Genomic DNA, 56826 nt, shown 5'->3' with positions numbered 1-56826 from the left:
CAAGGACGTACAACCATGCGCATGCGCACCGTGCTCATCCAGACCGACACGGCCGTGGCGGCCGAGCTCAAACCAGGAGAGTCCGCCACATTCGGCCGGGGTGCCGACGGGATCAGCGTCGACATCGTGGTCTCGGATCGGGCGGTCTCGCGGCTGGCCGGGCGCATCACCGCGATCGAGGACTACTGGCAGATCAGCAACCTCAGCGCCGACCGCACCTACGTGGTGGAGAACCCGGAGGGCGGCGGCGAGTTCGTCAAGGTCCCGCCGCTGCGCATGGGCATGCCCGTGCCCTTCGAGTTCTCCCGGGTCATCCTGCCCGCCGAGCACGGCACGACCGGCTTCCTCGTCTTCGCCCCCGAGCACGTGTACGGCAAGGCCGCCGCGACCGCGGGCTCGGGCGCGACCACGATGGGCGTCTTCCCGCTGGACAAGACGGCCAAGTACTTCCTGATCCTGGTGGCCCTGTGCGAGGCGCGCCTGCGTGACCCGTCGAGCACGTTCGTGCCCACGGTGCCGCAGCTCCTCGAGCGGCTCGGCGGCGCCGACCTGACCCGCAGCGGGGTGAACTTCCACATCGACTACCTGGCCCGCACCAAGCTGAAGGTCAAGCAGGCCGACGAGGCCGGCAAGGCCGACTGGCAGCGCGCGGCCCTGATCAACCTGGCCCTGCGCTTCGACCTGGTGACCGACGCCGATCTGCGCCTGCTGCCCTAGCTCTGGTACTGGTCGCGGTACTTCAGCACGCTGTCGACGTAACCCTTCCACTTGGGCGGCACCCCGCCCGCCCGCTTGACCGGCTGGACGCCGGTGACGTAGAGCGCGGCGAGCTTGGCCGCGGGATCGCCGGGCACGTCCTGGATCTGGGGGCCGAGGCCGCAGAAGAAGCGTCCCATCGCGGGCAGCGACATCTCCGGCGGGAACGGCGGCTCGGGGATCGGGCCGCGGTTGCCGTTCGGCTGCCAGAACCACAGGACCCGGGGAGTCCAGCGGGCGATGCCGTACTCGTCCTTGGCCTGGTCGCTCAGGTCCGGGTCGAAGTCGCTCGACACCTTGAGTATCCCGGCGATCAGCGCCGGGCTCAGCCCGGGCACGTCGCACCAGGTGCCGGCCTTCAGGATGAGCGTGCGGTACTTGGCCGGGATGCCCTGGTCCTCCCGCAGCCCGAGCAGCGCGGTGGCGCCCACCGAGGGCGTCCCGGCAGGTGTGGAGCCCGAGCGCCAGAAGAGCACGCCCACGACCAGGGCCGCGGCCACGACCGCGGCTCCGGCGCCGATCAGCAGGGGACGGCGATCCCTGGAGGGCGGCGGCGCGGAAGGCCGCTCGGGCGAAGGGTCCCGCAGGGCCGCGACGAAGTCGGACACGCCGGCCCAGCGCTGGTCGGGGTCCGGGTCGATGGCCTTCATGATGGCCGCGCTGACCCGCTCGGGCACCTCCTCGCGCAGGCGGTGCGGCGCCAGCCGTACCGCTCCTGAGCCGGGGACCTGGCCGGTGAGCAGGTGGTAGGCCATCGCGCCCAGGCCGTGCACGTCGGCCCGCTCGTCCGGCGCGCCGTCCATGCGCATCTGCTCGGGCGCCATGTAGCCGGGCGAGCCGGCGGCGATCGTGTGGCTGGTGGCGTCGGCCAGCGAGCGCGCCACCCCGAGGTCGGCCACCATCAGCCGCTCCCCGCCGCCGGGCAGCGAGCGGAACAGCACGTTCGACGGTTTGAGATCGCGGTGCACGATGCCCAGGCGGTGCAGCACCTCGACGCCCTCGGCGATCTCGCCGATGATCCTGAGCGCCTCGTCCACCGGCAGCGGCCCTTCCGCGAGCCGCCCCGCCAGCGTCCCCATATCCGCATATGTCATGACGAAGTACGGCCGGCCATCAGGGAGTTCGCCGATGTCGTGCACCTGGACGATCCGCGGCGAGTCCGCCTGGCGCAGGATCCTGGCCTCCTTGACGAACCGCTCGTGCACCGCCGGCTCGGCCGCCCAGTTGTCGGCCAGCACCTTGATGGCCACGAACGAGTCGAGCTGGTCGTCACGGCCGAGCCACACCGACGCGAACGCGCCCGAACCGAGGGCACGCTCGATCGGATACCTTCCGATCGAAGCTGGAGTCTCCACAGTTCACATGACCTCGAGTGGGGGATCTTGAGTCAGACTCTCTCACGGCGAGGTACTGGCTCGACAGGCGAACGAGGATTACGTTCATGGTGTGAACAGCCCGTGGATGATTATGGGAGTCCTGTTCGCCACGTCGCTCGGCGTCTTCGCGCTGGTCGCCCTGCTGGTCTTCGTGCCGAGCAGAGGTTCGGCGCGGCGGGCGGAGACCGAGCCGGTGTGGCTGGGCGGCCCGTCCAGGAGCGAGCGCGGTGTGAGCACCTCCGGTCTGGTCCTGGCCGACCGGGCGGCGCACTGGGCGCCGGCACCCGAGTCCGACTGGGTGGCCGCGTCCGAGGTGGCGGAACCGGGCAGGCGCGTGGGCGGCGCCTCGGCAGGGTGGTGAGGCGTCATGCGGGTACTGACCGCCGCGCAGGCGGACGACGTCCGCCAGGCGCTGATCACGGCTGAACGGCGCAGCGGCCTGCGCTTCGGCCTGTTCCTCGGGCATTCCGAGGACGGACGGCGGCACTTCGCCGAGCGGCTGCACGCCGCGCTCGGCGAGGAGGCCGACGACGCGGTGGTGCTGATGGTCGACGTGCGCGGGCGCGGCCTGGAGATCGTCACGGGGGAGCGGGCCAGGCGGCGGCTGCCCGACAGCGTGTGCCGGATGACCGCGATGTCGATGGCCACCGCCTTCAGCGTCGGCGACCTGGTGGGCGGCCTGCTGTTCGGCATCGCCGCCCTGGGTGAGCAGGCCACCGCGCGCCGCTAGAGCCAGCCCTTCCTGGCCGCCGCGACGCCCGCGGCGAAGCGGGTCTCGGCGCCGAGCGCCCGCATGGCGACCGCGATGTGCCGCCGCACGGTCCGCACGCTCACGCCGCTCTCGTGCGCGATCTGCTCGTCCGTCATGCCGGTGGCCAGTTGCCGCACCACCCGCCGCTGCGCGGCGGTCAGCGGGATGTCATCTCCTTCCAGCCTCACGGAATCCCTCCACATCAGGTCGAACCAGTCGGCGAGTAAGCGCAGCAGGTCCGTGGCGGTGACCAGCAGCGCGGGCACCCCGGTGGCGGCGACCGCGACCAGCGCGGTGGCGTCGTCCACGAGAATCATCTTGGTCGGCACGTCCTTGCGCATGCGGACGGTCTCGCCCGCCGCCGCGGAGTCGGCCATCAGGCGGCGCCCCCACGGCACACCGCTGTAGGCCACGTCGTACAGCCCCCGGTATTCGGCCCCCGCGGCCAGCGCCGCGGGCGGCGGCAGCAGCAGCCGGTGCTGGGTCGGCTCGGTCTCGAACGTGACCGTGAACGTCGCCCGCACCAGCCGGGTCCCGGCCGCGTACAGCTCCACGGCCTTGGCCGCCGCCTCCGGCATCGAGTCGATGACCTCCACCCCGTCGCCGCTCACCGGGTCGGCCCTGTCGCCTTGGAAGCCGAGCCCCGCCACCAGTCCCCGCCACCCCGCCGCCAGCCTGGCCTGGCGGTCCACCATCTCGGCATGTTCCTTGTCGACCAGCAGCCGCAGCGCGGCAGCCGTACCGACCGGCCTGAGCAGGGCGTCGCCCTCGCCTCCGCGGAAGGCGACGCCCGATCCCATCAGTTCGAGGGTCTCCGGCGCATCCCCGTCGACGTCCACACCCAGCCGCAGCGCCCCCCGTTCACGAAGCCGGTCGTAGAGCGCCTGTGCCGCCGGGCTCACCAGGCCCGCCAGGCTGTTTCCCGCCATCGAACCCTCCCTGGGTCGGATCAGCCCCAGCCCACGCCTGGGTCAGGCTTCAGCATGACCGCCTCCCGTCATCGTGTGGACTCTGACATGTCCAGTTCTAAGGGGAGGTGTCATGCTTCGTCAGCCTGGAGGGTTCCAGGGTGCGGGGCCGCGGCGCGCAGGGAGCCCCCCGCCCCTGCGCGAGATGGCGACGTCCGGCAGGCGAACCCCCGTGTGCCCACGCCGCCCATCGTTCCGCGGCCCCGAAGTCTCCATGCTTCGGACGGCGGCGGGTACGCGCCAGTGCCGATCAGGCCAATGGCAGGAAGATGACGTGCTCGGTCACCTTTCGAGCAGCCGCACCACGTGGTCGCTCACGCCCTGCAGCAGGGAGGCGGGCTCGATGGGCGCCGCGGCCACGGCCGAGAACAGCGCGGGCAGCCCCGGCAGCGGGAAGCCGTCGTCCTTCAGCGCCGCCGCCCCGATCGGGTTCTTGTCCAGCGCCGAGCGGCTGCGCTCCCAGGCGTCCAGCACCTCCTCGTGCGACGGCACGCCGAACCCGTGGCCCACCGGCGCGGCGTGGCGCAGCCGTACCAGCGGGGTCTCGGCGAAGGCCAGCGCGGTGCGGGCGCGCACGGCCAGGTCGGCGCGCGGCTCGGGGTCGATCCAGTCCATCGCCGTGCACGGGTTGCGGCAGGTGGCCACGCAGACGGCCACCGCGCCGGACACCTGGCTGTGCTGGCGGTCGAGGTAGGCGCGCCAGCCCTCCGGCGGTTCCTGGGCGACGCGCAGCGTCCGGTTCGTGGCCGACTGCTCGGACTTGGTGTGGTCGCACTCCCTGTCGCCGATCACGCCGAACCTGCTGCCCGTCGCGCTCAGCCCCTCCGGCCAGCGCGCAGGGTCGCCCGCGTGGCCCAGCTGCGTCTCGAAAGCCAGCAGCGGCAGGTACTCGCCGCCGATGTGCACGGCCGCGATCAACGGGCTCAGCTCCCGCCTGAACCACCGGACCGCGATGACCTCGAGCAGCAGGCCGTACACGGGACGCAGCGACTCCAGCGCCCCGCGCGGCTGCTCGCGCGGCGTCTGCGGCATGTGGCATGCCCGCGCCTGCCTGCGCAGATCGGCCGGTACGGCTCTCGCCTCCGCGGCGAAGTCCTCGGCGTCCAGCGAGAGCAGCCGCTGCCCGAACTCGCACACGCCCGCCACGTCCTCGTCGTGAGTCAGCGCGCCGAGGTCGGCGAAGGCGTAACGCCTGGCCAGCGCGATCAACAGGTCACGAGTCGTATCCACGTGATCACTCTCTCATGGGTCGGGAAAGTCCGACGACCGCAAGGGTGCGGCATGCGTACGCTCCGGCGCATGCTGACCATGCTGACCGCAATGTCGCTGCTGGCACCCGTGGATGGCCCCGTCGAACTCAAGCCCGTCTTCGATACTTTCGTCCAGCAACAGTACGAGGACGACCAGTCCAGGCAGCCCGAGTTGAAGCTGGGCTTCAACGGCACCTCGATCGCCAGGTCCTTCCTGACCTTCGACACCACCGCGCTGGAGGACCGCACGCTGACCACGGCCACGCTGCGGCTGTGGAACCAGCACTCCTGGTCGTGCCGACCGCGTTCCTGGGAGGTGTGGTCGGCGCCGTCCGCCACCCGGGCCACCCGCTGGCCGGGGCCGCCGCCCACCGAGCTGCGGGCTGCCTCCATCCAGACGACCGGCTTCGGCGACAGGTGTGCCGACGGCTGGGTCGAGGCCGACGTGACGGAGCTGGTGCGCGACTGGGCCAAGGACAACTACAGGACCGGCTCGATCATGCTGCGCGCCGCCGACGAGGCCGACCCCTTCGCCTGGAAGCGCTTCTCCTCCACCGACGACGACCCCGTCCACGCGCCCGCCCTGTCGGTCACCCTCCAGCCGGACACCGCGAGTAGCGCTGCGGCCAAGTGATGCCGGACCGGTGTGTGCAGCTCACGGGTGGCAGGGCGCCCTGACGCACTGGACGTCGTCCGGCGGGTCGGTCACCGGCGGCTCGCTGTTGGGCGGCTCCTCCGGCCCCGGGGTCGACGGCGCGGCCGTCGGCGTCGTGGGGTGGGTCGTCGGGGTGACCGTCGGCTTGGCCGTGGGCGTTGCCGACGCGGTCGGCGTCGCGCTGGCCGAGTGCGACCCTGACGGGCGCGCCTTGGGCGACTCCTTGGGCGGCGGCGCGGCCGGGTGCTTCCTGTTCTGCGGTACGGCCTGCGTCGGCGCCGTCGTGGCCGAGGTCTCCGGGGTGTAGACGCGCTGCTCCTGGTCGGCGGGAGCCGGGCGCATCCACAGGGACGAGGCGGTCACCGCCGCGGTCACGACCACGGCCGCCGCCATCGCCAGCGACGCCACCAGCGCCCGCTTCCCGGTGGACGACCGCGGACCCTCCCTGGTCTCCACGGTCCGCACGCCGTCCGCCCTCGGGCCTTCGCCTTCCGCGTTCCCGGTGGTCGTGGGCGTCCAGGCGCCGTCCTGGCCCTCGCCGGGCCCGCGCGTCCACGGGCCGACGCCGCCTCGGGCGCCCTGGCTGGGGCCGGTCGTCCAGCCCTCGACCTGGTCGGAGCCGCGACCCGTCCACGGGTCGTTCTGGCCGGTGCGCGGTCTGCGGCCCTTGTCCGGGCGCTCGTCGCCGCCCTGGCCTGCCGTACCCGCCGGAAGGACCGGGCCTGCCGTACCCGTCGGGAGGATCGGGCCTGCCGTACCCGTCGGAAGGACCGGGCCTGTCGGGCCCGAGGTGAGGACGGCGGGGTGCTGGGCGGGGTGGGTGGCGGCGTGGCGGGCGACCTCGGCGAGGCGGGCGGCCGAGGACCAGCGGCGCTCGGGGGTCTTCTCCATGGCACGCGTCACGACGTGGCACGGGCCCGCGGGGATCGCGTCGGGCAGTGGCGGGACCGGGGCGTGCAGGTGCTTGTAGATGATCTGCACCGGGGTGTCGCCCTCGAACGGCAGGTGGCCCGTGAGGCACTCGTAGGCCACCACACCCAGCGCGTAGACGTCGACGGCGGGCGTGACCTCGCTGGCGGTGGCCATCTCCGGCGCGCAGTACGCGGCCGAGCACAGCATCGCGCCGGTGGCCGTGAGCTGGGCCGACGCCGAGTGCGCGATGCCGAAGTCGACGAGCACCGGGCTGCCGTCCGCCTTGATCAGCAGGTTGCCCGGCTTGACGTCGCGGTGCACGATGCCGCGGGCGTGCGCCGCGGACAGCGCGTCGGCCACGGCGGCGACCAGCCGCATCGTCGCCTCCGGAGCCATCGGGCCCCAGCGCAGCACCTCGTGCAGCGACTCGCCCTCGACGTAGGCCATCACCAGGAACGTGACCCGGCGGCCCTCGACCTCGCACACGCCGTAGTCGTAGACGTCGACGACGCCCGGGTGGTTCAGGGTGGCCATGGCGCGGGCCTCGTTCTGGAAGCGCCGGGCGAACGTGGCGTTCTCGGTCAGCGACGCGTTCATCACCTTGACGGCGACGGTCCTGGTCAGCACCCTGTCCTCAGCACGCCAGACCTCGCCCATGCCGCCGCCGCCCAGACGGTCGGTGAGCGTGTAGCGGCCGTTGAGGGTGGTTCCGGCACCGAGCACGTCTCCGAGGCTAACATCGCCGGGCCCTCCGCACCGCCCGCTCGATCACCAGCCCCAACACGTCCCCACCCGCGCATTTTCCCGCCATTCGCCCCCATCTCCACCCCCGCGCCCCTCACCTCCTTCTCCGCCCTGCGCCCCCCGTCCCGCCGTACGCGCCCGCCCTGCGCCGCCGCACCCCTTGCGCCGGGCTCCGCCGTACGTGTCCTCGCCGTACCGGCGCTGGGGGGTGCTGGTGCGGCGGGGTGTGCGTGCTACGTGCCGTCGTGCGTGCTCGCCATGTGCCGCCGTACGCCTTGCGCCGGGCTCCGCCGTTCGCCTCCTCGCCGTACCGGCGCTGGGGCATCTCCTGCGCTTGCCGTACAGGGTGGTGTCGCAGGACGCGGGAGCCCTCCCGTTGCCCAGAGGGCAGGGGAGGGCGGGGGGGTTAGAAGGTGCCGGTGGTGGGGCCGGCGGGGCCGGTGGTGGGGGTGGTGAAGGTGGTGTTGGGGCCGGGTTGCCACTGGTCCGCCGTGTCGGGGTAGTTGGCTTCTTGGCGTTTTATGCACTTCCACTCGAGTGCGGTGCTGGGTGGGAGGTTGGTGATCGTGCCGGTCCAGGTGGGATACGAGGTGGGGGAGAGTTTGACGGCGCTGGCCACCGACCAGTTGCCGAGCTGCGGCATGCTGCCGACCGCGTACACCGACTGCCCGGAGACCGTGGTGCCGTTGTCGCAGCGGAACGTGACGGACACCGGCGCCTGCCCGAGTGTGAAGGCGAACGTCTTGGCGGACGTCACCGCCAGCGACGCGGACTTGGCCACGACCAGGTTGCCGCCCGCGTTGTACCAGCCGCTGGAGGCCGCGTCGAAGGCCGCCTTGGTGAGGTACTGCGTGAGCGCCGTCCCGTTGAGCGTGACCGCCGAGGCCTGCGTGTCGGCGACCAGCTCGACCACGTTCTGCCGGGAGGTGCCCGCGCCCGGGTAGGTGCCGCTGGAGGCCGCCACGGTCACGGTCGCGGTCGAGCCGCTGAGCTGCTGTGACAGCTGCGTGGTGCGGACCGAGCCGCTCTGGTAGCCGGTGCTGGCCCCGTCGTCCTCGTACAGCGTGAAAGCGGAGGCCGCCGGGTCGGCGTAGACGCGGGCGATCAGCTCGTCGCGGGTGCTCGCGTCGGTGCGCTTGCCCGTCACGTTCATGGTCTTGTCGTCCACGAACATCTTGGGGATGATCGCGCCGGTCCGGGCGAAGGCGGGAAGCCGGAAGACGCCGTTGACCCACAGCGGCCGGTCGTTGAACCACTGCCCGGTGCTGGTGAGCTTCTCTCCGGTGGCGTAGTCGTACCAGGTGCCCGCGGGCAGGTACATGTTGCGCGACCGCTCGTTCTTGCCCGCGACGACGCCGACCAGCAGATCGCGGCCCACGAGCTTCTCGTGGCCCATCTCCCGCACGTTGGGATCGTTCTGGTAGTAGTACACCAGCGGCGGCACGACAGGCTCGCCGTACCGGTAGGCCCGGTGTGCCAGCGAGTAGTAGTACGGGGCGAGCTCGTAGCGCTGCCGCAGGTTGGCCAGGTTGCTGGCGACGTTGCCGATCTTGTCGGGCGCGGTCTGCGCGCAGTTGCACAGGTTCTCGGTGTGCGGCCTGACCGGCACCTCGAACCAGGAGCCGTCGGCGAACCACTGCGTGTACAGCTCGTTCAGGTCCGAGTCGAGCATCTCGCGGCGGAATCCGCCGATGTCCGAGCCGTAGTAGTCGATGCCCGACATCGACATGTGCAGCTGGGCGTTCTGCTGCTGTGCCAGGGCGGTCAGCTTGGAGCCGATGTCGGCCGACCACATGGCCACGCCGTACCGCTGCATGCCGCCCGCGCCCGAGCGGGCCAGCATGAAGGGCCGCTTGGTGCCGGAGGCGTAGCCGCGGGCGATGCTCTCGGCCCACTTGAGGTTGTAGAGGTTGTGGTAGTCGGCGTGGGCGTGCTTGCCGGGCAGCACCCCGCTGGTCCAGTCGGTGGAGTCGTACATCTCCGGCTCGCCCAGGTCGAGCCAGTGGCCCAGGACGCCCTGGTCGATGAGCGGCTGGCGCTTGAGCGTGTGCCAGTAGTCGCCCGCGGCGTCCTGCGTCCAGTCGATCATGCCGCCGCGGCCCCACCAGTCGTTCGTGGTCAGGTAGGTGGGCGCGCAGGACGAGCAGCCGGCCCTGACCAGGTAGCCGCGCGAGGCCAGGTCGGCGTGCTCGGGGTTGTTCTTCCCGATGTAGGACTCCTCGATGGTCATCAGCCCGACGCCGTCGTTCGAGGCGAGCGAGGAGATCTTCGTCGTGGGGCTGGGGAAGTTCGCCGTGTCCCAGGCGAGCGTGCCCATCCGGGTGCTGTCGGATCCGGCGGTCACCCCGCCGAACCAGTTGAGGTCCAGCACGAACCCGTCCACGGGGAACTTGTCGGTGCGCAGCGCCGACAGCCGGTTGTCGATCTCGGCCCAGTTGTCGTAGCCGTACTCCGACATCCACAGCCCGAAGGCCTTCTTGGGCGGCACGGGCGGCCGTCCCGTCAGCTCCAGGTAGTCCTTGCGCAGGTCGGGCAGGTCGGGCCCGGTCATCGTGTACCAGCGGACCTGGTCGCCCCAGGTGTCGACGGTCCACGGGTCGCCGGTCAGGTTCCACTCCTGCTTGTAGACCTGGTCGAGGAAGAGCCCGTAGTTGAGGTTGGACGCGCCGACGGCGAACAGCACCGGGATCTGCGCGTTGCCGACGGGCCCGTTGTCGGTGTCGTAGGCCATGGCGTTGCCGTAGCTGCCGCCGGGCGTGCGGTCGCGGCCCACCCAGTCGCCGTCGGCGCTGCCGCCCATGAAGAACTGCTCGCCCAGCCCGTAGGCGTTCTGCATTGACCCCTTGGTGATCGTCAGGCCCTTCCACGCCTGGGTGAGGTTGCGCGGGCAGGCCTGGTAGAGCTGCCGCGTGGGGTCGGACACCGTGACGCAGAGGGTCGTGGGCGCGACGTCCACCTTCATGGAGGCGGTCGTCATGGTGTTGCCGTTCTGGGTGAAGCTGGTGGGTCCCGTGTAGTCCTTCTTGGCCACCTGCGGGGTGGTGAAGATCGGCGAGCCGGTGCCCGGGCTGGTCCCGTTCGCCAGCTCGAAGTGCACGAGGTCGTCGTCCAGGAACTCCACGATCAGGTAGGTCGAGCCGGAGGTGAACTGCACCCGCTGCACCGCAGCCTGCGCGGGCAGCGCGACGAACAGCGGTAACAGCAGGGTGCTCAGCAGGAGCAGCACTCGTCTCATGGCCGCGCCACCACCAGGTTGTCGAGGTTGATGCCGCTGGTGTCGTAGGCGATCTTGATGGTGTGCGGTCCGGCCGTCAGCGACGTGGTCAGGGCGGCCGTGCCCCAGGTGTCCCAGTTCGCCAGGGCGGGCAGCGACAGCGTGCCCACGCTGACCCCGTCCACGTAGACCGTCCGGGTGGCGGCCACCGTGGTCGAGTAGCGGAACTTCAGCTGGTGGCTCCCGGTCGCGTCCGCGTTGACCTGGAAGGTGACCGAGTCACCCGCCTCCGCGAACCCGTCGACGAACCCGGTGCCCGTGTAGCCCGGGTGGTTGGTGTTGGTGGAGGTCCCGCTGGCCGCGCCGAACTCGGCCTCGTAGGCCGCCTTGTCGACGCCGTTGAGCGTGACGGTCCTGCTCGAGGCGGAAGCGGCCAGCTTGACATGGGTCAGCTGCTGGGCGGGGTCCCACCACCAGCCCTCCGCGGCGGCCTTGAGGTCGGCGAGCGTGGCCCGCGCGGTCGCCCCGGTCACCGAGGTCGGCTTCGTGCTCGCCACCTGCAGCGTGCTGGTGGTCGTCAGCTGCGGGACGGTCACGGTCACCTGGTGTCCCGCCCAGTTCTCACTCGAGGAGACGGTACGGCCGGCATTCGCGGAATCCTCGAAATAGGAGTACGAGGAGGACCCCAACGGATAGATCCGGAAGACGAGGTTGGTGTAGGTGTCGACGCTGTTGCCGATCTCGCCGCCGAGCTCGTAGTCGGCGTTGAGGTTCAGCGGGATGATGGCCCCCGGCTTGGCGTAGACGGGGATCGTGTCCAGCGCCGTGTTGTAGGTCTTGGTGCCGGGCCCGGCGAATCGCCCGCCGTTCCACAGGTCGTACCACTCGCCCGCGGGCAGGTAGACGTTCCTGGTCGTGGCGCCCTGCGTGGTGACCGGCGCGACGAGCAGTTGCGAGCCGAACAGGTACTGCTGGTCCTGCGCCGCCGCCGTGGCGTCGCCGGGGAAGGCGAAGCTCATCGCCCGCACCATCGGCGCCCCGGTCGTCGAGGAGGCCTTGGCCTCGGTGTAGAGGTACGGGATCAGGTTCATCCGCACGTTCGCGAACTTCCTGAACGTCGGGATGACGCTGGTGTCGCCGGTCCTGGCCTGCACGTTCCACGGCGTCCTGGCCTCGGAGGTCGTGGGGTTCGACTTCTCCGAGTGGTACTGCATGATCGGCGAGAACGTGGCCTGCGCCGCCGCCCGCAGGTACAGCTCCGCGCTCGGGAAGGTGCCCGTGAAGCCCGCCAGGTCCCAGGCCGTGTACGGCACGCCCGACTGCCCGGCCGAGATCTCGGCGCGGACGGCCTCCTGGAAGGCGGAGAAGCTGGAGTTCTGGTCGCCGGCCCAGAAGATGCCGGTGGTCTGGGCGCCGGCCGTACCTGCTCTGCTGAAGATCGTGCCGCTCGGGTTCTTGCCCTTGATGTAGGAGTTGTAGGCCTTGGTGTAGCTGTTGGGGTAGGCGTTGTGCATCTCGTCGCCCTTGCGGCCGTCGGCGAACTGCACGCCCCTGCCGAAGACGGCCTCGCTGCCGTCGGTCTTGAAGCCGTCGATGCCGATGTCGTCGACGAGGTAGTCCCGCTTGCTCATCCACCAGTTGGTCGCGGCCGTGCTGGTGAAGTCGGGGACCATGGAGTCGCCGAACCACTGCCCGGTCGGGATCCGGTAGGGGCCGTTGGTCGGGTTCTTGGCGACGTACCCCTGCGCCTCGGCGTAGGCCTTGTCGTTGAGGTGCTGCTGCGGGGCCGTGGGCGGGTTGGTGTCGAAGTTCTCCTTGAAGACCGGGATCTGCCAGAGGATCATCTTGATCCCCTTGCTGTGGGCGTTGGTCACCATGGCCTTCGGGTCCTGCCATTCCCCGCCCGCAGGGAACGTCAGGTTGGCGTAGGAGAGTTTGCCGCTGCCCGGCGTGGGCGTGTACGTGGCGCCGTGCCAGACGTAGAACGTGGCCTCGTCGCTCCACTGCTCGAGCACCATCGCCGTGTGCGGGATCTTGTAGGTGGTGACGTTGTTCAGCTCGTTGGTGACCTCGGTCTGCGTGTTCCACTCGTTGGCGGACATCCACACGCCGAAGGCCCACTTCGGCGGAAGCTGCGGGCGGCCGGTCACGGAGGTGTAGTCGTCCACGATCTTGGCCGGGGTTCCGGCGAAGAAGTGGTAGTCCAGGGTCGAGCTGAGCGCGCCGCCGGTGTCCACGGTGAACCCGGCCAGGTCGCTGAGGTGGGTGCTCAGGTTGAAGATGGCGTAGCGGGTGCTAGGGATGTAGACGCCGTAGCCCGCCGAGTTCAGGAAGAACGGCACGCTCAGGTACGTCCTGCGCGTGGTGCCCTGGTCCCTGTACTGGTTGTAGACGTAGTTGTGCACGTCGGTGCCGCGCTGGTCGAGGCGGTCGTACCGCTCGCCGAAGCCCTCGAAGCGCTCTCCGGCGGGCGACATGAAGTGGTCCTCGATCTTCGTGATCGTGGTGGCGCCGTCGCTGGCCCAGCCGATGTTCCTGAACACCGCCGGGTCGTACTGCCGGGTGATCAGCGTGGTCCCGTCGCCCTTGTAGACCGACAGCCGGTAGGGCGACTTCTGGATCTTCAGCACGAGCGAGCCGGTGGAGATCGTCAGCGTGCCCGCGGAGTCCGTCATGCTGTAGCCGGAAACTCCGGAAATGTTCAGGCCTTGCCCGCTGGGCGCGATCTGCGTGCGGAACCGGTCGAGCGCGGGGAAGGCGAAGCGGATCTTCGGCGTGAACGATCCCGCGCTGTCGCCTGTGGTGACGTCCACGGACGTCCCGTTGTTGGTGTAGCCGGTGACGTTGGTGACCGTGCTCCACGACGTCACCGTGAACGAGAACGGGCCGGTGTTCTTCTGCCCGCCCCCGTTCACGTCCGCGTTGACCGTGTAGGAGATCTGGTCGCCGCGGGAGAAGCTGCCCAGGTTGAGCTTCCAGTAGGAGTTGTTGCCGCTGTTGTGGTCCCAGGCCGCGCCGATCGGGGTCTGGTTGACCCCGTTCTTGGTCCAGGTGACCCAGACGGTCTGGCCCGACTCGATCGGCCAGGTCGTGGCGTTGATCCAGACCTGGTCCCCGGCCATCGGGTCGCGCGGGGCGCGCTCGGTCGGCTCGGTCGAGTAGAGGTCGTCGATGCCGGTGGGGTTGTGGTGGACGCCGTCCAGCGCGTACGCGGGGACGGACACGAGCGATGCCAGCAGGGCCATCACCACGACGATGAGGCCCGACCGTAACCGGGTCACGTAAAAGCTCCCTCTCAGAGGTCGAACACGGGGGAGAGGCTCGGCCAGTGCTCCGCCGCGCACAGCACCGGCGGGTGGTCGATCGGGGTGGGCAGGACGACCTCGCGGGCGCCGTGCAGGACCTCGCCGGTCCACACGTCGACCCAGTCGCCTTCAGGCAGATACACCGACATTTCTGAAATATCGGGAGACGTCACGGGCGCCACCAGCAGCGCGTCGCCCAGCTTGTACTGCAGCGGGAACTCCCACCCGCGCGCGTCACCAGGGTGGTCGAAGAACAGCCCCCGCATCAGCGGCGCGCCCCCGCCGACCGCGCCGCGCGCCTGCTCCACGAGGTACGGCACGAGCCGCTCGCGCAGCTTGGCCAGCCGCCTGAACACCGGGATCACCCGGTCGTCCCCGGTCCGCTCGGCGATGTTCCACGGCGTCCGGTCGTTGAGCGGCTTCCTGTGGTGGTTGAACTCCGCGTGGTACTGCATGATCGGCATGAACGCCGCCGCGCCCGCCGCCCGCAGGTAGAGCTCGGCCGTCGGGATCTCGCCGGAGAACCCGGCCAGGTCCCAGCCCCAGTACACGATCCCGCAGGCCGAGGCGGTGATCCCGGCCCTGACCGAGGAGCGGAACGCCTCCCAGGTGGAGTCCTCGTCACCCGCCCAGAACGCGCCGTGGGGCTGCGATCCGGTGAAACCGGCGCGGCTGAACGTCACGGGCGGCTTGCCGTACCTGCGCAGGAGGTCGCCGAAGGCGCGGGCGTAGTGCACGGGGAACAGGCCGTTGCCGTCGTCGCCGCGGCGGCCGTCGCCGTAGCGCAGGTCGTGGCCCCAGGCGTGCTCGCCGCCGTCGGTCTTGAAGCCGTCGATGCCGACCTCCTCGACCAGGTAGGCGCGCTTGGCCGTCCACCAGTCGCGCACCTCCTGGACCGACAGGTCCGGCATCAGCGCCAGCGGGAACCACCAGCCGCGGTTGTGGTACGGCCTGCCGTCGGCCTCCCTGACGCCCTTGTCCAGGATCTGCCGGGCGTCGACGGCCGCCTGGTGCCTGGGGTGCGGGCGCATCTTCTGCAGCGGGATCTGCCACAGCAGGACCTTGATGTCCCGCTCGTGCAGTTCGTCCACCATGCCCTTGGGGTCGGGCCACGGGCCGTCCTCAGGGAAGGTGTAGTCCTGGTAGGAATGCGGCTCCTCGGAGGGTTCGTACCGCGCGCCGCGGAAGGCCGTGAACGTCGTCTCGTCGCTCCACGCCTCGATCACCAGCGCGCCCACCGGGATGTCGAGCTCGCGGTGCCTGTCCATCTCGGCCAGCACCCTGGCCTGCGTGTTCCACTCGTTGCCGCTGGCCCACAGCCTGAACACCCAGCCGGGCAGCTCGGCCGGGCGTCCCACGTCGTCCAGGAACCTGTCGAGGACGGCCGCGGGGGTGGGCTCGTCGTAGACCTTGACGGCCAGCTCCGCTTCGGGACCCAGCTCGGCCTCGATCGCGATCGTGTCGCCGAGGTCGTACCAGGTGCGCCGGGTGGTCTCCACGTGGAACCCCCACGGCCGCCGACCGCCCACGACCAGGGCGAACGGCATCGGCAGGTACGTCCTGCCGTGCGCGCCCTGCGCCTTGTACTGCTCGAACACCACCGCGTCCAGCGACCTGCCGCGCTGGTCGACCGCGTCGTAGCGCTCGCCGAAGCCGACCACGTGCTCGTCCGGCTCGAGCGCGATCTCGAAGCGCACCCGCAGCACCCGGTCGCCGTCGCTCAGCCAGCGCACGCTGCCCGGGACGATCCGCTCACCGTGCAGCTTTCCCCCGCTGTCGCCCCAGCTCGCGGCCGTCACCTCGAACCACCTCGTGGTACGGCGAGCTCCGTCGGCGTCCGTCTCGGTGAACCGGTACCGGTACCGCTTCCCCGCGCTCAGCGGTGGTGTCGTGACCCGCCACGCTCCGGCCTGGGCCCGTGCCGCCCTGGCCTGCGCCCCCGCGAGATGCCCGCCGTCGACGGTGTTTTCCACGCTCCGCGAGCCCGCTGCAGCCTCTTCCTCGCCGACCACGTTGCGCCGAGCTCCGCCGTCCCCCTCCTCGCCGACCCGGCGCAGGCTGAGCACCACAGCGGGGAGCGTCGCTTCGCTCGCCCGCGCTTCGCTCGCTGCCGCGTTGTTTGCCGGCGCGTTGTTCGCTTCCGTGTCGCCTGTTTCCAGCCACTCGCACGTCACTGCGGTGACCTTGGGGGAGGCCCTGACCCGTAGTTCGAGGGTTTCCCCGTCGAGGGGTTGGGCGGGGACGCGCTGGTCCTCGGTCTCGGCGTAGGGGTGGCCGGAACCGAAGGGGCGGTGGCGGATCATGCGGTGGCTCCGAGCTCGTCGGCGAGGATCAGGTACATGCCGTGCGACCACAGCAGCGGTTCGGCCACCGGGCCCCAGCGGTCCAGCCACTCCTGGCGGCGTTCGGGGAAGAGCAGGCGGTCGGACACCTGCTCCGGCAGGTCGCCCGAGGGATCCGCCTGGGCCGCCATCCAGTCCAGGTACCGCCGGGCCTCCTCACGACGCCCTGCCCTGGCGTGGTTCCAGCCGAGGAACCCGGCCAGCAACACCCACCGGCCCCCGCCGTAGAACGTGTCGGCGAGATAGCGGTAGACGCCGCCCTCGACGGCCAGCTGCTTCTCGACCTCGGCCACGGTCGCCGCGCCCACCGGGTGGCCGACCGGGTAGAGCCCGAACGGCGTCACGCAGGCCAGCAGGCTCCCGTCCACGGCCGTGGTGCCCAGCCATTTCGTGAGATATCCGGACTCGGATACTCCTTCCGTGGAGACCAGCGCCTCGATCCCCTCCGCGGCCTCCGACGCGGCAGCCGACTCCGCGGGAGAGAGCACTCCGAGCGCCACCGCCGCCCGCAGCCCGGCGTGGATCGACCCGAGCGTGGCCACGTGCCGCTGCTCGACGTGCTCCTCCCACCAGTCGTAGCACGGCAGGTCCCAGAAGGCGGTCAGGTAGCGGGCCGCCGTCCTGACCCCCTTCTCGGTGCCCGCGACGGCCGCGCCGTACCGCTGGGAGTGCTCGCGCAGCGCCCACAGCCAGGTGCCGTAGCCGTCGAGCTGGAAGTCCCACCAGTCGTCGTCCCCGTCCACGCCGTCGAGCGTGAAGCGCGTGGGGAGCATCTCGTTCGGTGAAATCCGCTCACCACGCTCGGAGCGCGCGACCAGCGAGTCCACCTGCCCAGCGCGGTCGCTGATCACGCGGGCGCACCACGCGTGGAAGGCTTCCGCGCCGGACCGGTCACCGTGCCTGCTCACCCCTTCGGCGATGAACGCCCCATCCCGCAGCCACGAGTAGCCCTGGTAGGCGGAGAAGGTGGGCGAGGCCGGATAGGCCCCGGTGGACGACTGGAACCTCTTGATGACGTCGAGGCTGTGCGACACGAGGGTCACGGGTGCTGCTCTCCTGGAAAATAGAGGGGAGTACGGCTAGCCGAGCAGGGCGTCGACGGCCGTGGCGGCGGACTTGAGCGCGTCCGGGACCGACTTGCGGCCGGCCGCGGCCTCGCCCAGTTCCTTGGTGACCGCGTCCTGCATCTCCTGCTGCCGCTTGATCACCGGCGGCAGCGCGATCGACTTCAGCGAGTCGAAGACGGCCTGCCGGTTGGCGGGCTTGGGGTCCTTCAGGTAGCCGGACAGGACCGACTGGTCGGACACGGGCGGCAGCTCCCACGACGACTCGATCCGCGTGCTCGCCGCCGTGCCGGAGGAGGACAGGTAGCGGGCCCAGGCCCAGGCCTCCTTGCCGTGCTTGGTGGTCGACGAGGCGGCCACCGCGTTGTGGAAGACCGCGCTGGCCTTGGCCGCGTCACCGGGCTCGACGACCACGTCCCAGCCGAACGGCACGTCCTTCAGCCCGGCGAACTGCCAGATCCCGTTGTGCCACATCGCGAGCTTGCCCGACTTGAAGAGGTTGGTGTCGTAGTCGGCGGTGCCGCCGATCTCCGCCTCGGTGGGCATGGTCTTGCCGACCTTGGAGGCCAGCCAGGTGGCCGCCTTCACCCCGGCGGGGCTGTCGAAGGCCGACTTCTTGCCGTCGGGCGCGAGGAACTCGCCGCCCGCCTGCTTGAGCGTCTTGTAGAACTCGAAGAACTGGACCGGCTGGAAGTCGCCGTAGATCCCCTTCTTCTTGTCGGTCAGCTTGGCCGCGGCGGCCTGCTCCTCGGCCCACGTCCAGTCGGCGGTGGGCTCGGCGACCCCGGCCTTCTTGAACAGGTCCTTGTTGTAGAAGAGCACGACCGTGGAGAAGGAGGCGGGCAGCGCGTACTGCTTGCCGTCGTGCTTGAAGGCGTTCAGCGACTCCTGCGCGTAGACCGAGGAGTCGCCGTCGCCGGCCACGGTGTTCAGGTCGAGCAGCGACCCGGCGGAGGCGTAGGTGACGAAGTTCTCGTAGTTCAGCTCGAACGTGTCGGGCGCCGTGCCGCCGGCGATGCTGGTCTGGAGCTTGGTGAAGTACTGGTCGAAGGGCGCGGTCTCCACCTGGATGTGGATCTTCGGGTTCTCCTTCTCGAAGCCCGCGATGATCTTGTCGAGGTCCTTCACGTGGTCGGGTGCGGCCGAGAACGTGAAGTAGCGCAGCGTCACCTTGCCGTCGGAGCCGGTCGCACCCTTGGTGGCCGAGCCCTGCGAGCACGCGGTGGCCAGCAGGGCCACGGCCGCGAAACCGGCAGCGATCTTGGTTCTGTGCATGGGGGGATTCCTTCTTACTTGAGCCCGCTCTGGGCGACGCTGGCGATCACGTGCTTCTGGGCGAAGACATAGAGGAGGAGGATGGGGACCACGCTGACCACCGACCCGGCCATGACCACGTCCCACTGCGTGGTGAACTGGCCGTGCAGCGTGGCCAGCCCCAGCGGGAGCGTCATGAACTCCGGCGACTTGATGATGATCAGCGGCCACAGGTAGCTGTTCCAGCTGGCCATGAAGCCGAAGATGGCGAACGTCGCCAGCGCCGGCCTGATCAGCGGCAGCACGATCTGCAGAAATATCCGGAAATGGCCGGCGCCTTCGATCACCGCAGCCTCGTCGAACTCCTTCGGGACCTGCTTGATGGCCTGCCGCAGCAGGAACACCCCGAACGCCGAGGCGATCGTCGGCGCCAGCAGCGCGAAGTACGTGTCGACCAGGTTGAACGTGCGCATCTCGATGAACAGCGGTACGACCAGCACCGGCAGCGGCATCATCAGCGTCGCCAGGTACACGGCGAACAGCGCGCCCCGCCCGGGGAAGGGCAGCCGCGCGAACGCGTAGGCCGCCATCGCCGAGGTGACCAGCTGCAGGGTGGTGGACGCCGCCCCGATCCAGGCGCTGTTCACCACGATCCGCCAGAACGGCAGCGTCTGGAGCAGCTTGCCGTACGCGTCGAAGCTCGCGTCGTCAGGGGTGAAGTCCGGCGGTACGGCCAGCACCGCGTCGTCCGGCGTGAGCGAGGTGATGACCGCCCAGGCGAAGGGGAAGAGCATCACCAGCGCGCCCAGCCCGACCACCGCGTAGCGCAGCGCCCTACCCATAGGTCACCCACCTGCGCTGGCCCCTGATCTGCACGATCGTCACCAGGAGCACGACGGCGAACAGCAGCCACGACAGCGCCGAGGCCGTCCCGGCCCTGCCGTACCTGAAGGTCAGGTCGTAGATCTGCGAGACGACCACCTGGGTGGCGGTGCCGGGCCCGCCATTCGTCATGATCTTGACCTGGTCGAAGACCTGGAAGCCGTTGATCAGCGAGATCACGATCACGAAGAACGTGGACGGCGACAGCAGCGGCAGCGTGATGTGGCGGAAGCGGCGGTAGGCGCTCGCGCCGTCGACCATCGCGGCCTCCTGGTACTCGCGCGGGATCGCCTGCAGCCCGGCCAGCAGGATGATCATCACGAAGCCCAGGTCCTTCCAGGCCGAGGCCAGGATGATCGAGGGCATCGCCCAGTTCGTGTCGGTCCACCAGCCGGGGCCGGTGACGCCGAAAACGCCGAGCACCCAGTTGACGATGCCGCTGGCCGGGTTGAGCAGCCACTTCCACATCAGCGCGACGACCACCCAGCTGGTGATCACCGGCAGGAAGTAGATGCCGCGCAGCAGGCTCCGGCCGCGCATCGCCGTGTTCAGCAGCATCGCCAGCCCGAGCCCGCCCACGTAGACCAGCGGCAGGTATCCGGCGATGAAGTACAGCGTGTGCAGGAACGCCGCGCGGGTCTCCGGGTCGCCGATCAGCTCGACGTAGTTGCCGAGCCCGACCCAGCGCATGTCGGTGATGAGGTCCCATTCGTGGAGGCTCGTCCAGAACGAGCCCACCATCGGGATCAGCGTGTACAGCACCAGCGGGATCAGGCTCGGCAGCAGGAACACCGCGACCGTGCCCGCGTACCGCAGCCTGCGCCGCGGCGGCCCGGCCGCGTGCTTGGGGGCCGTCTTCGGGGGAGCGGCGGTCGTGAGGGTCATGGCGTGGCCCCGATCAGCCGGGCCCTGACCAGGCGGCCCTGCTCACCCGCGGTGCCCGCCGCGTCGAACGGGGTCGCCAGCACCAGCGCCGCCGCGCCCTGCGCCCAGCTGGTGTCGTCCCAGCCCTCGACCTCGATGGAGATGTCGCGGCGCCCCGGGTAGAGATGCGCCCGCACGGCACGGTCGAATCCAGGCTGCCAGAACGGCCACTCGGCCGTCCCCTCGCCCAGCACCACCACGACCTCGGGATCGATGACGTTGATCAGTCCCGCCGTGGCCCGGCCGAGGATCCCGCCCGCCTCGGCGAAGACCTCGCGTGCCACCGCGTCGCCCCGCTCGGCGGCCGCACCGAGCTCCGCGACCGAGCCGAAGCCCGCCCCCGGATGGGCGCCCGAGCGGGCGAGCAGGCCGGCCGTGCCGACCAGTGCCTCCAGGCATCCGCGCGCCCCGCAGCCGCACACGGGGCCGTCGGGGTCCACGGGCAGGTGGCCGAACTCTCCCGCGCCCCCGCGAGCCCCCCGGTACACCCGGCCGTCGGCCACGATGGCCGCGCCGACGCCGCGCCCCACGGTCAGTACCAGGAAGTCGGGATGGGTGCGGCCCCTGCCGTACAGCCGCTCCGCCGCCGCCAGCGCGTTGACGTCGTTCTCGACCAGCACCGGCAGGTGGAGCCTGCGCCGCAGCCGCTCGCCCACCGGCATCGCCTGCCAGCCGAGCGTGGGCGCGTTGACGGTGCCGACGCCCTGGTCGTCCACGCTGCCCGGCACCCCGATCCCGATCCCGAGCAGCCGCGGGCCCTCCTCGAGCCCGCCGAGCACGGATGCGACCGCGTCGCCGAGGTCGCCGAGGGCGTCGGTGGAGGCGGGGTCGAAGGGGCGCTCCCACGAGCCGAGCACCTCACCGTCCAGCCGGACGTCCACCAGGACCAGGTGGTCGGCCGTGACCTTGACGCCGAGCGCCCGGCCCGCGTCGCCGACGAGCCCGAGCCGCTGCGCGGGACGCCCGCCCCTGGACGGCTTGAGGTCGAGCTCCTCGAGCATGCCGGACCCGATGAGCTCGCGGGTGAGCTGGGTGACGGTCGCGGGGCTGACGTCCAGCTCCCGCGCGATCTCGGTACGGCTGAGCGGTCCGACCGTGCCCAGCAAGGCGAGGATCGCCGTCCTGGTGAGGTCCCCGCGATCAGTGCCAACCATGCGAAGGGACTTTCTTTAGGAATAAAGTTAGTGATGAAAATATGAAGCCAGGACATGCCTGTGTCAACCCCGTGCGTTTCTCGATCTGTTACGGCATGCCACCGCCACCGACCGCCCGCCGCACTCCGGCGCGGGACCTGTGACCGGCGCTTCCGGCGAGTCGGTGACGGTGACTCACCGTCACGGCGATGCGTGACCCGGATCCCTCGGGCCCGTCGCCCCGCCGTACGGCGTCATGAAGGGCGTCGCCCGTGGGCGGGCATGCCGATAGGCCGGATGCCCATCAGCGGGCCCGGCCTACGGGGTTGTCGTGTCCGGCTAGAGCTGTAGCGCCTTGACCTCGAAGTACTCCTCGAGGCCGTACTCGCCCAGCTCGCGGCCCACGCCCGACTGCTTGTAGCCGCCGAAGGGCGCCAGCGGGTTGAACTGCCCGCCGTTGACCGCCACCTGCCCGGTGCGCAGCCTCCTGGCCACGGCCGTCGCGCGCTCCTGCGTGCCGGCCCAGACCGCGCCGGCCAGGCCGTACCTGGTGCCGTTGGCGATCTGCACGGCCTGATCCTCGCTGGTGTAGGGGATGATCGACAGGACGGGACCGAAGATCTCCTCCTGCTCGATCGTCATCCCGGGCTCGACCGCGGCGAAGACCGTGGGCTCGACGTAGAAGCCGCGGTCGAACAGGCGCTCGGTGCCGCCGGCGACCAGACGCGCACCCTCCTCCTGGCCCCGGTTGACGTAGTGCACGACGCGGTCGCGCTGGGCGGCCGACACCAGCGGGCCGATGCGGGTGGCCTCGTCGAAGGGGTCGCCGACGGTGTACTTCCTGGCGGCCTCGACCGACAGCCTGACAGCCTCGTCGTACTGGTCGCGGTGGACGATCATCCGGGTCCAGGCCGAACAGGTCTGCCCGGCGTTGATGAAGCAGTTGGCCACGCCCACCTTGACCGCGGTGCCCAGGTCGGCGTCGGGAAGGATGATGTTGGCGGACTTGCCGCCCAGCTCGAGCGCGACCTTCTTGACCGACTCGGCCGCCAGCGAGGCCACCCGGCGTCCCGCCGTGGTGGAGCCGGTGAAGGAGACCATGTCGACCTCCGGGTGGGCCGCCATGGCCTCGCCCACCACCGGCCCGACGCCGCTGACCAGGTTGAACACCCCGGCGGGCAGCCCGACCTCGTGGAAGATCTCGGTCAGCGCGTAGGCGGCGAGCGGGGCCACCTCGCTGGGCTTGAGCACGACCGTGCACCCGGCGGCCAGCGCGGGCGCGACCTTGCAGATGATCTGGTGCAGCGGGTAGTTCCACGGCGTGATGGCGGCCACCACGCCGACCGGCTCCTTGACGATCAGCGAGTTGCCGACGCGCGACTCGCGCTGGTGGCTCTCGGCCAGCTGCGCGTAGGAGGCGAGCACACCCTGCGGCATCAGCGTCTGCACCTTCAGCGCGAAGCCGAGCGGCGAGCCCACATCGGTGGCGATGATCCTGGCGATGTCGCCGGCGCGCTCCTTCAGCAGCTCGGCGGCCGCGCCCAGGAGCTTGGCACGCTCGGCGGGAGCCGTTTGCGACCAGGAGGGGAAGGCCTTTCTCGCCGCCGCCACGGCGGCCTCGACGTCATCTGGAGCGCCGGCGGGAACCCGGTCGATGATCTCCTCGGTGGCCGGGTTGACGACCTCGATGGCCTTGCCGGATACGGAAGCGATCCAGGCACCGCCGATGTACAGCTGACGCATAGCCCCCATCCTCGCGCGCCTGCCATCACAAAGCGAGGGCACGACGCATCACGCGGTGCGCCTTCTCCACCGCATGCACATCGCCGGCCGGCCGCACATGGTCACGCGCGGTGGCCAGCACTCGGTCACCTTCCTCCAGCAGGGTACGGCGAAGAGCCCCGGTTAGCGGGAGATGTCCCAGATCTCGGAAAACTCGGAGGATCCTGACGAGGACCACGGGGTTGTCCTTCGCCGAGACCCTGATCATGCCGAAGGCCTGCTCGGCCAGCGCCGCGATGTCGGTGCGCCAGGTGATCACGCGCAGCGCGCCCTGCTTGTCGGTGTGCCCCTCGGGCGCCTCGGGGATCGGGATCAGCCGCCTGAAGGCCTCCCCGAGCCACTCCACGCAGGCCAGCCCGGTGTTGGTGTCGTTGAGCGCGGGCGAGAGCGCGCGCAGGGCGATCTCCACGATCCGGAAGACGGGTCCCCGCACGGTCGAGCCGGTGCGCGGCAGCGGGCACAGCGTGATCCATCGGTCGAGCCGCCGCAGGTCGCGCCCGCTCAGCTCGATCCGCGTGTCCATCGTCAGGATGGGCGTCCCCTGGATGACGAACTCGCCGGGCGCGTGGGCCAGCACCACGACCGTCCCGTGCCGCCTGGCCCAGCGCACCAGCGCCTCGGTGTGGATCGAGTCGAGATAGCCGGTGCGGGCGGCGGGCACCCGCGTGCCCGGCCCGGCCGGCGCCTCCATCCGGCCGCCCTCGAAGTCGCGCGGCAGCAGCTGGTCGACCTCGCGCACCAGCCGCGGCAGCACCACGGGGATGCGGACCTCGCTGACCACGGCCTGGACGAACAGCACCAGCATGATCAGGCAGGCTCCGGTGAGCAGCTGGGTGCTGACTTGGCCGAGGTAGGGCAGTTGGACATCGCGGCTCATCGAGCTGGTGGTGCGGTTGCCGAAGATCCACGTGCCGAGGAACAGGCCGATGGTGACCTGCACGACGCGGTTGCGCAGGAAGTCGCCGATCAGCCGCGGCCCCATCTGGGAGGTGGCCAGTTGCACGGCCACCAGGGTGACCGAGATGAGCAGGGTGATCGTGCTGATCAGCGCCCCGGTGAGCGTGGACAGGCTGCTCTTGATCCCGTCCTTGGTGTCGGCCACCACCTGGGGGTCGGTCGGCAGCGCCCAGTCGGGAAACGTGTCGCGCAGCAGGCCCTGGACGGTGGCGCTGCCCTCCATCCAGGCCTGCACGTGCTCCAGCGTCACCGCGGCCAGATAGGCGCACACCATCATCAGCAGCGGCACGAACCAGATCGTGTCCCGCAGCCGTTCGCCCCGCGGCTTCAGCGACAGGTAGGCGCCGATCCCCCCGAATCGCCCCACGCAGGGTGCTTACCCAAAGGCAGGCATCTTCGTGCGCGACCGCTTGAGCTCGAAGAACTCGTCGAACGAGGTGACCGCGACCACGCCGTCCCACAGCCGGCCCGCCTCCTCGCCCCGGTAGATCTTGGTGATCACCGGACCGAAGAACGCGTTGTCGCCGATGCGGATGACCGGCGTGCCGACCTCCTGGCCGACCAGGCCGATGCCCTCGTGGTGCGACTCGCGGACCGCCTCGTCGAACTCCTCGGAGTCCATCGCGTCGGCCAGCTCACGCTCGAGCCCGGCCGCCTCCAGCGCCTCCTCGACGGTCTCGCGCAGCTTGCCCAGGCGCTTGATCTGGCGCTCGTTGTGCAGGCGCGTGCCCAGCTCGGTGTAGAGCGGGCCGACCGCCTGGTCGCCGTGCTTGGCACGGGCCGCCGCCACGACCCTGACGGGCTCGATCGCCCTGGCGATCTGCTCGCGATAGGCCTCCGGCACGTCCTTGTCCTCGTTGAGGACGTTGAGGCTCATGATGTGCCAGCGGATGTCGATGGGCCTAACCTTCTCGACTTCGATAAGCCATCGAGACGTAACCCATGCGAATGGACAGAAAGGATCGAACCACAGGTCCACCGGAGTCTTCTCAGTCACGCAGGGCCATAACCTGAGAGTGGATGTGGCCTATTCCCGTCATGGGATGATTCAGGCAAACCCCAACGAAGTGGTGTAGAGGAGCGGAACTTGGCAGGCAACCTGACCCGGGATGAGGCGCGAGACCGAGCCCGGCTGCTGAAGGTCGACTCGTACGCGGTCGAGCTCGATCTGACTCAAGGGGAGGACCGCTTCGAAAGCATCACCACGGCTCGGTTCAGCGCCGAGCGTCCCGGCGCGTCGACGTTCGTCGACCTGCACGGCGCGGTCGTCAGGAAGGTCACGCTCAACGGCACGGACCTGGACGTGTCCGCCTACGACGCCGACAAGGGCCGCTTCCCGCTGGACGGGCTCGCCGAGAGCAACGAGCTGCGCGTCGAGGCCGACTGCCAGTTCATGCGCACCGGTGAGGGCCTGCACCGCTTCGTCGACCCGGTCGACCAGAAGGTCTACCTGCACAGCCAGTTCGAGACGGCCGACGCGCACCGCATGTACGCCTGCTTCGACCAGCCCGACCTCAAGGCCGCCTTCCAGCTGACGGTCAAGGCGCCCGCCGACTGGGAGGTGATCTCCAACGCGGCGGCCGACAGCTCCGACGACGGCCTGTGGGTCTTCCCGCCGACGCCGGTGATCTCCACCTACATCACGGCGCTGGTGGCCGGGCCGTACCACAAGGTGACCTCCGAGCACGACGGGATCCCGCTGGGCATCTACTGCCGCGCCAGCCTGGCCCAGCACCTCGACGCCGACAACATCCTCGAGGTCACCCGTCAGGGCTTCGACTTCTTCCACCGGGTCTTCGGCGTCCGCTACCCCTTCGGCAAGTACGACCAGCTGTTCGTGCCGGAGTTCAACGCCGGCGCGATGGAGAACGCCGGTTGCGTGACGTTCCTGGAGGACTACGTCTTCCGCTCGCGGGTGACCGACGCCGTGGTCGAGCGCCGCGCCGAGACGATCCTGCACGAGATGGCGCACATGTGGTTCGGTGACCTGGTCACCATGCGCTGGTGGGACGACCTGTGGCTGAACGAGTCGTTCGCCACCTACATGTCCGTGCTGTGCCAGGCCGAGGCCACCCGCTGGGGCGGCGGCGCCTGGACCACGTTCGCCAACGTGGAGAAGGCCTGGGCCTACCGCCAGGACCAGCTGCCCTCCACCCACCCGATCGCCGCGGACATCCCCGACATGCAGGCGGTCGAGGTCAACTTCGACGGCATCACCTACGCCAAGGGCGCCTCGGTGCTCAAGCAGCTGGTCGCCTACGTGGGCCTGGACAACTTCCTGGCCGGCGTCCGCGACTACTTCGGTGAGCACGCCTGGGGCAACACCACGCTCGCCGACCTGCTGAGCGCGCTCGAGCGCACCAGCGGCCGCGACCTGTCGTCCTGGTCGAAGGAGTGGCTGGAGACCTCCTGGGTCAACACGCTGCGCCCCAGCTTCACCGTCAAGGACGGCCGCTTCGAGACCTTCGAGGTGCTGCAGGAGGCCCCCGCCGACCACCCGACGCTGCGCTCGCACCGCGTCGCCATCGGCCTGTACTCCATGAAGGACGGCAAGCTGCAGCGCACCGAGCGCGTCGAGCTGGACGTCGTCGGCGCCCGCACCACCGTGGCCGGGCTGGTCGGCGTGGAGCAGCCCGACCTGGTGCTGATCAACGACGACGACCTGACCTACGCCAAGGTCCGCCTGGACGAGCGCTCGCTGCGCACGCTGGTCGAGGGCGGCATCACCGCCTTCACCGAGTCGCTGCCCCGCGCGCTGAGCTGGTCGGCCGCCTGGGACATGACCCGCGACGGCGAGATGTCCACCCGCGACTACGTCAAGCTCGTCGTCTCCGGCGTGGCCACGCTCAAGGACATCACGGTCCTGCAGACCGTGCTGCGCCAGGCGCGCATGGCCGTGCAGCAGTACGCCGACCCGGCCTGGCGGCCCGAGGGCCTGCGCCTGCTCGCCACCGAGCTCAGGTCGCTGCTCGCCACGGCGGAGCCGGGCTCGGACCAGCAGTTGGCCTACGTGCAGGCCTTCGCTCCCGTGGCCGTCACCGACGAGGACCTGGCCGTGCTGCAGGGGATCCTGGACGGTACCGCCGTACCCGAGGGTCTGTCCGTGGACGCGGACCTGCGCTGGACGCTGGTCGGCGCGCTGGTGTCCGGCGGGAAGCTGGGCGCGGCCGACATCGACGCCGAGCTGGAGCGCGATGCCACCGCCACCGGCGAGCGGTCGGCGGCGCAGTGCCGCGCGGCCATCCCGACGCCCGAGGGCAAGGCCGCGGCCTGGGACTCGGTCGTCGGCGGCACGCTGGCCAACCACATCACCCGCGTGACGATCGCCGGGCTCCAGGACCCGAACCACCCCGAGCTGCTCGTGCCCTACCGCGAGAAGTACTTCGCGGAGGCCGGGCGGATCTACAAGGAGTGGACGTTCGACTCGGCGCAGACCTTCGCGGTCGGCGCGTTCCCCGCGCTGCTCATCGAGCAGGAGACCGTGGACGCGGCCGAGCGCTTCCTGGCCGAGGGCGACCACCCGCAGGCGCTGCGCAGGCTGATCCTGGAGGGCGCCGACGGCGTCAGCCGCGCCCTGCGCAACCGGGCGAAGGACGCGGCCTCCTGAGCTAGACCAGCATGCCGCCGCTGGCCAGCAGGTTCTGGCCGGTCATCCAGCGGCCGTCGGGCCCGGCGAGGAAGGCGACCACGGCCGCCACGTCGTCGGGCCTGCCCAGGCGGCCGAGCGCGGTGAAGGCGGCGGAGCGCTCCAGCGCCTCGGGCGGGTTGCTGGAGCGCAGCAGGTCGGTGTCGGTGGCGCCGGGGGAGACCGTGTTCACGGTGATCCCCCGGCCGCCGAGCTCGCGCGCCGCCACCTTGGTGAACTGCTCGATCGCGCCCTTGCTGCCCGCGTAGAGCATCGTGCCGGGCGCGGGCACCATCGTGTTGACGGTGGACAGGTTGACGATCCTGCCGCCGTCGCGCATCACCCGGCCCGCCCACTGGATGGCCAGCAGCGTCGCGCGCACGTTGACCGCCATCACCCGCTCGAACGACTCCTCGGTGATGTCGGCCAGCGCCGCCAGCCCGCCCTCGGCGGCGTTGTTGACCAGGACGTCGATGCTCGGCAGCCGCTTCTCCGCCTCGGCGAACAGTCTCCGCAGGTCCTCCGCGCTGCCCTGATCTCCCCGTACGGCCAGCGCGCCCGTGCCCGTGGCCACCTCCTCGGCGGCCCGCTCGTCGCTGCGGAAGCTGAACATCACCGTGGCCCCGTCGGCCGCCAGCCGCTCGACGATGGCCCGGCCGATGCCCCGGGAGCCTCCCGTTACCAGTGCGCCTTTTCCGTCAAGAGTCCCCATGGGGACCAACCTATGCGCGCAGCGCGATCTTGCGGGCCTCGCTCTTGGGCAGCCGGTCGACGTACAGCCTGCCGTCCAGATGTTCGGTCTCGTGCTGGAAGCAGCGCGCGAGCGAGCCCCTGGCCTTGATCCGCACCGGGCGCCGCAGCCGGTCCACGCCCTCGACCGTGACGCCGGCGGCCCTGGCCACCGGGGCGTAGATCGGCAGGCCGGTGCCCTTGTCGGGGACCGACAGGCAGCCCTCCTCGTCCAGCACCTCCTCGGCGTCGTCGACCGTCAGCACCGGGTTGATCACGTGGCCCTTGCGCCCGCTGATGTCGTAGACGAACACCCGCCTCGACACCCCGATCTGCGGGCCCGCGAGCCCGACCCCGTTGACCGAGTACATCGCCTGGAACATCTCGTCGATCAGGCGCCGCAGTTCCTTGTCGAAGGTCTCCACGGGGTCGGCCGGGGTGCGCAGGACCGGGTCGCCCAGAGTCCGGATGTCGCGCATGAACGCTCCTGGTAAGAGGTGATTACCGTTGACGCCACTTACCCTAGCGTGGTGGTCAATCAGGGGCCGCCGCGACTGTGGAAGACTGGGCGCGTGCGTGTCTACATCGGCTCCGACCATGCCGGCTTCGAGCTCAAGAACCACCTCGTCTCCTGGCTGAAGGATCACGGCCACGACGTGACCGACTGCGGTCCTCAGGTCTACGACCCCGAGGACGACTACCCGGGCTTCTGCCTGCGCACCGCCGAGGGTGTCGCCGACGATCCCGGCAGCCTGGGCATCGTCATCGGCGGCTCGGGCAACGGCGAGCAGATCGCGGCCAACAAGGTGCGCGGCATCCGCGCGGCGCTGGCCTGGAGCGAGGAGACCGCTCAGCTGTCACGCGAGCACAACAACGCCAACGTGGTCAGCGTCGGGGCGCGTATGCACACCCAGGAGGAAGCCACCCGCTTCGTCGAGGTCTTCCTGGCCACGCCCTTCTCCGGCGCGGAACGCCACAGCCGGCGCATCGCCCAGCTGGCCACCTACGAGACCATCGGCCAGCTGCCTTCCCTCCCCGACGCCTAGCGGTACGGCACGCCGCCTCCCGGGCACGTCTCAGCGGGCGTCCGGATGGCGGCGGCGCCAGACGCGATGGGTGAGGTCGATGACCAGGGGAATGGTGATCCACCCGTACGGCGCGGCATACCTCAGAGCGGGCACGATCTCGGCGAACTGCACCACGAGCGCCGTGAGCAGGAAGAACGCGGCGAGCACCACCGAAACGACCACCCCGAGCCGCACCGCCGCCGGGTTCGACACGACGCCCTCCCGCACCGCCGTGTGCTTGAGCATCGCCTCGCACCCGAGCAGCACCGCGTACGTAACCGCGAAGATCCCCACGGCCAGCGAGTTGTCGAGCCCTTTCCCGATCATCGCCGTGGGGAACGGCAGGAAGGCCGCCAGGACGAGGATGGCGGCGTTCCACCCCGACATCCGATGGGTCAACCGCCGTGCCCGGTCCATCAGCACGTGGTGCCGCCGCTGTACCCCCCACAGCAGGAAGAAGCCGAGCACGAAGGCGATCAGCGAGCTGATGTGGTGCTGGAGGAACTCGGCCAGGGCGGCAGAGCTCACCAGGTCCTTCTCCTCAGGCCGCTCGATCTCGATCGCCAGCAACGTCATCGCGATGGCGAACACCGCGTCGGAGAAGAAGATCATCCGCTCGGGGGAGTACCCCGACTCGACCGGCTCCTCGGTCGCCTGCCCGCTCGTCACGAAATTTCCCTATCTATCCCGCCTGTCGGAGTGCGCGGGACAGCCTAGTGCAGTCCGCGGGGACGACTGAAGCCGAGCGCGAGGCCTCAGGAGCGGCGCTTGGCCTCGCGCCGCGGCGTCTCGTCACGCAGCGGCCGCCGGTCGGCAGCCTCCTGCTGCTCCTTCGACGGCCGCGACACGTCCCGCGCCCGCATCGCGATGATCGCGGTGATCTGCAAACTCTGCAGCGCCATGCCTTCGACAGTACGTCAGAACACCAGCCCCGCCCACGGCTTCGGCGTCCAGGACATGGCCGTGGCAAGCGACTGGACCGTTCCCTGCGTGTGCTCGCGCAGCAGCCCCGCCGCCAGTTGCCCGCCCAGCGAGCCGCCGCCCAGGTAGGCCCCGCCGAGCGCAGTGACCGGCACCGTCAGGTCGGGCTCCTCCTCGACCGGCTTGCACTCGGCGCCCGAGGTGTCGGCGGTCAGCCGCCACCGGCGCGCGTTCCACGGGCAGACCTGGTCCTCTACCTCGATCACCACGTTCACCGGCGCGGAGTAGGCCCGCGACGCCAGCGCGCGGTCCACCTCGACCAGGCGGATGTAGAGCTCGTCGCCCCAGCGGGCGTTGAGCTGGCGGGAGTCGGCCACCCACTGCGTGATCGGGTCGTCGACCGGCATGGCGGCGACGGTGGTGGTCACCAGGTCCCTGTCCAGGACGCTGCGCCACAGGGCGGCGCGGGCGGCGGGGTCGGTGGCGTACAGCTCGTGCAGCCTGAGCTCGCCGTCGGGGGCGCCGTTGTCGCCCCAGGTGGACTTGATGCGGAAGAGCGCGTAGCCGCGGACGCCGCCTGAGTCCTCGGCCAGGACGCAGCGCAGCGGACCGTTGCCCTGCTGGTCGAACTCCTCGTCGGCCAGCACGCCGTCCCAGAAGTCGCCGTTCCTGGCGTAGAGGCCTGGACGCTCGCCCGACACGGTCTCGAACAGGCGCTCCAGGTCTGCGCGCACCTCGGCGGGCTTGACCACGCGCAGGCGGATCGACGGGTCCGACGGGGCGTGCCGTACGAAGGCCGAGGCCAGTTTGGGGATGCGGACCCGCAGCTCGTTGGCGGCCTCGCCGTACCCGAAGCGGCCGTAGATGGCGGCCTCGGAGGCGTACAGGGCCGCGACGGCCTCGCCGCGCTCGCGGATGTCGGCGAGCTGGCGGAGCATGATCGAGGTGAGCAGCCCGCGGCGGCGGTGTGAGGCCAGGACCGCGACAGACGTGACGCCCGCGACGGGGAGGGTGCCGCCGGGGATCGTCATCGTGAAGCTGTGGATGCCCGTGGTGGCCACGATCAGGTCGCCGTCGAAGACGGCCAGGGTGCGGTCGAACTCGGTGGCCTTGCGCCACCGCTCCAACTGCTGGGGAGGAGGCTGCCAGCCGAAGCCCTCGGACAGCACGTTGGTGTACGCGTGCCACTCGGCCTCGCTGATCGGACGAATCGGATACGTCATCCGACCAACGTATGAGTGCGCAAAGCGCGCTGGCTACCCAATATCCATGCTTAATGATCAAGGCCTTGGTCAAGTGGGCTGCCCAAACGTGTATGAGACCGATACAGTCATGCGCATCATGAGTTCCCGTCCGGCGCCGCTGCTCCCGCCACGGCTCCGCGCGTTCCTCCAACGAGTGCCGCTGCTGGTGCCCGTTGTCCGGTTCCTGCGCCGTGGGCCTCTGGCGCGCGACCGGAACCTGCTCGTCACGCTGTGCCTCGTCACGCTGATGGTCGGCGTGCTGGCCGCACGGGTCTCCACGGAGTGGTTCTCGCCCTCCCTGCTCATCCTCGTCACCCTGCTCGGCGGGCTCCAGCTGCGGCTGCGCAGCCTGGCCGTGCTGCTGACGGCCGTGGTGGTCGCGCTCGGGTACATCGCCTTCACGCTGGGCGCGGGCAGGGTGGGTCTCGGCCTGCTCGTGACGATCGGGTTCACCGCGGTGCTGGCCGCGCTCATGGCCAGGACCAGGGGCAAGCTGGGCGTGCAGGGGCTGCGCGGCGACGCGATGCTGCTCGAGCTGCGCGACCGGCTCAAGAGCCAGGGCGAGCTGCCCGCGCTGCCCAAGGACTGGGGCGCCAAGGTCGTGCTCAAGCAGGCCGGCGGGTCGTCCTTCGGCGGCGACTTCCTGGTCTCCATGCGCGACGGCGACAACCTGGAGATCGCGCTGGTCGACGTGTCGGGCAAGGGCGTCGACGCGGGCACCAGGGCGCTGCTGCTGTCGGGCACGTTCGGCGGGCTGCTCGGCTCCGTCGACGACTTCCTGCAGGCCTGCAACGCCTACCTGCACCGCCAGCGCGGCGACGAGGGTTTCGTCACGGCCGTGCACGTCCGCATCGACCTGGCCACGGGCGCGTACACGATCACTTCGGCCGGCCATCCGCCGGTCGTCAAGTTCGACTCGGGCACCGGCAACTGGCAGGTGGCCTCGGCCAAGGGCGTGGTCCTCGGCGTCGTGCCCGACCTGCACTGCGAGCCCGACAGCGGCGTGCTGCGCAAGGGCGACGCGCTGCTGCTCTACACCGACGGGCTCATCGAGCAGCCGGGCCGCGACATCGACGCCGGGCTCGACAAGCTGCTCGGCGAGGCGGAGCGGCTGCTGCCCTCCGGGTTCCGCGACGGCGCGCGGGCACTGGTCAACGCGATGGCCTCGGGTCACAACGACGACTGCGCGCTGGTGCTCATCTGGCGTCCGTGACCCGTGTGGTTCGTCACGCCCACATGGTGAAGCAGGTCACTGGCCGGGGCCCGTGTGGCTTGAGATTCTGCTGGTGAGCTCCCCGCTGAGGGTTTCGCAGGCCATGGCCTCCGCGGGGTACCAGGAGCCCGGGTCCCGGGGGAGCGGCGCGGTTCCGCCGGGGCCCGGCAGACCCGCGGTGGTGCGCGGGGCCGCGCCCGGACCGCCGGTCAGGAGGGGAGTCGGGGCGCGCGCGGGGATCAGGCGGCGGATTGCTGCGTTCCGCCCACGGCCGATCCACCACCGGCCCCGCCGGGCCGTTCGCATCTCGACGGCCCGGCGGCGGCACCGGGCCGCACGCTTCACAGCCGGCCTTCACAGCCAGCCGGAGTCGTTGGCGATCCGCACCGCGTCGATCCGGTTCCTGGCGCCGGTCTTGCACATGATCCGCGACAGGTGGTTGCGCACGGTCCCCACCGACAGGAACAGCTGATCCGCGATCTCGGTCGACCGGGCGCCGCCCGCCGCGATCCGCAGCACGTCGAGCTCCCGCCGCGTCAGCGGGTTGGCCGCGGCCTCCAGCGCCGCCACGGCCAGCTCGGAGTCGACCGCCCGCCGCCCGGAGGCGATCTGCCGCAGCCCCGCTGCCAGCTGCTCGGGCGCCACGTCCAGGCTCATGAACCCCAGCGCCCTGGCCGCGAACGCGGCCCGCACCTGGCCGGGGCTCGGCTGCGCCGACAGGATCAGCACGCGGCACCCTGGATCCCGCTCGTGCAGCCAGGCCATGGCCGCCAGCCCGCCGGCCTCGGGAAGATCCAGATCGATGACCGCGACGTCCGGCTCGCAGGCCGTCCGCGCGAGCTCCGCGCCGGTGCCCACCTCGGCCACTACCCGCAGGCCTGCTTCGGCGTCGAGCGAGGCGACCAGGCCCCGCCGTACCAGAGGCAGGTGCTCGGCGACCAGAATCCGGATCAAGGCGCTCCCTCCGTCATGTCCCAGGGTGATCGCGCGATAGCGCACTGTCAACGAAGTCTCCCTATTCGCCAAAGCCTCCGCAAGCCGTTCACGTGCGGCCAGTTCGACTACTCTGGGGATGGTCGGGACCTTCCGCCTGCCCCTGGAGCGCGCCTACATGAACTGGCTCTATCTCGCGGGGATCGTCATCTTCCTCCTCGGACTGATGGCCTCCATCGCGTTGCACGAGATCGGCCACCTCGTGCCGGCCAAGCTCTTCGGCGTCAAGGTCACCCAGTACATGGTGGGTTTCGGTTCCACGGCCTGGTCCAGGCGGAAGGGCGACACCGAGTACGGCATCAAGTGGATCCCGCTCGGCGGCTACATCCGCATGATCGGCATGCTGCCGCCCAGGCCGGGCGACGACCCGAACAAGCTGCGCGGCACCTCCACCGGCCCGTTCCAGGGGCTGATCGACTCCGCCCGCGAGGCCGCGCAGGAGGAGATCAGGCCGGGCGACGACGACAAGGTCTTCTACCGCAAGAAGTGGTGGCAGAAGGTCATCATCATGTCCGGCGGCCCGGCCATGAACTTCGTGCTTGCGTTCGTGTTCTTCGGCATCATGCTGGTCGGCGTCGGCCTGCCCACCGGCTACAAGCCCGTCGTGTCGCCCGAGACGCAGACCTGCGTCATCCCCGTCGCCGAGAAGCGCGACAGCTGCCTGCCCGGCGACCAGCCGACCCCGGCCGCCAAGGCGGGGCTCAAGCCCGGCGACCAGATCGTCTCCCTCGGCGGCCAGAAGATCACCACCTGGGACGACGCGACCCGCGTGATCCGCTCCCACGGCGCGGGGGCCGTCAGCATCGGCATCATCCGCGCGGGCAAGCCGGTCACGCTGAACGCCACGCTGATCGCCCAGGACCGCCCCTCGGTCAAGGACCCCACCAAGATCGAGAAGAACGTCGGCTTCCTCGGCGTCATGCCCACCGAGGTGCTGGAGAAGCAGAGCGTCGGCGCTGTCTTCGGCTACATGGGCGACCTGACGGGCCGCGTGGCCACCTCGCTGGTCAACCTGCCGCAGAAGATGGTGGGCGTCTGGAACGCCGCGTTCTCCGGCGAGAAGCGCGACCCCGAGGGCCCGGTGGGCGTGGTCGGCGCCGGGCGGATGGGCGGCGAGATCCTCTCCTCCGACCTGTCCCTCGAGAAGAAGGTGCTGTTCCTGCTGAACCTGCTGGGCGGCTTCAACCTGGCGGTCGGCATGTTCAACCTGATCCCGCTGCTGCCGCTTGACGGCGGGCACATCGCCGGCGGCCTGTGGGAGGGCGTCAAGCGGGGCTTCGCCCGTATCACCCGGCGTCCCGAGCCGCGCTACGTCGACATCGCCAAGCTGCTGCCGCTGACCTACGCGCTGGCCATCCTGATGATCGTGATGGCCGGGCTGCTCATGTACGCCGACGTGTTCAACCCGCTGACGATCACGCGCTGAGGCATGGACCCGCTCGAGGAGCTGCGCCGCATCTGCCTGGCGCTGCCCGAGACCACCGAACGGCTCAGCCACGGCGAGCCGACGTGGTTCGTGCGCGGGAAGAAGACGTTCGTCATGTACGCCGACCACCATCACGACGACCGGCTGGGCTTCTGGTGCGCGGCGCCGCCCGGGGCCCAGCAGGAGCTGGTGGGGGAGGACCCGGAGCGGTTCTTCCGCCCGCCGTACGTCGGGCATCGCGGCTGGCTGGGCGTCTATCTCGACATCGAGGTCGACTGGGACGAGATCGCCGAGATCGTCACCGACGCCTACCGGGTGATCGCCCCCAAGTCGCTCATGGAGCGGCTGCCCGAAGCCTGAGGGTCAGGGCATCCCGGGGCGGGTGAAGCCCACGCGGTGCGAGGGATAGTCGGCGTAGTTCGAGATCTGGACCACGGTGCGTGAATTGGGAGCGTGGATCATCGTGTGCTTCTTCGGGTCGAGCACGATGCCCACGTGATCGGGGCTACCGTCACCGTCGTTGTCGAAGAAGATGAGGTCCCCGGCCTGCTCGCTGCCGTCGGGGATGCGCGGGCCGTGGCTCCACTGGTCGGCGGCGACCCGGGGGATGGGGATCCCGGCCGCCTCGTACGCGCGGAGCGTCAGCCCGGAGCAGTCGAAGGTGTCCGGCCCGGTCGCACCCCAGACATACCGGTCGCCGAGCTGGTTGAGCGCGTAGTCGATGACGCTCTTGGCGCGGGGGTTCGTGGCGAGGCTGAGGGCGTTCGGCGGGGCCTTGATGTCCCCCGTGTACTGGACGCCATTCGATCCGCTGTAGCCGTCCTGCGTGCCGTTCCCGTTGGGGTGGTACGCCGCCAACTGGGTGTTCGCCTGCTGCCGGAAGTCGGGGTCGGGGATCCAGCGGCTCCCGTCGTGGGCGACGAAGTCCTCGTCGCCGGGGGCGCTGATGGACTCGAAGAACTTGACGTCGTCGCCGAAGTGCTTGTTGATCTCGTCGGTGGCCTTGCCGACGGCGTCGACTGCCAGCTGCTTCTGCGCGCGCGCCTGCTGCAGCGCGGTGGCCAGCTCGGATTGGGTGCCCTCGCTCGGGTCGCCGTCGCTGGCCTTGCGCTTCTCGTCCACCCGAGTGTAGATCGACTGGACCTCGCGTCTGCTGCTCTCCAGCGTCGTCCCGACGGTGTCCAGCTTGTCGGCGCAGCTCGTCAGCGCGCTGCTGAGCGCGCTGGCGGCCGTCGGGTACTGCGCCATGTGCTTCTTGAAGCTGTCGGAGGCGTCGCCGTTCCAGGCGCTGTCGACGGTGGTGACGGCGCGTTTGACTGCGCCGACGTCCGTGGTCGCATTGGTGGCCAGCGTCCGCCAGCGCTTGGACATCTCGTAGATCGCGTGCTGGTCGCCGTTCAGCTCGTTGATGATGCCCTGGATGGCGCCGAGGTACGACTGCCAGGTGTCCGTCACGCCTGCGCCACCTCGGGGTCCGGGTTGTCGGCCTTGCGGACGTTGCCGATGACCTTGTACAGGGCCGCCTCCACCTTCTTCAGGTTCCGCTGGGCGTGCCGGGTCTCGGAGTCGAGCCTCGTCTCGAGTTTCTTGACGGCTTCGACGAGCTTGCCTGAGGCGTCCGGGAGGGAGCCGAAGCAGGCAGGCCCAGGGGCTGCCGGGCTCTCGTCGGCCACGCCCTTGAACTGGTTCGCGACGCTGTTGGCCTTACCCGCGCAGTCTTCGAGCGCGTCGAAGTAGATGTCGAACCCTGCCATGAAAGCCTCTCCCGTTATGCCCCATGGACATCAGACGTCACGCAATTTATCACCTTTGTGATCAATCTGACGGGCTGGCAGGACAGCACGGGATGCGGTTCAGTTCATCGAGATGTGCACGTGGTCGTAGTGGTTCTCGGTGATGCTGCCGCGGTCCTCCATGGCGCGCCAGCCCGAGCCCATGTTGATGCGCTGCTTCCAGATCACGTACTTCACGCCGAGCTTGTCCTGGTTCTTCAGCGCCCAGGCCGCGATCTGGTCGCCCAGCGCGTTGTTGGCGCCGCTGGGCATCGTGCCGCCCGAGCTCATCATGAAGTCGCAGGCCCGCCCGAGCGGGTGCTCGCCGCCACCGCCGGAACGGAAGCAGCCGACGTCGAAGGGCAGTTTGAAGTTCTTCTCGATCAGGCCCCGGATCGTGCGCATGCGCGGCGTGATGTTGTCGGTCCCGCTGGGCAGCTCGGGCGCCCAGGATCCGTCGGACTTGCGGCCGGGCCCGTAGGGGATGAGGTTCTGCAGCCTCTGCTGGATGTCCTTGATGAGCCCCTCGGCCTGGTCCTTGTCCTTGTCGACCTCGTCGGCGTCGGACTTGATCCGGGCGGCCAGCGCGGCCGCGTCGTCGGAGGCCTTCTTCGTCTCGTCGCGGGCGGTGGTCACCGACTGCACCATCGCCAGCTGCTCTGCGGTGAGCTGCTCGAGTACGGCGGCGCCGCTGCCGGTCGGCGGCGGGACCAGAGTGGACAGCGCCGGGTCACCGTTCTGGTAGCGGAGCGAGGCCAGCTCGGCCACCTTCCGCTCGAGCTGGTCGAGCCCCTGCTGGGCGGTGGCCAGGCGCTGCTTCGCGGCCTCGGCCGCCTTCTTGGCCTTGGCCAGCTCGACCCGCTTGGCGTTGTAGCTCTCGATGAGCTTGTCGATCTTGGTGTTGAGCTGCTTCAGCTCGGCGCGGAGTTGTTTCTCCGTGGGCTTGGGGGCCGCCGAGGCAGGGGTGGCGCCGAGAGCCACGGCAATCGCGGCGATGAGGCCGATGGCGAAGTTCGCCCGTGCCACGTGGGGGTTCCTCTCCCTCTGCCGGCCGGGTTAGCTGACGGGTTCGGGCGTGGGAGATTCCCTACCACTTGCGTGGATTCACCCCAGGGTGCGGTGGGTCCCCGGCTCCCGGGCAACGCGCCCGGGATTAGGCGTGCAACGGCTGTTACGACCGATGCGTGAGGGATACTAGTAGTAAATCCGGGGTAATGCGACTCTAAGTAGACATCAATTAGTGATCTACCTGTGATCGAAGCATGCGTGCCGCCTCCTCCGGCAGCACGTCGTTGACGAAGGCGCCCATCGCCGACTCCGATCCCGCCAGGTACTTCAGCTTCCCTGGCGCCCGCCTGATGCTGAACAGCTCCAGGTGCAGGTAGCCCAGCTCACGCCGCTGCCGCACCGGCGCCTGGTGCCAGGCCGCGATGTAGGGCATGGCCACCCCGAACAGCCCGTCGAGCGCCCGCAGCACCGAGGTGTACAGCGGCGCGAACGCCGCCCGCTCGGCCTCCGACAGCGCCGCGAGGTCGGGAACCTGGCGGTGCGGGTAGACGTGCACCTCGAACGGCCAGCGCGCCGCCGCGGGCACGAACGCGGTCCACAGGTCGTTCGAGGCCACCACCCGGGTACCGGCGGCGCGCTCGGCGGCGAGCACGTCGGCGAACAGGGTGGGGCGCTTCTCCGCGGCGGCCAGATGGAGCCTGGTGCGCGGCGTGATGTAGGGGTAGGCGTAGATCTGGCCGTGCGGGTGGGGGAGCGTGATCCCGATCTCCGCGCCCCGGTTCTCGAAGATGAAGACCTGCTCGACGCCCTCGATGCCGGACAGCTCCGCCGTACGGTCGGCCCAGGCCTCCATGACCAGCTCGACCTGCGCGTCGGACAGCCGGGAGAAGGAGGAGTCGTGGTCGGAGGTGAAGCAGACCACCTCGCACCGCCCCACGCCCGGACGGACCTCGCTCAGCCCGCCCACCTCCTCATAAGTCCCAAAATTTCCGGAGAAGGAGGGGAAGCGGTTCTCGAACACCACCACGTCGTAGTCGTGGGCCGGGATCTCCGACAGCCGCGTGTCCGTGGACGGGCACAGTGGGCACTCGTCGGCCGGAGGCAGGAACGTGCGCGTCTGCCGGTGCCCGGCGATCGCGATCCACTCCTCGGTCAGCGGGTCGTACCGCAGCTCGGAAGCCACCGGCCTGGGATCGAGAGTCCGCCGGTCGATCGCGCTCCTGTCGGCGTCGTCACGCTGGTCGAAGTAGATCAACTCCCGGCCGTCCGCCAGGTGGGTGATGGTGCGCTTCAATGCGAGCCCTCCGCGATGATCAGTTCTCCGGCCCGTTCGGCCAGCTCGGTACGTGCTTCCTCGGGTAGCCCGGAGTCGGTGATGACCACGTCGGCCTCGGTCAGCTCGGCGATCGTGCTGATGCCGACCGTGTTCCACTTGGTGTGGTCGGCGGGCACGACCAGCCGGTGCGCCGCGGCCACCAGCTCCCTGTCGGTCTCGGACTCCAGCAGGTTCGGCGTGGTGAACCCGGCGCGCACGCTCATCCCGTGCACCCCCAGGAAGAGCGTGTCCACGTGCAGGCGCCGGATCGCGGCCACGGCCACGGGCCCGACCAGCGCGTCGGAGGGCGTGCGCACGCCGCCGGTCAGCACGACCGTGCGGTCGGCGCGCGGGTTGCGGTGGAAGACGTCGGCGACCGGGATCGAGTTCGTGATCACCGTCAGCTCGGGCACGCTGATGAGGTGGTGGGCCAGGGCCCACGTCGTGGTCCCCGCCGACAGGGCCACCGCGGTGCCCGGCCGTACCAGCTGGGCGGCGCGGCGCGCGATGGCCTCCTTCTCGCCCTGCTGGCGGGAGGACTTGACGGTGAAGCCCGGCTCCTCGGTGGAGCCGGGGCCGAGGGCGGTGGCGCCGCCGTGCACCTTTTCGAGCAGCCCGCGCTCGGCGAGCACCTCCAGGTCACGGCGGATCGTCATGTCGGAGACGCCGAGCTCGCGCACCAGGTCGGCGACCCTGACGCCACCGGTGCTGCGCACGCGTTCGAGGATCGTCTGCTGCCGCTGCTGTGCGAGCACGCCCCCTCCTTCCAACACATTCCACCAAATTATGACACGACTATGTTGGGGAATGTCGCTTGTGCTCAGGCGGAAGGCGCGAGAGGTTGGGATCTAGGACCTGAGGGAGGAGATCTCATGGCCAGGCGCGCACGCAAGGGCAGGGCCCGCAAGAAGAAGCGCTCGAACCACGGCAAGCGCCCTAACGCGAACTGACGAGCTCCCGCACCACCGCCGAGACGGCACGGTGGAAGGTGGGATACGCATAGATCATCTCGTCGAGCCGCTCGAGCGGGATCCTGTCGTGCACGGCCAGCGTCAGCAGCCCCAGCACCTCGCCACCGCTGGGGCCGGCGCAGGTCGCGCCCACCAGGACCCCGTCGGCGGCCACGAGCTTGACGAACCCCTGGGCCTGCGCGATCCACCCGCGCGTGCCCAGGTCGCCGACCGCGACCCGCACGTCGAGCCCCTTGTCGCGGGCCTGCGCCTCGGTCAGCCCGACCGCCCCGACCTCGGGATCGGTGAACGTCACCCGCGGCACCGCGTGGTACTCGGCGTCGTGTGAGGGCTGCCCGAGGATCTCCTTGACGATGATGTCGGCGTGGTACATCGACATGTGCGTGAACGCGCCGTGGCCGACCGCGTCGCCCAGCGCCCACACGCCGTCGGCGACCCGCATCCGCGCGTCCGTCGGGACGGCCCTGGCGTTCTCGTCGACCCCGATCGCGCCCACGCCGATCGCCTTCAGATCGACCCGCCGCCCGGTGGCGACCAGCAGCTTCTCGGCCCGCGCGCCGTCCAGCGTGAACATGGAGCCGTCGTGCTCGACGCGCGAGACGTGCACGCCCGCGTGCACGTCGATGCCCTCGTCGGCGAAGACCTTGCAGATCAGCTCGCCCGACTCGGGCTCCTCCATGGACAGCACCTTGTCCGAGCCCTCGAGCACGGTCACCCGGGTGCCGAAGCGCGCGAACACCTGCGCCAGCTCCACCCCGATCGCCCCGCCCCCGAGCACGATCAGCGACTTCGGCAGCTCCTCGGCCTCGATCGCCTGGTGGTTGGTCCAGTACGGCGTGCCCTGCAGCCCCTCGATGGGCGGGACGGCCGGCTGCGAGCCCGTGGCGATCACGATGCCCTTGCGCGCCCGCAGCACCTGGTCACCGACCGTCACCTCGCGCGGCCCGGTGATCCGGCCGTGGCCCCTGACCAGGTGACCGCCCTTGCCGACGAAGCGGTCGGCGGCCACCTTGTCGTTCCAGTCGTCGGTGGCCTCCTTCCTGATCCGGCGCGTCAGCGCCGTCCAGTCGGGGTTCGGTGCCGCGGCTGCGTGGATCATCATCTTGGAGGGCACGCACCCCCAGTAGGGGCACTCGCCCCCGACCAGGTTGGCCTCCACACCCGCGACCTGGAGCCCGGCCTCGGCCAGCCGCTCCGCGACATCCTCGCCGCCCGGCCCCATTCCCAGCACGATCACATCGACGTCCATGACCCCAACCTAGCCAGAGCGTCGTCGATCTTCTCCTGCGGGAGGTCGTAATCCTCCATCTCGCCAGACAGGTAGCGGTCGTAGGCGGCCAGGTCGAAGTGGCCGTGGCCGCACAGCGCGGTCAGGATCACCTTCTCCTGCCCGCTCTCCTTGCACCTCAGCGCCTCGGCGATGGTCTCGGCCAGCGCGTGGGTGGGCTCGGGCGCCGGCACGATGCCCTCGGTGCGGGCGAAGCGGACGCCCGCCTCGAAGCACTCGGTCTGCGACTTGGCCACGGCCTCGAACATGCCCAGCTCGTACATGTGCGACAGCAGCGGCGACATGCCGTGGTACCGCAGCCCGCCCGCGTGGATGGGGTCGGGGACGAAGTCGTGCCCCAGCGTGTGCATCTTCAGCAGCGGTGTGAACCCGGCCGTGTCGCCGAAGTCGTAGGAGTAGCGGCCGCGGGTGAACGACGGGCAGGCGGCCGGCTCGACCGCGCGGAACGTGGTGGCCACCCTGCCGGCCAGCTTCTCGCGCAGGAACGGGAAGAACAGGCCCGCGAAGTTGGACCCGCCGCCGGTGCAGCCGACGATCAGGTCCGGCATCTCGGGCAGCTGCTTGAGCGCCTCCTCGCCGATCACGGTCTGGTGCATCAGCACGTGGTTGAGCACCGAGCCGAGCGCGTACCGCGTGTCGTCGGAGGCGCCGGCCACCTCGACCGCCTCGCTGATCGCGATGCCCAGGCTGCCGGGCGAGCCGGGCTCGTCGGCCAGCACCTTGCTGCCCGCGCTCGTCAGCGGCGACGGGCTGGCGTGCACGGTCGCGCCGTACACCTGCATGAGCGAGCGGCGGTAGGGCTTCTGGTCGTAGGAGGCCCGCACCATCCAGACCTCGCACTCCAGGTCGAACTGGGAGCAGGCGAACGCCAGCGCGCTGCCCCACTGCCCGGCGCCGGTCTCGGTGGTGAGCCTGCGCACGCCCTCGCGCGCGTTGTAGTACGCCTGCGGGACGGCCGTGTTCGGCTTGTGCGACCCGGCGGGGGAGACCCCCTCGTACTTGTAGTAGATCCGCGCCGGCGTGCCGAGGGCCTTCTCCAGCCGCCGCGCGCGGAACAGCGGCGTCGGCCGCCACATCCGGTAGACGTCCAGCACCTCGCCGGGGATCGGGACGAAGCGCTCGGTGCTGACCTCCTGCCCGATCAGCTCCATCGGGAACAGCGGCGCGAGGTCTTGCGGGCCGACCGGCTGCATCGTGCCCGGGTGCAGCGGCGGCGGAGGCGGCTCAGGCAGGTCTGGAACGACGTTGTACCAGTGACTGGGTGTCATCGACCCAGTCTCGCGCTATTGCCCGCCGCGTTCCAGGGTCACCTGCCTGCGGACCTCGGGCACGACCTCCTCGGCGAACACGCTCAGCTGCCCCCGCACGTCGCCCTCGGGCCAGAACACGAACGTGTCCACGCCGTACCCCACGGCCAGGTCGATCAGCTCCTCTACCCACTGCCGCGGCGGGCCCTTCAGGAAGCCCTCAGAAGCGTCCTGCACGGTGCCCGAGAGGTTGTACAGCCTGCGGATGTCCTCCGGCCGCCGGCCCGCCCCCGTCGCGGCCTCGTCGATGCGCGCGTTCAGCTCGGGCAGCCGCTCGGGCGGCGCCCATCCCGACGATGGGATCCAGCCGTCGGCCGACCTGCCGAGCAGCGCCAGCGCCTTCGGCCCGCCCACGCCCAGCCAGATCTCGACCGGATGCGCGGGCACCGGCCCCGACTGCGCGCCCTTGAGCGTGTAGTGCTCGCCGTCGAACCGCCTGTTGCGCTCGCCGCTCCAGATCGCCCTGATCACGGTGATCGCCTCTTCCAGCGCGCCGAGCGCCTCCCGGCCGGTTCTGCGCGGCCCGCCGTACGCCTCGATGGCGTCCCAGAACGCGCCCGCGCCCAGGCCCAGCTCGACGCGCCCTCCCGTCAGCAGGTCCAGGCTCGCCACGGACTTGGCCAGTACGGCAGGCGGCCGCAACGGCAAGCACGCCACGTCAGGGAAAACCCGGATCCGCTCGGTCCGCGCCGCGATCACGCTCAACAGCGTCCACGTGTCGACGTAGCGCCGCTGATAGGGGTGGTCCTGGATGCCGAGGAGCTGCAGCCCCAGTTCGTCGGCATGAACCGCGTACTCCACCACGGGATCGCCGGCGTCGGGCACCAGCGAGCACCCGAACTCCAATGGGCGTAGATAATCAGTCACACGTTCACTATATTGGTTGAATGACTTCACAAGCGATCATCTTCGACATCGGCGGCGTGTTGGAGATCGCCCCCCGGCTGGACGTGGGGGGCCGGTGGGAGCGCCGGCTCGGGCTCGACGCGGGGGAGATCGACACCCGGATGGCCACCTCGTGGAAGGCGGGCACGATCGGCGCGATGTCGCTCGAGGAGGTGCTGGTGGCGCTCGAAGCCGTCATCGGCGACCACGCGCAGGCCTACATGGAGGACGTGTGGGTGGAGTACCTCGGGACCCTCAACGTGGAGCTGGCCGAATACCTGCGCGGGCTGCGCCCCCGCTACCGGACCGCGATCGTGAGCAACAGCTTCGTGGGCGCCCGCGAGCGGGAGCAGGCCGCCTACGGCTTCGAGGACCTGGTCGACCACATCGTCTACTCGCACGAGGCGGGCGTGGCCAAGCCCGACCCGCGCATCTACCACCTGGCCTGCGAACGGCTCGCCGTGCGTCCCGAGGAGGCGATCTTCCTCGACGACGTGGAGGCGTTCGTCGAGGGGGCGCGGGGAGTCGGGATGCGGGCCGTGCACTTCCGTGACACCGCTCAGGCGATCGCGGAGATCGAGGCGCTGCTCAGCTGATCACCCTGGCCAGATGCCGCGGATCATCGGCCTTCACCACGAAATCAGCGAGCTGCCTGGGGCGGGCTTCGCGCTCGTACCGTTCGTAGGCAGGGAGCGTCCAGCTCTGCTCCGGCGGGGTGCGCCGCGCCAGCGCCCCGCCGGACAGCCACAGATGCACGACCACCTCGAACGGCAACCCCCGCCCCAGCAGCAAGGCCCCGTCCACGACGATCACGCCGTTCGCCGGCGGTTCCTCGTACGGCACGCGGTAGGCCCGGTCGGCGGCCGCGTCCCACAGCTTCGGCAGCACCCGTCCGTCGCGCCCCTCGAGCACTTCCCTGCGAAGGGCTTTCACGTCGAGCCAGTCGTCATAGAAGATGTCGGGATCCTCCCGCCCGAACTCGAACCTCAGCGAAGCCGGCCGCAGAAAATCCCCCGCAGAAACCCTGACCACGCTCCGCCCGAGCACCCGGAGCGGATCCACCAGCGCATCGGCCAGCCGCCCGGGCTCCGCCGCCGGCGTACCGTCCACCGCGACCCGCACCCGCCCCCGGACGCCGTCGATCCGTCCAACCACCTCGCCCACCAGGACGTCCAACGAGATCGGGTCAGCTCGCACTGCAGCGACACCCTCCTCGCGATGCTCAGCTCACCGGCGAGACTACCCCCGACGGGCACGGAAGATCGAAGAGAGCAATTGAAGATCAGAAAGGCCAGGTCTCCCACAGGGGTTGACCTGGCCTTTCGGTGTGAGAGCGGACGACGGGAATCGAACCCGCGTAGCTAGTTTGGAAGACTAGGGCTCTACCATTGAGCTACGTCCGCGCGAACCGGTCGAAGTCTGGTCTAGACTTCATCCGGTCGTCAGGGCGTAAGCGTACCGGAGTTGCGGAGCGCGTGCGTACCGGGCGCCGCGGGGCGTGGCGCAGCTTGGTAGCGCGCGTGCTTTGGGAGCACGAAGTCGCAGGTTCAAATCCTGTCGCCCCGACTCACGAGAAGACCAGCGGCACGACCGCCATCTTGACGATGGCGAGCCCGACCGCGACCAGCCCGAGCGCCATCCCCGCCACCGAGGTGCTGCGGTTGTAGACCGTGGCGATCGTGGCGGCCCGCCGTACACCGGCGCCCGCGAGAGCGACCGCGGCGATCCCCAGCGCGCCCATCACCCAGGCCTGCTCGAAGCGCCTGCCGACGAGCACCGCGACCAGCGCGACGAGCAGGGAAGCAGGCCCGAGCCGCTCCAGTAACCGAGTCACGGCGAGAGAACCTACCGCTTGTTGATCAAGCGCGCCACGCGAACGTGCACAGAAGGGTGGGTGGCCATCAGAGAGCCGCGCGAGGTGCGGCCGGCCACCAGCCCGAGCGCCGGCAGCCCCCGGCGCAGGTCGCGGACCGGGATCCCGGCGCCGTCGTGCACCTTGAGCAGCGCCGAGGCGAGCAGCGACGGCTGTCCGAGCAGGTCGGCGGCGGCGCGGTCGGCCGCCAGCTCCCGCGAACGGCTGAGCCAGCGCAGCGGCAGGTGCGCCACGAAGCTCGTCAGCCCCGCCACGGCCCCCGAGGCGAGCACCGTGAGCCCGATCAGCAGCCCGTAGGGGAACTCCTCCAGGAACATGCCGGGAGCCTCGGCCACCGCGCGCCCCGTCCCCTTGGCGAAGGCCGCAAGAGCGATGGCGAAGGAGCTTGCCAGCGTCATCACGGCCACGTCCTTGTGCCGGATGTGCGCGATCTCGTGGGCGAGCACCGCCGTCAGCTCGTCCGGCTCGAGCCGCCGCCGCAGCCCTTCGGTGACGATGATGGTGGCGCTGCGCCGCGACCTGCCCACCGTGTAGGCGTTCGGCGCCGCGGACGGGCTGATCGCCAGCCGCGGCTTGCCCAGGTCCGCCAGCGCGCACAGCCTGTCCAATACGGCGTGCAGATCGGGCTCCTCCTCGGCCGTGACGTACCGGGCCCTGGTGACGCGCCGGGCCAAGGCCTCGGTGCACACCCACTGGACCAGCAGCACGAGCGCGGCGCCCAGCGCGACGTACAGCACGGGGACGCCGACGAGGACGAGTCCTGCCAGGACGGCGCAGTAGACGGCCGTCAGCAGGCTCATGGGAATCAGCATGCGCATCGCGAAAACCTCCAGCCTCGGTTGAAAGCTGGAAGGTCTCCCTCGCCGCCGGAGCGGCCCACCTGACCGGGCTGCGAGAGCCGTCCTGACGATCAGGCGCGTTGAGAGGTACTCCCCTTCTCTACCAAGAAAGGGTAATGAATCAGGACTCGGTGCGGAAGAGCGCCCAGACGGCCTTGCCGCCGCGCGCCAGCGGGTCCCAGCCCCAGCACTGGCTGTAGGTCTCCACGATGTACAGCCCGCGGCCGTTCTCGGAGACGAAGTCGGGCTCCTTGGGCGTGGGCACGTCGTCGCTCGGGTCGGCCACCGCCAGCAGCACGTGCGGGGTGATCCGCATCAGCAGCAGCTGGATGTCGCGCCGCGCGCCGGCGTAGACGGCGTACCTGACGGCGTTGGTGACGAGCTCGGAGACGACCAGCGCGGCGTCGTCGCTCAGCTCCGACAGACCCCAGCGCAGCAGCGTCGAGCGCGTGACATCGCGCGCGGTCTTGACGGAGTCCGCCTGAAAAGGGAGCGGGCACGAGGTGGTGTACGGCTGGTCGGCCGACAGGAGTCTGTCGAAACCCATCTCGCGGGTGATCTGCAGGCAATCGGCAGTGGCCAGAGGGTCCTCCACCATCCCGCCGATACCTCCCGCTTGCCATGGGTTTAGTGCATGTTTAGCCCAATATGCACTAGGCCATCATGGGTCACGCCCCGGCGTCGCTGCAAGACCCAAATGCACGTGCATGTGCAATGTGCAACGGCATGGGCGATTACTAGGGTGGGTATCCGAATCGGACACGAGGTTGAGACCTTGTCATAGCCGTCGATGTGGTGTCACTGTGTGTGCGGACCTTGATAGGAGGCAGTGTGACGCAGAACCAGCCGGGTTCCGGGCCTACGGCGCTGCGCATACTCCTGGGCTCCCAGCTGCGCAGGCTCAGAGAGGGCAACGGCGTCACGCGCGAGGAGGCGGGACACCTCATCAGGGGTTCGGAATCCAAGATCAGCCGAATGGAGCTCGGCCGGGTCGGATTCAAGGAACGCGACGTCGCCGACCTGCTGACCCTGTACGGCGTGACCGACGACGAGGCCCGCGCCGCCGTACTCGATCTGGTCAAGACCGCCAACGAGCCCGGTTGGTGGCACCGCTTCAACGACGTCCTGCCCACCTGGTTTCAGGCCTACGTCGGCCTCGAGGAGGCCGCGGCCCGCATCAGGACCTACGAGGTCCAGTTCGTGCCCGGACTGCTGCAGACCAAGGAGTACGCCAGGGCCGTCGTGACCGCCGGCTCCGCCGGGCTCGGCGGCGAGGAGATCTCCCGGCGCGTCGACCTTCGACTCGAACGCCAGCGCGTCCTCGACAAGGCCGACGGGCCCATCTTCTGGGCCGTCATCGACGAGGCCGCGCTGCGCCGCCCCATCGGCGGCGCCGAGGTGATGCGCGCGCAGCTCGAGCACCTCATCGAGCAGATGCGCCAGCCCAACATCACGATTCAGGTCATGCCCTTCAGCTTCGGCGGCCACAGCGCCGAGGGCGGCGCCTTCAGCATCCTGCGCTTCCCCGACCAGGACCTGCCCGACGTCGTCTACGTCGAGCAACTGGCCAGCGCCCTCTACCTGGACAAGCGTGAGGACGTCGACAGGTACACAGAAGTAATGGAACGGTTGTGCGCGGTCAGCACCACTCCCGACGAGACGGTCGAGTTGCTGCGGGCCATAGCCGAAGAGTTCTGAGAGCTGCCTGGTCTGCCCTAGACTGGCCGTGGCGCTCGGCTCCCGCCGTGGCGGAGCATGCCCGGCGTCGCTCATGTGGGCGCGGCGCGTGAGCCGTACCGAATGGACGCGCCCGCGATCACTCGAAGCTTGATCAAGGAGACCACCCCGTGAAGACCGCTGTCGAGGAGCTCAGCCCGACCCGGGTGAAGCTCACTGTCGAGGTGCCGTTCGACGAGCTGCGCCCGAGCCTGGATGCGGCGTACAAGAAGGTCGCGCAGCAGGTGCGTGTCCCCGGGTTCCGCCCTGGCAAGGTTCCGGCCCGCATCATCGAGCAGCGCTTCGGCCGGGCGGTGGTGCTGGAGGAGACCCTCAACGACGCGGTGCCCAAGCTGTACGGCCAGGCCGTCGACGAGGTCGACGTCTTCCCGGTCAGCCAGCCCGACATCGAGGTCACCAAGATCGAGGACGGTGACCAGATCGAGTTCACCGCCGAGGTCGACATCCGTCCCAACTTCGACGTGCCCGACTACCAGGGCGCCGAGGTCACCGTCGACTCCGCCGAGGTCACCGACGCCGACGTCGACGCCCAGCTCGACGCGCTGCGCCAGCGCTTCGCGACGCTGACCGGCGTCGAGCGCGCCGCCGCCAACGGCGACTTCGTCGTCATGGACCTGCGCGCCGAGATCGACGGCGAGAACATCGAGGAGCAGCAGGCCAACGAGGTCTCCTACGAGGTCGGCGCCGGCTCGGTGCTGCAGGGCCTCGACGCCGCCCTCGAGGGCCTGTCCGCGGGCGAGGAGAAGACCTTCAAGACCGAGCTCGTCGGCGGCGCCAACGCCGGCGACGAGGCCGACGTGATCATCACCGTCAAGTCGGTCAAGGAGAAGGTCCTGCCCGAGCTCGACGACGAGTTCGCCCAGCTCGCCAGCGAGTTCGACACGCTGGACGAGCTCAAGGCCAGCATCAGCGAGCAGGCCCGCCGCAACAAGCTCATCGACCAGGTCGTCCAGGCCCGTGAGAAGGCCCTCGAGGCGCTGCTGGAGAAGATCGACATCCCGATCCCCGACAGCGCGCTCAAGGCCGAGGTCGACGCCCGCAAGCACAACCTCGAGCACCAGATCGCCGAGAGCGGGCTCAGCCGCGACGCCTACTTCCGCCTCTACCAGACGTCCGAGGAGGAGCGCTTCAAGGAGTTCGACGACAACTCCGTGCGCGCCATCAAGGTCGGCTTCGTCCTTGACAAGATCGTCAAGGCCGAGGAGCTGGGCGTCTCCGAGCAGGAGCTCACCAACTTCGTCGTACGGCGCGCCATGGAGATGGGCGTCCAGCCGAACCAGCTGGCCCAGCACCTGGCCGACAACGACCAGCTCACGATGGCCATGGTCGAGATCGTCCGTGACAAGGCCAAGTCCGTGGTCGGTGACGCCGCCAAGGTCGTCGACGCCGACGGCAACGAGGTCGACCTCAAGGCGATCTACACCGAGCTCAACGGCGAGCCGCCGGTCGTCGAGGGCGAGGAAGACGCCGAGGACACGACCGAAGAGTGACCGTTCTGACAAGGCCCCGGGCCCGCGGCACGCGGGTTCCGGGGCCTTGCCTTGTTCCGGCGCTTATTCCGCGAACGGCCAACCTGCGCCGTCAGCGAACAGTCCGTGGACTGGGCATGACCTGTGTGCGACGCGCGTTAAGGTCACAAGCAAGCCCATCGATTACGACGCATCGGAAGGTGACGCTGTGACCAGCCCGCCGACCTTCTATCAGCCCGAGTCACGAGGCCGTGAGAACGGCTCTGCCTTCCGGCTTGAGGACCAGCTTTACCAGCGCCTGCTGCGTGAGCGCATCATCGTGCTCGGCCAGGAGGTGAACGACGAGATCGCCAACCGCATCTGCGCGGAGCTTCTGCTGCTCGCGGCCGACGATCCCGACCGTGACATCTGGCTGTACATCAACTCGCCGGGCGGCTCGGTGAGCGCCGGAATGGCGATTTACGACATGATGGAATACGTGCCGAACGACGTGTGCACGGTTGCCATGGGCATGGCCGCTTCCATGGGCCAGTTCCTGCTCTCCGCAGGTGCCAGGGGCAAGCGTTACGCGCTTCCGCACGCACGCGTCATGATGCACCAGCCTTCCGGTGGCATCGGCGGCACCGCGGCCGACATCGCCATCCAGGCGGAGCAGATGCTCTATATCAAGAAGACCCTGGCCGAGCGGATCGCCTTCCACACCGGTCAGCCGCTCGACCTGATCGAGTCCGATTCCGACCGCGACCGCTGGTTCACGGCCGAGGAAGCCAAGGACTACGGCTTCATCGACCACGTCGTTCGCAGCGCGCGGCAGGTGCCCTCGCAGGGTGCAGTCTCCTAGGGGGGAGTGAAGTGAACATCGAAAGCCGCTACGTGCTCCCTCAATTCACCGAGCGCACGTCCTACGGGTCCAAGACCATGGATCCGTACACCAAGCTCTTCGAGGACCGGATCATCTTCCTCGGCGTGCAGATCGACGACGCGTCGGCCAACGACGTGATGTCGCAGCTGCTGACGCTTGAGTCGCTCGATCCCGACCGCGACATCAGCATCTACATCAACTCGCCCGGCGGTTCGTTCACTGCCATGGCGGCGATCTACGACACGATGCAGTTCGTCCGGCCGGAGATCCAGACCGTCTGCCTCGGCCAGGCCGCCTCCGCCGCGGCCGTGCTGCTGGCCGGCGGCACCCCGGGCAAGCGTTTCGCGCTGCCGAACGCCCGGATGCTGATCCACCAGCCGTCCACCGAGGGTGGCGGCCAGGGCAGCGACATCGAGATCCAGGCCCGCGAAATCCTGCGGATGCGAGCGCTGATGGAAGACATCATCGCCAAGCACACCGGCAGGGCTCCCGCAGATGTTCGTAAAGACATCGAACGTGACAAGATTCTCACTGCGGACGAAGCGAAGGCGTATGGTCTGATCGATGACATCATCCCGTCCAGGAAGAAGGCGGCTCAGGCCGTCGCTTCCTGACGAGGTGTAGCGCACCGGAGCGCTGCCCAATAAGGCACGTTCCGGTGCGACTCGCCGCCAGGGGGCTCACCTAGGGCCCAGAAGACGGTAACGTCGAAACCTGAGCGGTTCGGACCGGGTCCGGAAATACGGATCGCGGGAGCAGGGCGGTCCCACGCAAAGGAGTATCTGGGGTGGCACGCATCGGCGACGGGGGAGACCTGCTGAAGTGCTCTTTCTGTGGAAAGAGCCAGAAGCAAGTCAAGAAGCTCATTGCCGGTCCTGGCGTCTACATCTGCGATGAGTGCATCGATCTCTGCAACGAGATCATCGAGGAGGAGCTCTCCGAGTCCTCCGAGCTCAAGTGGGACAACCTGCCCAAGCCGAGGGAAATCTACGAGTTCCTCGACGCCTACGTCATCGGTCAGGACAAGGCGAAGAAGGCCCTCTCGGTGGCGGTCTACAACCACTACAAGCGGGTGCAGTCCGGTGACCGGGGCAGAGACGAGGGCATCGAGCTGTCCAAGTCGAACATCCTGCTGCTCGGCCCCACCGGCTCCGGCAAGACGCTGCTGGCGCAGACCCTGGCCAAGATGCTCAACGTCCCCTTCGCCATCGCGGACGCCACGGCGCTGACCGAGGCCGGCTACGTCGGCGAGGACGTCGAGAACATCCTGCTCAAGCTCATCCAGGCCGCCGACTACGACGTCAAGAAGGCCGAGACCGGCATCATCTACATCGACGAGGTCGACAAGATCGCCCGCAAGAGCGAGAACCCGTCGATCACCCGCGATGTCTCCGGCGAAGGCGTCCAGCAGGCGCTGCTGAAGATCCTGGAAGGCACCACCGCGAGCGTGCCCCCGCAGGGCGGCCGCAAGCACCCGCACCAGGAGTTCATCCAGATCGACACCACCAACGTGCTGTTCATCTGTGGCGGTGCGTTCGCCGGCCTGGAGAAGATCATCGACTCCCGGATCGGCAAGAAGGGCATCGGCTTCAACGCCATCATCCGCTCCAAGGAGGAGATCGACTCCGCCGACATCTTCGGCGAGGTCATGCCGGAAGACCTGCTCAAGTTCGGCATGATCCCCGAGTTCGTCGGCCGTCTGCCGGTCATCACCTCGGTGCACAACCTCGACCGCGAGGCGCTCATCCAGATCCTCACAGAGCCCCGCAACGCGCTCGTCAAGCAGTACCGCAAGCTGTTCGAGCTCGACGGCGTGGAGCTGGAGTTCACCGACGACGCCCTCGAGGCCATCGCCGACACGGCGAGCCTGCGCGGCACCGGCGCCCGCGGCCTGCGCGCGATCCTGGAGGAGGTGCTCCTGTCGGTCATGTACGAGGTGCCCTCCCGGCAGGACGTCGCCCGCGTCGTCATCACCCGCGAGTCGGTGCTGGAGCACGCGATCCCGACCCTGGTCCCGCGCGACCAGCTGGCCGCCAAGCAGCAGCGCACTCCGCGCGAGAAGTCGGCCTGACCCATCCCGTACGGCAAGCCGCCCCATCCACGTGAGGGGGCGGCTTTGCCGTACCGGGGATGGATCAGCCGGCGAAGTGAGGCCCGAGCAGCTTCATCCACGCCTTTTCGATCTGGGCGAACTCGTCGGGGCAGCGCTCGGCACGCGACTCGGGCAGCAGGCCGTCCTCCTTGCTCCCGACCAGGACGTCGGTGAACTTGTCCGGGTTGGAGCCCAGGACCCAGCACATGACGTTGTAGGCGCGCTGGTCGTCGGTGGAGTGCTCGTCGGCGAAGTCCAGATCCTCAAGGTCGCTCTGGCTTGCCAGGATCTGCCAGAACTCGCCGAAGTCGAGCGCCATCTCGGCCGTCTCGTCACCGTCCTTGGCGAGCAGGACCGTGGCCAGCTGGTCGACCGCGTCCTCCTCCTTGCCGGTGATCGGCAGGTTGTACAGGCTGACGGTGGCGTGGCCTAGCTCGTGCAGCACGATGCCCATCACCGCGTTGGAAGCCTTCTCCTTGGCTTGCTTCTCGTCCATGGACTGCGCGAACGTGTCCTCCATCCACGGCTGGACCTCGTAGCAGAGCGTGAGGGTCTTGGTGTCGGGCTGCCAGAACGCGTTCTCCTCCCCGCACTCCTTGCCCTCCACGGTGATGTCGGTGGGGAGCGTGAGTATGCCGGTGATCAGGTCGGCCACGGCCTCGAGGCCCTTGTCCTGCTCCCACTCCTCCTTGATGGGAACCAGATCCTGGTTCTTGGTGACCTCGCCGTAGACCACGTGCACCTTGCCGGACTTCTTCGCGGCGGCGGTCTTCGTCGGCGCCGGCGGTGCGCTCTCCTCGGTCGGGGTTCCACTGCCGCAGGCGGTAAGGGCGAGGGCCGCGAGCATCCCGCAGGCCGCGTATCTGAGCTTCATGGGATGTGAGCATCGGGGCGCGGCATCGACGGATGGTTGACGATCCATGAACGCCTGGAGCGGGCCCTAGACTTGTTTGCTGTGACAACGCCAGAGCTGCCTACCCAGTACACGCCCGCCGACGTCGAGACCCGGAGCTATGAGCGCTGGGTAGCGGAGGGGTATTTCGGCGCCGACTCGGGCAGCTCGCGCGAGCCGTACAGCATCGTGCTGCCGCCCCCGAACGTGACGGGCGTGCTGCACGTCGGCCACGCGCTCGACCACTCCATCCAGGACGCGCTGACGCGCCGCGCGCGGATGCGGGGCATGGAGACGCTCTGGCTGCCCGGCATGGACCACGCCGGCATCGCCACGCAGAACGTCGTCGAGCGGCGGCTGGCATCCCAGGGGCTGTCCCGGCACGACCTGGGCCGCGAGGCTTTCGTCGAGAAGGTCTGGGAGTGGAAGGCCGAGTCCGGCGGCAAGATCCTGGGCCAGATGAAGAAGCTCGGCGACAGCGTCGACTGGTCGCGCGAGCGCTTCACCATGGACGAGGGGCTCTCGAGGGCCGTCCAGACGATCTTCAAGCGGCTCTTCGACGACGGGCTCATCTACCGGGCCGAGCGCATCATCAACTGGTGCCCCCGCTGCCAGACGGCGCTGTCCGACATCGAGGTCGAGCACCAGGAGGACGAGGGCGAGCTCGTCTCGATCCGCTACTCCGACGAGATCGTCGTGGCGACCACGCGGGCCGAGACCATGCTCGGCGACACCGCGGTCGCGGTGCACCCCTCTGACTCCCGCTACGCCCACCTCATCGGCACCTACGTGGAGCTGCCGCTCACGGGGCGCTCCATTCCCGTGGTCGGCGACGAGCACGTCGATCCGGAGTTCGGCACCGGCGCGGTCAAGGTCACGCCCGCCCACGACCCCAACGACTTCGAGATCGGGCGCCGCCACTCGCTGCCCTCGATCACCGTCATGGACGAACGCGGCATCATCACCGCGCACGGTCCCTTCCAGGGGCTCGACCGCTTCGAGGCGCGCCCCGCGGTCGTCGCGGCGCTGCGCGCCGACGGTCGCATCGTCGCCGAGAAGCGCCCCTACCTGCACTCGGTCGGCCACTGCTCGCGCTGCAAGACCGTCGTCGAGCCGCGGCTGTCGCTGCAGTGGTTCGTCCAGGTCGCACCGCTGGCCAAGGCCGCCGGCGACGCGGTCCGCGACGGGCGGACCGTCATCCACCCGCCGGAGCTGGCCAAGCGCTACTTCGACTGGGTCGACGACATGCACGACTGGTGCATCTCCCGGCAGCTGTGGTGGGGTCACCGCATCCCGGTCTGGTACGGGCCGTCCGGCGAGGTCGTCTGCGTGGGTCCCGACGAGAAGCCGCCCGCCGGGTACGTGCAGGACCCCGACGTCCTGGACACCTGGTTCTCCTCCGGGCTCTGGCCGATCTCCACGCTGGGCTGGCCTTCCGCCACGCCGGACCTGGCGCGCTTCTACCCGACGTCCGTGCTGGTCACGGGATACGACATCCTGTTCTTCTGGGTCGTCAGGATGATGATGTTCGGGCTCTACGCGATGGACGGCCAGCCGCCCTTCCGCGTCGTTGCGCTGCACGGCATGGTCCGCGACCAGTACGGCAAGAAGATGTCGAAGTCCTTCGGCAACGTGGTCGACCCGCTTGACTGGATCGAGCGCTTCGGCGCCGACGCGACCCGCTTCACGCTGCTGCGCGGCGCCAACCCCGGCGCCGACGTGGCCGTCAGCGAGGAGTGGGCGGCCGGCTCGCGCAACTTCGTGAACAAGATCTGGAACGCCACCCGCTTCGCGCTCATGAACGGCGCCGCGGTCGGGGAGCTGCCGACGGACCTGACGGCCGCCGACCGCTGGATCCTGTCACGCCTGCAGAACGTCATCTCCGCGGCCGACGCGGCCTTCGAGGACTTCGAGTTCGCCAAGGTCTCCGACCTGCTCTACCACTTCGCGTGGGACGAGGTCTGCGACTGGTACCTGGAGCTGGCCAAGATCCAGCTCTCCGAGGGGCGCGACGGCACCCGGCTCGTGCTCGGCCACGTCTTCGACGCGCTGCTGCGCCTGCTGCATCCGCTGGTCCCGTTCGTCACCGAGGAGCTGTGGCGCGCGGTCACCGGCGACGAGTCCGTCGTCATCGCCCCCTGGCCGGTGGCCGACGCCTCCCGGGTGGATCCCGCCGCCGAGGCCGAGATCGCCACCCTGCAGGAGGTGGTGACCGAGGTCCGCCGCTTCCGCTCCGACCAGGGCCTCAAGCCCGGCCAGAAGGTCGCCGCTCGTCTCGGGCTCTCCGGTACGGCTGTCGCCGCGCAGGAGGGCGCCATCCGCGCGCTGCTGCGCCTGACGGAGCCTGGCGACGCGTTCACCGCGACCGCCGGCCTCACCGTGGCGGGCGTGAACGTGGAGATCGACACCGCCGGTGCCATCGACGTGGTCGCCGAGCGCAAGCGCCTGGAGAAGGACCTCGCCGCGGTGCGGAAGGAAGCCGCCCAGGCGGCGGCCAAGCTGGGCAATGAGCAGTTCATGGCCAAGGCGCCGCAGGACGTCGTGACCAAGGTGCGGGCACGCGCCGAGCAGGCCGAGGCGGACATCGCCCGGCTCGAGGCACAGCTGTCGGCACTCGGGGTTTGAGGAAGCTGCACGCGGGGAAGACCTATTCGTTACCGGAGTTGGACCTTGGACCCCGCTGAGGCTGCTAGAGTTTTCAGTGCAGGGCGGGGTCCGCTCTGCACTCCCTCTTGATCTAAACCTCCTCCGGGCTGTGTCCTGCTGATTGGACACGGGGCGGAAGATGGAGTAAGTTACGAGGGTTGCTCTAAAGCAGGTCGACCGACAGAACGGGCGATTTGACAAGGATTGTCCCGGTCTGCTAAACTTGCTGTGACGAAATGTGCGCCTCCTGTAGTTTGGGAGTACGCGTCCGTTTCTTGAGAACTCAACAGTGTGTTAAAAGCCAGTGCATGATTTTCATGCAACACCTCGTCTAATTTGGCGAAGTATTGCTGGGTTTCAAACATCTTTTGGAGAGTTTGATC

At 69.6% G+C, this 56826-nt stretch carries 52 protein-coding genes, 2 tRNA genes and 1 riboswitch; of the genes, 18 read left to right on the top strand and 36 right to left on the bottom strand.

Annotated elements, in window-relative coordinates:
* The first annotated feature begins 15 nt into the window (after window positions 1-15).
* On the top strand, window positions 16-717 hold the full coding sequence (locus KIK09_RS44335; RefSeq protein WP_214325552.1) for an FHA domain-containing protein: 702 nt from the start codon (window positions 16-18) through the stop codon (window positions 715-717).
* On the opposite strand, the gene KIK09_RS44330 is transcribed toward KIK09_RS44335, so the two are convergent.
* Window positions 714-2111 carry a serine/threonine-protein kinase gene (locus tag KIK09_RS44330; protein WP_214325551.1) on the bottom strand — a complete coding sequence of 466 codons (1398 nt, stop codon included), beginning with the start codon at window positions 2109-2111 and terminating at the stop codon, window positions 714-716. The two genes, KIK09_RS44335 and KIK09_RS44330, sit on opposite strands and share 4 nt — an antisense overlap.
* 91 nt (window positions 2112-2202) lie before the next feature.
* On the opposite strand from KIK09_RS44330, the gene KIK09_RS44325 reads away from it, so the two are divergent.
* Together KIK09_RS44325 and KIK09_RS44320 are read left to right on the top strand one after the other, a co-directional pair.
* Window positions 2203-2493 (top strand): hypothetical protein, encoded by a 291-nt coding sequence (locus KIK09_RS44325; RefSeq protein WP_214325550.1) that lies wholly within the window; start codon window positions 2203-2205, stop codon window positions 2491-2493.
* Between the two features lie 6 nt (window positions 2494-2499).
* Window positions 2500-2862, top strand: a complete 363-nt coding sequence (locus KIK09_RS44320) for a TPM domain-containing protein (RefSeq protein WP_214325549.1) — start codon at window positions 2500-2502, stop codon at window positions 2860-2862.
* Here KIK09_RS44320 and KIK09_RS44315 read toward each other — a convergent pair.
* The gene (locus KIK09_RS44315; protein ID WP_214325548.1) at window positions 2859-3812 is read right to left on the bottom strand and encodes a helix-turn-helix transcriptional regulator; all 954 of its coding nucleotides are present in this window, start codon (window positions 3810-3812) and stop codon (window positions 2859-2861) included. The two genes, KIK09_RS44320 and KIK09_RS44315, sit on opposite strands and share 4 nt — an antisense overlap.
* 321 nt (window positions 3813-4133) lie before the next feature.
* Window positions 4134-5081, bottom strand: coding sequence for a hypothetical protein (locus KIK09_RS44310; RefSeq protein ID WP_214325547.1), 948 nt, complete (start codon window positions 5079-5081; stop codon window positions 4134-4136).
* Between the two features lie 69 nt (window positions 5082-5150).
* Here KIK09_RS44310 and KIK09_RS44305 point away from each other — a divergent pair, with 69 nt between their 5' ends.
* On the top strand, window positions 5151-5735 hold the full coding sequence (locus KIK09_RS44305) for a DNRLRE domain-containing protein (RefSeq protein WP_214325546.1): 585 nt from the start codon (window positions 5151-5153) through the stop codon (window positions 5733-5735).
* Window positions 5736-5756: 21 nt separating this feature from the next.
* Here KIK09_RS44305 and KIK09_RS44300 read toward each other — a convergent pair whose 3' ends face one another.
* From KIK09_RS44300 to KIK09_RS44245, 12 genes are all read right to left on the bottom strand, one after another.
* Window positions 5757-7391 (bottom strand): protein kinase domain-containing protein, encoded by a 1635-nt coding sequence (locus KIK09_RS44300; RefSeq protein WP_214325545.1) that lies wholly within the window; start codon window positions 7389-7391, stop codon window positions 5757-5759.
* Between the two features lie 427 nt (window positions 7392-7818).
* On the bottom strand, window positions 7819-10647 hold the full coding sequence (locus KIK09_RS44295) for a TIM-barrel domain-containing protein (RefSeq protein ID WP_214325544.1): 2829 nt from the start codon (window positions 10645-10647) through the stop codon (window positions 7819-7821).
* A complete protein-coding gene (locus KIK09_RS44290) occupies window positions 10644-13907 on the bottom strand; it encodes a TIM-barrel domain-containing protein (protein WP_214325543.1) in 3264 nt (1087 codons plus the stop codon). Before KIK09_RS44290 ends, KIK09_RS44295 begins: the two co-directional genes overlap by 4 nt.
* A 14-nt stretch (window positions 13908-13921) precedes the next feature.
* Window positions 13922-16234 (bottom strand): glycoside hydrolase family 31 protein, encoded by a 2313-nt coding sequence (locus tag KIK09_RS44285; protein WP_214325542.1) that lies wholly within the window; start codon window positions 16232-16234, stop codon window positions 13922-13924.
* Window positions 16231-17316, bottom strand: coding sequence for a glycoside hydrolase family 15 protein (locus KIK09_RS44280; RefSeq protein ID WP_214325541.1), 1086 nt, complete (start codon window positions 17314-17316; stop codon window positions 16231-16233). The genes KIK09_RS44285 and KIK09_RS44280 overlap by 4 nt, the downstream gene beginning before the upstream one ends.
* Before the next feature lie 36 nt (window positions 17317-17352).
* Window positions 17353-18612, bottom strand: coding sequence for an ABC transporter substrate-binding protein (locus KIK09_RS44275; protein ID WP_214325540.1), 1260 nt, complete (start codon window positions 18610-18612; stop codon window positions 17353-17355).
* 14 nt (window positions 18613-18626) lie between these two features.
* Window positions 18627-19433: a carbohydrate ABC transporter permease gene (locus KIK09_RS44270; protein WP_214325539.1), complete on the bottom strand. Its 807-nt coding sequence runs from the start codon at window positions 19431-19433 to the stop codon at window positions 18627-18629.
* Window positions 19426-20358, bottom strand: coding sequence for a carbohydrate ABC transporter permease (locus tag KIK09_RS44265; protein WP_214325538.1), 933 nt, complete (start codon window positions 20356-20358; stop codon window positions 19426-19428). The genes KIK09_RS44270 and KIK09_RS44265 overlap by 8 nt, the downstream gene beginning before the upstream one ends.
* Window positions 20355-21551 carry an ROK family transcriptional regulator gene (locus tag KIK09_RS44260; protein ID WP_214325537.1) on the bottom strand — a complete coding sequence of 399 codons (1197 nt, stop codon included), beginning with the start codon at window positions 21549-21551 and terminating at the stop codon, window positions 20355-20357. The genes KIK09_RS44265 and KIK09_RS44260 overlap by 4 nt, the downstream gene beginning before the upstream one ends.
* 318 nt (window positions 21552-21869) lie before the next feature.
* Entirely contained in the window at window positions 21870-23273 is a 1404-nt protein-coding gene (locus KIK09_RS44255) for an aldehyde dehydrogenase family protein (RefSeq protein WP_214325536.1), read from the bottom strand.
* 25 nt (window positions 23274-23298) lie between these two features.
* A complete protein-coding gene (locus KIK09_RS44250; protein ID WP_214325535.1) occupies window positions 23299-24636 on the bottom strand; it encodes a DUF2254 domain-containing protein in 1338 nt (445 codons plus the stop codon).
* A gap of 9 nt (window positions 24637-24645) precedes the next feature.
* Window positions 24646-25248 carry a mycothiol-dependent nitroreductase Rv2466c family protein gene (locus KIK09_RS44245; RefSeq protein WP_308164696.1) on the bottom strand — a complete coding sequence of 201 codons (603 nt, stop codon included), beginning with the start codon at window positions 25246-25248 and terminating at the stop codon, window positions 24646-24648.
* A gap of 108 nt (window positions 25249-25356) precedes the next feature.
* On the opposite strand from KIK09_RS44245, the gene pepN reads away from it, so the two are divergent.
* Window positions 25357-27876, top strand: coding sequence for an aminopeptidase N (gene pepN, locus KIK09_RS44240; protein ID WP_214325533.1), 2520 nt, complete (start codon window positions 25357-25359; stop codon window positions 27874-27876).
* Between the two features lies 1 nt (window position 27877).
* Here pepN and KIK09_RS44235 read toward each other — a convergent pair whose 3' ends face one another.
* Complete coding sequence (locus KIK09_RS44235) at window positions 27878-28606, bottom strand: SDR family oxidoreductase (protein WP_214325532.1); 729 nt, start codon at window positions 28604-28606, stop codon at window positions 27878-27880.
* A 10-nt stretch (window positions 28607-28616) separates the two neighbouring features.
* The gene (def, locus tag KIK09_RS44230; protein ID WP_214325531.1) at window positions 28617-29102 is read right to left on the bottom strand and encodes a peptide deformylase; all 486 of its coding nucleotides are present in this window, start codon (window positions 29100-29102) and stop codon (window positions 28617-28619) included.
* 93 nt (window positions 29103-29195) lie between these two features.
* Here def and KIK09_RS44225 point away from each other — a divergent pair, with 93 nt between their 5' ends.
* The gene (locus tag KIK09_RS44225; protein ID WP_214325530.1) at window positions 29196-29669 is read left to right on the top strand and encodes a ribose-5-phosphate isomerase; all 474 of its coding nucleotides are present in this window, start codon (window positions 29196-29198) and stop codon (window positions 29667-29669) included.
* 30 nt (window positions 29670-29699) lie between these two features.
* On the opposite strand, the gene KIK09_RS44220 is transcribed toward KIK09_RS44225, so the two are convergent.
* The 3 genes from KIK09_RS44220 to KIK09_RS44210 form a co-directional block, all read right to left on the bottom strand.
* On the bottom strand, window positions 29700-30359 hold the full coding sequence (locus KIK09_RS44220; protein ID WP_214325529.1) for a TMEM175 family protein: 660 nt from the start codon (window positions 30357-30359) through the stop codon (window positions 29700-29702).
* Window positions 30360-30445: 86 nt separating this feature from the next.
* Entirely contained in the window at window positions 30446-30592 is a 147-nt protein-coding gene (locus KIK09_RS44215) for a hypothetical protein (protein WP_214325528.1), read from the bottom strand.
* 15 nt (window positions 30593-30607) lie between these two features.
* Complete coding sequence (locus tag KIK09_RS44210) at window positions 30608-31834, bottom strand: GNAT family N-acetyltransferase (RefSeq protein WP_214325527.1); 1227 nt, start codon at window positions 31832-31834, stop codon at window positions 30608-30610.
* 118 nt (window positions 31835-31952) lie between these two features.
* Between KIK09_RS44210 and KIK09_RS44205 the strand changes: the two genes are divergently transcribed.
* On the top strand, window positions 31953-33068 hold the full coding sequence (locus KIK09_RS44205; protein ID WP_214325526.1) for a PP2C family protein-serine/threonine phosphatase: 1116 nt from the start codon (window positions 31953-31955) through the stop codon (window positions 33066-33068).
* Window positions 33069-33422: 354 nt separating this feature from the next.
* Here KIK09_RS44205 and KIK09_RS44200 read toward each other — a convergent pair whose 3' ends face one another.
* Entirely contained in the window at window positions 33423-34022 is a 600-nt protein-coding gene (locus KIK09_RS44200) for a response regulator transcription factor (RefSeq protein ID WP_214325525.1), read from the bottom strand.
* Between the two features lie 118 nt (window positions 34023-34140).
* On the opposite strand from KIK09_RS44200, the gene KIK09_RS44195 reads away from it, so the two are divergent.
* Both KIK09_RS44195 and KIK09_RS44190 read left to right on the top strand, forming a co-directional pair.
* A complete protein-coding gene (locus KIK09_RS44195; RefSeq protein WP_250574770.1) occupies window positions 34141-35487 on the top strand; it encodes a M50 family metallopeptidase in 1347 nt (448 codons plus the stop codon).
* A gap of 3 nt (window positions 35488-35490) precedes the next feature.
* The gene (locus KIK09_RS44190; protein WP_214325524.1) at window positions 35491-35847 is read left to right on the top strand and encodes an MmcQ/YjbR family DNA-binding protein; all 357 of its coding nucleotides are present in this window, start codon (window positions 35491-35493) and stop codon (window positions 35845-35847) included.
* Window positions 35848-35850: 3 nt separating this feature from the next.
* Here the strand turns inward: KIK09_RS44190 and KIK09_RS44185 are convergent, their stop codons facing one another.
* The 5 genes from KIK09_RS44185 to KIK09_RS44165 all read right to left on the bottom strand — a co-directional run bounded on the left by KIK09_RS44185 (window position 35851) and on the right by KIK09_RS44165 (window position 40337).
* Window positions 35851-36942 carry a bifunctional WXG100 family type VII secretion target/C40 family peptidase gene (locus KIK09_RS44185; RefSeq protein ID WP_308164683.1) on the bottom strand — a complete coding sequence of 364 codons (1092 nt, stop codon included), beginning with the start codon at window positions 36940-36942 and terminating at the stop codon, window positions 35851-35853.
* On the bottom strand, window positions 36939-37241 hold the full coding sequence (locus tag KIK09_RS44180; protein WP_214325523.1) for a hypothetical protein: 303 nt from the start codon (window positions 37239-37241) through the stop codon (window positions 36939-36941). Before KIK09_RS44180 ends, KIK09_RS44185 begins: the two co-directional genes overlap by 4 nt.
* 99 nt (window positions 37242-37340) lie before the next feature.
* Entirely contained in the window at window positions 37341-38285 is a 945-nt protein-coding gene (locus tag KIK09_RS44175) for a coiled-coil domain-containing protein (RefSeq protein WP_214325522.1), read from the bottom strand.
* 5 nt (window positions 38286-38290) lie between these two features.
* Window positions 38291-38429, bottom strand: a riboswitch (cyclic di-AMP (ydaO/yuaA leader).
* A 67-nt stretch (window positions 38430-38496) separates the two neighbouring features.
* Window positions 38497-39561 carry a galactose-1-phosphate uridylyltransferase gene (gene galT / locus KIK09_RS44170; RefSeq protein ID WP_214325521.1) on the bottom strand — a complete coding sequence of 355 codons (1065 nt, stop codon included), beginning with the start codon at window positions 39559-39561 and terminating at the stop codon, window positions 38497-38499.
* Window positions 39558-40337, bottom strand: a complete 780-nt coding sequence (locus KIK09_RS44165; RefSeq protein WP_214325520.1) for a DeoR/GlpR family DNA-binding transcription regulator — start codon at window positions 40335-40337, stop codon at window positions 39558-39560. Before KIK09_RS44165 ends, galT begins: the two co-directional genes overlap by 4 nt.
* A gap of 117 nt (window positions 40338-40454) precedes the next feature.
* On the opposite strand from KIK09_RS44165, the gene KIK09_RS60810 reads away from it, so the two are divergent.
* The gene (locus KIK09_RS60810) at window positions 40455-40532 is read left to right on the top strand and encodes a 50S ribosomal protein bL37 (RefSeq protein ID WP_372455775.1); all 78 of its coding nucleotides are present in this window, start codon (window positions 40455-40457) and stop codon (window positions 40530-40532) included.
* On the opposite strand, the gene KIK09_RS44160 is transcribed toward KIK09_RS60810, so the two are convergent.
* From KIK09_RS44160 to KIK09_RS44150, 3 genes are read right to left on the bottom strand one after another with little or no spacing between them, the layout of a single operon-like run.
* Complete coding sequence (locus tag KIK09_RS44160; RefSeq protein WP_214325519.1) at window positions 40519-41802, bottom strand: dihydrolipoyl dehydrogenase family protein; 1284 nt, start codon at window positions 41800-41802, stop codon at window positions 40519-40521. The two genes, KIK09_RS60810 and KIK09_RS44160, sit on opposite strands and share 14 nt — an antisense overlap.
* Window positions 41787-43109, bottom strand: a complete 1323-nt coding sequence (locus KIK09_RS44155; RefSeq protein ID WP_214325518.1) for a TrpB-like pyridoxal phosphate-dependent enzyme — start codon at window positions 43107-43109, stop codon at window positions 41787-41789. Before KIK09_RS44155 ends, KIK09_RS44160 begins: the two co-directional genes overlap by 16 nt.
* A gap of 15 nt (window positions 43110-43124) precedes the next feature.
* Entirely contained in the window at window positions 43125-44015 is an 891-nt protein-coding gene (locus tag KIK09_RS44150; protein WP_214325517.1) for an LLM class flavin-dependent oxidoreductase, read from the bottom strand.
* 20 nt (window positions 44016-44035) lie between these two features.
* Here KIK09_RS44150 and KIK09_RS44145 point away from each other — a divergent pair, with 20 nt between their 5' ends.
* Window positions 44036-44629 (top strand): HAD family hydrolase, encoded by a 594-nt coding sequence (locus tag KIK09_RS44145; protein ID WP_214325516.1) that lies wholly within the window; start codon window positions 44036-44038, stop codon window positions 44627-44629.
* Here KIK09_RS44145 and KIK09_RS44140 read toward each other — a convergent pair.
* A complete protein-coding gene (locus KIK09_RS44140; RefSeq protein WP_250574769.1) occupies window positions 44622-45209 on the bottom strand; it encodes a nucleoside/nucleotide kinase family protein in 588 nt (195 codons plus the stop codon). The two genes, KIK09_RS44145 and KIK09_RS44140, sit on opposite strands and share 8 nt — an antisense overlap.
* Before the next feature lie 156 nt (window positions 45210-45365).
* Window positions 45366-45436, bottom strand: a tRNA-Gly gene (locus KIK09_RS44135).
* An 89-nt stretch (window positions 45437-45525) separates the two neighbouring features.
* Between KIK09_RS44135 and KIK09_RS44130 the strand changes: the two genes are divergently transcribed.
* A tRNA-Pro gene (locus KIK09_RS44130) sits at window positions 45526-45599 on the top strand.
* 1 nt (window position 45600) lies between these two features.
* Here KIK09_RS44130 and KIK09_RS44125 read toward each other — a convergent pair.
* The 3 genes from KIK09_RS44125 to KIK09_RS44115 form a co-directional block, all read right to left on the bottom strand.
* Window positions 45601-45867, bottom strand: a complete 267-nt coding sequence (locus tag KIK09_RS44125; RefSeq protein ID WP_214325514.1) for a hypothetical protein — start codon at window positions 45865-45867, stop codon at window positions 45601-45603.
* Between the two features lie 11 nt (window positions 45868-45878).
* Window positions 45879-46706, bottom strand: coding sequence for a M48 family metalloprotease (locus KIK09_RS44120; RefSeq protein WP_214325513.1), 828 nt, complete (start codon window positions 46704-46706; stop codon window positions 45879-45881).
* Window positions 46707-46866: 160 nt separating this feature from the next.
* Complete coding sequence (locus KIK09_RS44115; RefSeq protein ID WP_214325512.1) at window positions 46867-47343, bottom strand: ATP-binding protein; 477 nt, start codon at window positions 47341-47343, stop codon at window positions 46867-46869.
* Window positions 47344-47576: 233 nt separating this feature from the next.
* Between KIK09_RS44115 and KIK09_RS44110 the strand changes: the two genes are divergently transcribed.
* The 5 genes from KIK09_RS44110 (at window position 47577) to clpX (ending at window position 52884) form a co-directional block, all read left to right on the top strand.
* Window positions 47577-48443 (top strand): Sco1979 family transcriptional regulator, encoded by an 867-nt coding sequence (locus tag KIK09_RS44110; RefSeq protein ID WP_214325511.1) that lies wholly within the window; start codon window positions 47577-47579, stop codon window positions 48441-48443.
* 149 nt (window positions 48444-48592) lie between these two features.
* The gene (gene tig, locus KIK09_RS44105) at window positions 48593-49972 is read left to right on the top strand and encodes a trigger factor (RefSeq protein WP_214325510.1); all 1380 of its coding nucleotides are present in this window, start codon (window positions 48593-48595) and stop codon (window positions 49970-49972) included.
* A 187-nt stretch (window positions 49973-50159) separates the two neighbouring features.
* Window positions 50160-50792, top strand: a complete 633-nt coding sequence (locus KIK09_RS44100) for a ClpP family protease (RefSeq protein WP_214325509.1) — start codon at window positions 50160-50162, stop codon at window positions 50790-50792.
* 11 nt (window positions 50793-50803) lie between these two features.
* Window positions 50804-51427 (top strand): ATP-dependent Clp protease proteolytic subunit, encoded by a 624-nt coding sequence (locus KIK09_RS44095; RefSeq protein WP_214325508.1) that lies wholly within the window; start codon window positions 50804-50806, stop codon window positions 51425-51427.
* Between the two features lie 173 nt (window positions 51428-51600).
* On the top strand, window positions 51601-52884 hold the full coding sequence (gene clpX / locus KIK09_RS44090; protein ID WP_214325507.1) for an ATP-dependent Clp protease ATP-binding subunit ClpX: 1284 nt from the start codon (window positions 51601-51603) through the stop codon (window positions 52882-52884).
* A gap of 64 nt (window positions 52885-52948) precedes the next feature.
* Here the strand turns inward: clpX and KIK09_RS44085 are convergent, their stop codons facing one another.
* Window positions 52949-53779, bottom strand: coding sequence for a DUF4344 domain-containing metallopeptidase (locus KIK09_RS44085; protein ID WP_214325506.1), 831 nt, complete (start codon window positions 53777-53779; stop codon window positions 52949-52951).
* Between the two features lie 72 nt (window positions 53780-53851).
* Here KIK09_RS44085 and KIK09_RS44080 point away from each other — a divergent pair, with 72 nt between their 5' ends.
* Window positions 53852-56422, top strand: a complete 2571-nt coding sequence (locus tag KIK09_RS44080; RefSeq protein WP_214325505.1) for a valine--tRNA ligase — start codon at window positions 53852-53854, stop codon at window positions 56420-56422.
* A gap of 170 nt (window positions 56423-56592) precedes the next feature.
* On the opposite strand, the gene KIK09_RS44075 is transcribed toward KIK09_RS44080, so the two are convergent.
* The coding region (locus KIK09_RS44075) for a hypothetical protein (protein WP_214325504.1) at window positions 56593-56826 on the bottom strand (234 nt) is incomplete at its 5' end.

The organism is Nonomuraea sediminis, assembly GCF_018531495.1.
GTDB lineage: Bacteria > Actinomycetota > Actinomycetes > Streptosporangiales > Streptosporangiaceae > Nonomuraea > Nonomuraea sediminis.
Note: the sequence above shows the minus strand (reverse complement) of the source record. Positions and strands in the feature narration are given on the sequence as shown.

Coding starts and splice junctions, on each gene's coding strand:
- KIK09_RS44195 (WP_250574770.1), top strand. CDS start 34,141: ATGGTCGGGACCTTCCGCCTGCCCCTGGAGCGCGCCTACATGAACTGG.
- KIK09_RS44120 (WP_214325513.1), bottom strand. CDS start 46,706: ATGAGCCTGCTGACGGCCGTCTACTGCGCCGTCCTGGCAGGACTCGTC.
- KIK09_RS44085 (WP_214325506.1), bottom strand. CDS start 53,779: ATGAAGCTCAGATACGCGGCCTGCGGGATGCTCGCGGCCCTCGCCCTT.
- KIK09_RS44305 (WP_214325546.1), top strand. CDS start 5,151: ATGCTGACCATGCTGACCGCAATGTCGCTGCTGGCACCCGTGGATGGC.
- KIK09_RS44260 (WP_214325537.1), bottom strand. CDS start 21,551: ATGGTTGGCACTGATCGCGGGGACCTCACCAGGACGGCGATCCTCGCC.
- KIK09_RS44320 (WP_214325549.1), top strand. CDS start 2,500: ATGCGGGTACTGACCGCCGCGCAGGCGGACGACGTCCGCCAGGCGCTG.
- KIK09_RS44155 (WP_214325518.1), bottom strand. CDS start 43,109: ATGACACCCAGTCACTGGTACAACGTCGTTCCAGACCTGCCTGAGCCG.
- KIK09_RS44235 (WP_214325532.1), bottom strand. CDS start 28,606: ATGGGGACTCTTGACGGAAAAGGCGCACTGGTAACGGGAGGCTCCCGG.
- KIK09_RS44275 (WP_214325540.1), bottom strand. CDS start 18,612: ATGCACAGAACCAAGATCGCTGCCGGTTTCGCGGCCGTGGCCCTGCTG.
- KIK09_RS44190 (WP_214325524.1), top strand. CDS start 35,491: ATGGACCCGCTCGAGGAGCTGCGCCGCATCTGCCTGGCGCTGCCCGAG.
- KIK09_RS44180 (WP_214325523.1), bottom strand. CDS start 37,241: ATGGCAGGGTTCGACATCTACTTCGACGCGCTCGAAGACTGCGCGGGT.
- def (WP_214325531.1), bottom strand. CDS start 29,102: ATGCGCGACATCCGGACTCTGGGCGACCCGGTCCTGCGCACCCCGGCC.
- KIK09_RS44215 (WP_214325528.1), bottom strand. CDS start 30,592: ATGGCGCTGCAGAGTTTGCAGATCACCGCGATCATCGCGATGCGGGCG.
- KIK09_RS44115 (WP_214325512.1), bottom strand. CDS start 47,343: ATGGTGGAGGACCCTCTGGCCACTGCCGATTGCCTGCAGATCACCCGC.
- KIK09_RS44270 (WP_214325539.1), bottom strand. CDS start 19,433: ATGGGTAGGGCGCTGCGCTACGCGGTGGTCGGGCTGGGCGCGCTGGTG.
- KIK09_RS44265 (WP_214325538.1), bottom strand. CDS start 20,358: ATGACCCTCACGACCGCCGCTCCCCCGAAGACGGCCCCCAAGCACGCG.
- KIK09_RS44205 (WP_214325526.1), top strand. CDS start 31,953: ATGAGTTCCCGTCCGGCGCCGCTGCTCCCGCCACGGCTCCGCGCGTTC.
- KIK09_RS44285 (WP_214325542.1), bottom strand. CDS start 16,234: ATGATCCGCCACCGCCCCTTCGGTTCCGGCCACCCCTACGCCGAGACC.
- KIK09_RS44255 (WP_214325536.1), bottom strand. CDS start 23,273: ATGCGTCAGCTGTACATCGGCGGTGCCTGGATCGCTTCCGTATCCGGC.
- KIK09_RS44295 (WP_214325544.1), bottom strand. CDS start 10,647: ATGAGACGAGTGCTGCTCCTGCTGAGCACCCTGCTGTTACCGCTGTTC.
- KIK09_RS44145 (WP_214325516.1), top strand. CDS start 44,036: ATGACTTCACAAGCGATCATCTTCGACATCGGCGGCGTGTTGGAGATC.
- KIK09_RS44315 (WP_214325548.1), bottom strand. CDS start 3,812: ATGGCGGGAAACAGCCTGGCGGGCCTGGTGAGCCCGGCGGCACAGGCG.
- KIK09_RS44210 (WP_214325527.1), bottom strand. CDS start 31,834: ATGACGTATCCGATTCGTCCGATCAGCGAGGCCGAGTGGCACGCGTAC.
- KIK09_RS60810 (WP_372455775.1), top strand. CDS start 40,455: ATGGCCAGGCGCGCACGCAAGGGCAGGGCCCGCAAGAAGAAGCGCTCG.
- KIK09_RS44160 (WP_214325519.1), bottom strand. CDS start 41,802: ATGGACGTCGATGTGATCGTGCTGGGAATGGGGCCGGGCGGCGAGGAT.
- KIK09_RS44335 (WP_214325552.1), top strand. CDS start 16: ATGCGCATGCGCACCGTGCTCATCCAGACCGACACGGCCGTGGCGGCC.